This is a genomic window from Rhizobacter sp. Root1221, assembly GCF_001425785.1.
In the GTDB taxonomy this organism is placed as follows: domain Bacteria; phylum Pseudomonadota; class Gammaproteobacteria; order Burkholderiales; family Burkholderiaceae_C; genus Rhizobacter.
Window position 1 is genome coordinate 1 of sequence record NZ_LMDI01000056.1, and the last position, 56005, is coordinate 56005.

Annotated in this window: 55 protein-coding genes and 1 tRNA gene (1 of these 56 cut by a window edge); 32 read left to right on the forward strand and 24 right to left on the reverse strand. The window is 68.4% G+C overall.

Annotated features, from left to right (window positions below; genetic code table 11):
• The first annotated feature begins 169 nt into the window (after window positions 1-169).
• Window positions 170-1707 (forward strand): IS3 family transposase gene (locus ASC87_RS31275; RefSeq protein ID WP_157604375.1). Its coding sequence is split into 2 segments (ribosomal slippage): window positions 170-620 and window positions 620-1707, totalling 1539 coding nucleotides; the frame shifts between segments, so codons are not numbered across the junction.
• Window positions 1708-2020: 313 nt separating this feature from the next.
• On the opposite strand, the gene ASC87_RS26060 is transcribed toward ASC87_RS31275, so the two are convergent.
• Window positions 2021-2797, reverse strand: coding sequence for a ZIP family metal transporter (locus ASC87_RS26060; RefSeq protein WP_056669854.1), 777 nt, complete (start codon window positions 2795-2797; stop codon window positions 2021-2023).
• A gap of 165 nt (window positions 2798-2962) precedes the next feature.
• Window positions 2963-3835: a dienelactone hydrolase family protein gene (locus ASC87_RS26065; RefSeq protein ID WP_056669857.1), complete on the reverse strand. Its 873-nt coding sequence runs from the start codon at window positions 3833-3835 to the stop codon at window positions 2963-2965.
• Window positions 3836-3961: 126 nt separating this feature from the next.
• On the opposite strand from ASC87_RS26065, the gene ppx reads away from it, so the two are divergent.
• Complete coding sequence (ppx, locus tag ASC87_RS26070; protein ID WP_056669860.1) at window positions 3962-5479, forward strand: exopolyphosphatase; 1518 nt, start codon at window positions 3962-3964, stop codon at window positions 5477-5479.
• A gap of 4 nt (window positions 5480-5483) precedes the next feature.
• Here ppx and ASC87_RS26075 read toward each other — a convergent pair whose 3' ends face one another.
• A complete protein-coding gene (locus ASC87_RS26075) occupies window positions 5484-5918 on the reverse strand; it encodes a hypothetical protein (protein ID WP_056669863.1) in 435 nt (144 codons plus the stop codon).
• Window positions 5919-6030: 112 nt separating this feature from the next.
• Here ASC87_RS26075 and ASC87_RS26080 point away from each other — a divergent pair, with 112 nt between their 5' ends.
• Window positions 6031-6636 carry a DJ-1/PfpI family protein gene (locus ASC87_RS26080; RefSeq protein WP_056669866.1) on the forward strand — a complete coding sequence of 202 codons (606 nt, stop codon included), beginning with the start codon at window positions 6031-6033 and terminating at the stop codon, window positions 6634-6636.
• Between the two features lie 10 nt (window positions 6637-6646).
• On the opposite strand, the gene ASC87_RS26085 is transcribed toward ASC87_RS26080, so the two are convergent.
• From ASC87_RS26085 to ASC87_RS26105, 5 genes are all read right to left on the reverse strand, one after another.
• The gene (locus tag ASC87_RS26085; RefSeq protein WP_056669869.1) at window positions 6647-7531 is read right to left on the reverse strand and encodes an acyl-CoA thioesterase II; all 885 of its coding nucleotides are present in this window, start codon (window positions 7529-7531) and stop codon (window positions 6647-6649) included.
• 124 nt (window positions 7532-7655) lie between these two features.
• Entirely contained in the window at window positions 7656-8117 is a 462-nt protein-coding gene (sixA, locus tag ASC87_RS26090) for a phosphohistidine phosphatase SixA (RefSeq protein ID WP_056669872.1), read from the reverse strand.
• Entirely contained in the window at window positions 8117-10153 is a 2037-nt protein-coding gene (gene ppk1, locus ASC87_RS26095) for a polyphosphate kinase 1 (RefSeq protein WP_056669875.1), read from the reverse strand. Before ppk1 ends, sixA begins: the two co-directional genes overlap by 1 nt.
• Window positions 10153-11208, reverse strand: coding sequence for a glycosyltransferase family 1 protein (locus tag ASC87_RS26100; protein ID WP_056669878.1), 1056 nt, complete (start codon window positions 11206-11208; stop codon window positions 10153-10155). Before ASC87_RS26100 ends, ppk1 begins: the two co-directional genes overlap by 1 nt.
• Window positions 11205-12068 carry a UDP-2,3-diacylglucosamine diphosphatase gene (locus ASC87_RS26105; protein WP_056669881.1) on the reverse strand — a complete coding sequence of 288 codons (864 nt, stop codon included), beginning with the start codon at window positions 12066-12068 and terminating at the stop codon, window positions 11205-11207. The genes ASC87_RS26100 and ASC87_RS26105 overlap by 4 nt, the downstream gene beginning before the upstream one ends.
• A gap of 303 nt (window positions 12069-12371) precedes the next feature.
• Here ASC87_RS26105 and ASC87_RS26110 point away from each other — a divergent pair, with 303 nt between their 5' ends.
• The 13 genes from ASC87_RS26110 to ASC87_RS26170 all read left to right on the forward strand — a co-directional run bounded on the left by ASC87_RS26110 (window position 12372) and on the right by ASC87_RS26170 (window position 26896).
• Window positions 12372-13295 carry a hypothetical protein gene (locus ASC87_RS26110; protein WP_235582302.1) on the forward strand — a complete coding sequence of 308 codons (924 nt, stop codon included), beginning with the start codon at window positions 12372-12374 and terminating at the stop codon, window positions 13293-13295.
• Window positions 13295-15028: a single-stranded-DNA-specific exonuclease RecJ gene (gene recJ, locus ASC87_RS26115; protein WP_056669887.1), complete on the forward strand. Its 1734-nt coding sequence runs from the start codon at window positions 13295-13297 to the stop codon at window positions 15026-15028. The genes ASC87_RS26110 and recJ overlap by 1 nt, the downstream gene beginning before the upstream one ends.
• Window positions 15029-15101: 73 nt before the next feature.
• Window positions 15102-16100, forward strand: coding sequence for an aldo/keto reductase (locus ASC87_RS26120; RefSeq protein ID WP_056669890.1), 999 nt, complete (start codon window positions 15102-15104; stop codon window positions 16098-16100).
• Window positions 16101-16135: 35 nt separating this feature from the next.
• On the forward strand, window positions 16136-17233 hold the full coding sequence (locus tag ASC87_RS26125) for a PQQ-dependent sugar dehydrogenase (RefSeq protein WP_056669893.1): 1098 nt from the start codon (window positions 16136-16138) through the stop codon (window positions 17231-17233).
• A gap of 58 nt (window positions 17234-17291) precedes the next feature.
• Window positions 17292-18155, forward strand: a complete 864-nt coding sequence (locus tag ASC87_RS26130; protein ID WP_056670475.1) for a 3',5'-nucleoside bisphosphate phosphatase — start codon at window positions 17292-17294, stop codon at window positions 18153-18155.
• Between the two features lie 55 nt (window positions 18156-18210).
• Window positions 18211-18837 carry an L-threonylcarbamoyladenylate synthase gene (locus tag ASC87_RS26135; protein ID WP_056669896.1) on the forward strand — a complete coding sequence of 209 codons (627 nt, stop codon included), beginning with the start codon at window positions 18211-18213 and terminating at the stop codon, window positions 18835-18837.
• Window positions 18838-18864: 27 nt separating this feature from the next.
• Window positions 18865-19464: a LysE family translocator gene (locus ASC87_RS26140; RefSeq protein WP_056669899.1), complete on the forward strand. Its 600-nt coding sequence runs from the start codon at window positions 18865-18867 to the stop codon at window positions 19462-19464.
• Between the two features lie 221 nt (window positions 19465-19685).
• A complete protein-coding gene (locus ASC87_RS26145; protein ID WP_157604376.1) occupies window positions 19686-20807 on the forward strand; it encodes a ParM/StbA family protein in 1122 nt (373 codons plus the stop codon).
• 25 nt (window positions 20808-20832) lie between these two features.
• The gene (locus ASC87_RS26150; protein ID WP_056669905.1) at window positions 20833-21348 is read left to right on the forward strand and encodes a hypothetical protein; all 516 of its coding nucleotides are present in this window, start codon (window positions 20833-20835) and stop codon (window positions 21346-21348) included.
• A 124-nt stretch (window positions 21349-21472) separates the two neighbouring features.
• Window positions 21473-22729, forward strand: coding sequence for an MFS transporter (locus ASC87_RS26155; RefSeq protein WP_157604377.1), 1257 nt, complete (start codon window positions 21473-21475; stop codon window positions 22727-22729).
• A gap of 20 nt (window positions 22730-22749) precedes the next feature.
• Window positions 22750-23166 (forward strand): hypothetical protein, encoded by a 417-nt coding sequence (locus ASC87_RS26160; RefSeq protein ID WP_056669908.1) that lies wholly within the window; start codon window positions 22750-22752, stop codon window positions 23164-23166.
• A 113-nt stretch (window positions 23167-23279) separates the two neighbouring features.
• Window positions 23280-25580, forward strand: coding sequence for a TonB-dependent receptor (locus tag ASC87_RS26165; RefSeq protein WP_056669911.1), 2301 nt, complete (start codon window positions 23280-23282; stop codon window positions 25578-25580).
• Window positions 25581-25594: 14 nt separating this feature from the next.
• Window positions 25595-26896, forward strand: a complete 1302-nt coding sequence (locus ASC87_RS26170) for a PepSY domain-containing protein (protein ID WP_056669915.1) — start codon at window positions 25595-25597, stop codon at window positions 26894-26896.
• Window positions 26897-26945: 49 nt separating this feature from the next.
• Here ASC87_RS26170 and ASC87_RS31280 read toward each other — a convergent pair whose 3' ends face one another.
• The 8 genes from ASC87_RS31280 to ASC87_RS26210 form a co-directional block, all read right to left on the reverse strand.
• Window positions 26946-27416, reverse strand: a complete 471-nt coding sequence (locus ASC87_RS31280) for a GNAT family N-acetyltransferase (protein ID WP_082568964.1) — start codon at window positions 27414-27416, stop codon at window positions 26946-26948.
• A 116-nt stretch (window positions 27417-27532) separates the two neighbouring features.
• The gene (locus ASC87_RS26175; protein ID WP_082568965.1) at window positions 27533-28219 is read right to left on the reverse strand and encodes a M15 family metallopeptidase; all 687 of its coding nucleotides are present in this window, start codon (window positions 28217-28219) and stop codon (window positions 27533-27535) included.
• 95 nt (window positions 28220-28314) lie between these two features.
• Entirely contained in the window at window positions 28315-28698 is a 384-nt protein-coding gene (locus ASC87_RS32245; protein WP_157604379.1) for a hypothetical protein, read from the reverse strand.
• A gap of 971 nt (window positions 28699-29669) precedes the next feature.
• Window positions 29670-30140, reverse strand: a complete 471-nt coding sequence (locus tag ASC87_RS26190) for a DUF695 domain-containing protein (RefSeq protein WP_235582303.1) — start codon at window positions 30138-30140, stop codon at window positions 29670-29672.
• A 58-nt stretch (window positions 30141-30198) separates the two neighbouring features.
• Window positions 30199-30558, reverse strand: a complete 360-nt coding sequence (locus tag ASC87_RS26195; protein WP_056669933.1) for a RidA family protein — start codon at window positions 30556-30558, stop codon at window positions 30199-30201.
• Entirely contained in the window at window positions 30558-31208 is a 651-nt protein-coding gene (gene plsY / locus ASC87_RS26200) for a glycerol-3-phosphate 1-O-acyltransferase PlsY (protein WP_056669936.1), read from the reverse strand. Before plsY ends, ASC87_RS26195 begins: the two co-directional genes overlap by 1 nt.
• A 25-nt stretch (window positions 31209-31233) precedes the next feature.
• On the reverse strand, window positions 31234-31725 hold the full coding sequence (gene ybaK, locus ASC87_RS26205; protein ID WP_056669939.1) for a Cys-tRNA(Pro) deacylase: 492 nt from the start codon (window positions 31723-31725) through the stop codon (window positions 31234-31236).
• A gap of 50 nt (window positions 31726-31775) precedes the next feature.
• Window positions 31776-32846, reverse strand: coding sequence for an aldo/keto reductase (locus ASC87_RS26210; protein ID WP_056669942.1), 1071 nt, complete (start codon window positions 32844-32846; stop codon window positions 31776-31778).
• Window positions 32847-32983: 137 nt separating this feature from the next.
• Between ASC87_RS26210 and ASC87_RS26215 the strand changes: the two genes are divergently transcribed.
• Window positions 32984-34948 carry a PAS domain-containing sensor histidine kinase gene (locus ASC87_RS26215; protein ID WP_235582304.1) on the forward strand — a complete coding sequence of 655 codons (1965 nt, stop codon included), beginning with the start codon at window positions 32984-32986 and terminating at the stop codon, window positions 34946-34948.
• A 36-nt stretch (window positions 34949-34984) separates the two neighbouring features.
• Here ASC87_RS26215 and ASC87_RS26220 read toward each other — a convergent pair whose 3' ends face one another.
• Entirely contained in the window at window positions 34985-35494 is a 510-nt protein-coding gene (locus tag ASC87_RS26220; RefSeq protein WP_056670480.1) for a GNAT family N-acetyltransferase, read from the reverse strand.
• 77 nt (window positions 35495-35571) lie between these two features.
• Between ASC87_RS26220 and ASC87_RS26225 the strand changes: the two genes are divergently transcribed.
• From ASC87_RS26225 to ASC87_RS26245, 5 genes are all read left to right on the forward strand, one after another.
• Window positions 35572-36513, forward strand: a complete 942-nt coding sequence (locus tag ASC87_RS26225) for an alpha/beta fold hydrolase (protein WP_056669947.1) — start codon at window positions 35572-35574, stop codon at window positions 36511-36513.
• 59 nt (window positions 36514-36572) lie between these two features.
• A protein-coding gene (prfB, locus tag ASC87_RS26230) for a peptide chain release factor 2 (protein WP_157604381.1) occupies window positions 36573-37680 on the forward strand; the annotation gives its coding sequence in 2 pieces (ribosomal slippage) (window positions 36573-36653 and window positions 36655-37680; 1107 coding nt in all).
• A gap of 137 nt (window positions 37681-37817) precedes the next feature.
• Complete coding sequence (gene pepN / locus ASC87_RS26235; protein WP_056669950.1) at window positions 37818-40493, forward strand: aminopeptidase N; 2676 nt, start codon at window positions 37818-37820, stop codon at window positions 40491-40493.
• A gap of 25 nt (window positions 40494-40518) precedes the next feature.
• Window positions 40519-41532 carry a class 1 fructose-bisphosphatase gene (locus tag ASC87_RS26240; RefSeq protein WP_056669953.1) on the forward strand — a complete coding sequence of 338 codons (1014 nt, stop codon included), beginning with the start codon at window positions 40519-40521 and terminating at the stop codon, window positions 41530-41532.
• Between the two features lie 52 nt (window positions 41533-41584).
• A tRNA-Thr gene (locus tag ASC87_RS26245) sits at window positions 41585-41660 on the forward strand.
• Between the two features lie 155 nt (window positions 41661-41815).
• Here the strand turns inward: ASC87_RS26245 and ASC87_RS26250 are convergent.
• The 3 genes from ASC87_RS26250 to ASC87_RS26260 all read right to left on the reverse strand — a co-directional run bounded on the left by ASC87_RS26250 (window position 41816) and on the right by ASC87_RS26260 (window position 43665).
• The gene (locus ASC87_RS26250) at window positions 41816-42130 is read right to left on the reverse strand and encodes a type II toxin-antitoxin system RelE/ParE family toxin (RefSeq protein ID WP_056669957.1); all 315 of its coding nucleotides are present in this window, start codon (window positions 42128-42130) and stop codon (window positions 41816-41818) included.
• Window positions 42127-42399 (reverse strand): YlcI/YnfO family protein, encoded by a 273-nt coding sequence (locus tag ASC87_RS26255; protein ID WP_056670487.1) that lies wholly within the window; start codon window positions 42397-42399, stop codon window positions 42127-42129. The genes ASC87_RS26250 and ASC87_RS26255 overlap by 4 nt, the downstream gene beginning before the upstream one ends.
• A 135-nt stretch (window positions 42400-42534) precedes the next feature.
• Window positions 42535-43665, reverse strand: coding sequence for a glycosyltransferase family 9 protein (locus ASC87_RS26260; RefSeq protein ID WP_056669960.1), 1131 nt, complete (start codon window positions 43663-43665; stop codon window positions 42535-42537).
• A gap of 228 nt (window positions 43666-43893) precedes the next feature.
• Between ASC87_RS26260 and ASC87_RS32250 the strand changes: the two genes are divergently transcribed.
• The 4 genes from ASC87_RS32250 (at window position 43894) to ASC87_RS26280 (ending at window position 47453) form a co-directional block, all read left to right on the forward strand.
• Complete coding sequence (locus ASC87_RS32250; RefSeq protein ID WP_056669962.1) at window positions 43894-44319, forward strand: VanZ family protein; 426 nt, start codon at window positions 43894-43896, stop codon at window positions 44317-44319.
• Window positions 44320-44361: 42 nt separating this feature from the next.
• Window positions 44362-44910, forward strand: coding sequence for a peptide-methionine (S)-S-oxide reductase MsrA (gene msrA, locus ASC87_RS26270; protein WP_056669965.1), 549 nt, complete (start codon window positions 44362-44364; stop codon window positions 44908-44910).
• Window positions 44911-44948: 38 nt separating this feature from the next.
• Entirely contained in the window at window positions 44949-45299 is a 351-nt protein-coding gene (locus tag ASC87_RS26275; protein WP_056669968.1) for a hypothetical protein, read from the forward strand.
• A 105-nt stretch (window positions 45300-45404) separates the two neighbouring features.
• Complete coding sequence (locus ASC87_RS26280) at window positions 45405-47453, forward strand: TonB-dependent receptor (RefSeq protein WP_056669970.1); 2049 nt, start codon at window positions 45405-45407, stop codon at window positions 47451-47453.
• A 22-nt stretch (window positions 47454-47475) separates the two neighbouring features.
• Here ASC87_RS26280 and pdxH read toward each other — a convergent pair whose 3' ends face one another.
• Entirely contained in the window at window positions 47476-48111 is a 636-nt protein-coding gene (gene pdxH, locus ASC87_RS26285; RefSeq protein ID WP_056669976.1) for a pyridoxamine 5'-phosphate oxidase, read from the reverse strand.
• A gap of 237 nt (window positions 48112-48348) precedes the next feature.
• Between pdxH and ASC87_RS26290 the strand changes: the two genes are divergently transcribed.
• Entirely contained in the window at window positions 48349-48912 is a 564-nt protein-coding gene (locus ASC87_RS26290) for a nucleotidyltransferase family protein (RefSeq protein WP_235582305.1), read from the forward strand.
• Window positions 48913-48923: 11 nt separating this feature from the next.
• On the opposite strand, the gene ASC87_RS26295 is transcribed toward ASC87_RS26290, so the two are convergent.
• Entirely contained in the window at window positions 48924-49541 is a 618-nt protein-coding gene (locus ASC87_RS26295) for a gamma-glutamylcyclotransferase (RefSeq protein WP_056669982.1), read from the reverse strand.
• A gap of 44 nt (window positions 49542-49585) precedes the next feature.
• Between ASC87_RS26295 and ASC87_RS26300 the strand changes: the two genes are divergently transcribed.
• From ASC87_RS26300 to ASC87_RS26315, 4 genes are all read left to right on the forward strand, one after another.
• Window positions 49586-50056, forward strand: a complete 471-nt coding sequence (locus ASC87_RS26300; protein WP_056669984.1) for an OmpA family protein — start codon at window positions 49586-49588, stop codon at window positions 50054-50056.
• 177 nt (window positions 50057-50233) lie between these two features.
• Window positions 50234-52327 (forward strand): AsmA family protein, encoded by a 2094-nt coding sequence (locus ASC87_RS26305; protein ID WP_082568969.1) that lies wholly within the window; start codon window positions 50234-50236, stop codon window positions 52325-52327.
• Window positions 52328-52388: 61 nt separating this feature from the next.
• Entirely contained in the window at window positions 52389-54206 is a 1818-nt protein-coding gene (gene edd / locus ASC87_RS26310; protein ID WP_056669990.1) for a phosphogluconate dehydratase, read from the forward strand.
• Complete coding sequence (locus ASC87_RS26315; RefSeq protein ID WP_056669993.1) at window positions 54197-54847, forward strand: bifunctional 4-hydroxy-2-oxoglutarate aldolase/2-dehydro-3-deoxy-phosphogluconate aldolase; 651 nt, start codon at window positions 54197-54199, stop codon at window positions 54845-54847. The genes edd and ASC87_RS26315 overlap by 10 nt, the downstream gene beginning before the upstream one ends.
• Window positions 54848-54870: 23 nt before the next feature.
• Here the strand turns inward: ASC87_RS26315 and ASC87_RS26320 are convergent, their stop codons facing one another.
• Together ASC87_RS26320 and ASC87_RS26325 are read right to left on the reverse strand one after the other, a co-directional pair.
• On the reverse strand, window positions 54871-55290 hold the full coding sequence (locus ASC87_RS26320; RefSeq protein ID WP_056669996.1) for a VOC family protein: 420 nt from the start codon (window positions 55288-55290) through the stop codon (window positions 54871-54873).
• A 9-nt stretch (window positions 55291-55299) separates the two neighbouring features.
• Window positions 55300-55863, reverse strand: a complete 564-nt coding sequence (locus tag ASC87_RS26325; RefSeq protein WP_056669999.1) for a PaaI family thioesterase — start codon at window positions 55861-55863, stop codon at window positions 55300-55302.
• Between the two features lie 80 nt (window positions 55864-55943).
• On the opposite strand from ASC87_RS26325, the gene ASC87_RS26330 reads away from it, so the two are divergent.
• Window positions 55944-56005, forward strand: the start of a protein-coding gene (locus ASC87_RS26330) for a MarR family winged helix-turn-helix transcriptional regulator (protein ID WP_056670003.1). Its footprint extends 412 nt past the window's final position; 62 of the gene's 474 nt are visible here — the first part of the coding sequence; it begins with the start codon at window positions 55944-55946; its stop codon lies beyond the right edge, outside the window.

The window sequence follows — 56005 nt, forward strand, 5'->3', positions numbered from 1 at the left end:
AGACAGTGGTCGCGCGGGGGATTGGCCACTCGAAGCGCCCGAGCAAAGKTCCGGGAAGCTGGTGTTCGAGCGCATCTTTGGGTTACCTTTCTGGGCGCGCCCTCCATGTCAGGATAGTTGTCGCTTCGTCATTTCCATTCCAAGGTGGGGGGCGGAGAGAGAATGAAAGATGTCGGGGAAGCGGTATTCCGCTGAGCAGAAGCAGTGGGCGTTGGCGCAGATGTCGCCGCCCAGGAACCTGTCCACCCTGCAGTTGGCCAAAGAGTCGGGCATCACGGTGGTGAGCCTTCGACTGTGGCGCCAGGAGGCTCGAGCGAGAGGAGTATTCATGCCGGGTAGCAAAGGGATCGAAAAGTGGTCGGGCCCGGAGAAGTTCAAGGCGGTGCTGGAGACTGCATTGCTGAGTGAGGCCGAGATCTCGCAGTACTGCCGATCCAAAGCAATACAGGTCGAACACCTGCAGCAGTGGCGCAGGGCCTGCGAAGAGGCAAATGGGGTGGCGCCGGTCCTTGATGGGGCCGTGGAGAATCCGACGGCCCTTCAGCGAATCAAGAGTCTTGAGAAGGAGCTTCGTCGCAAAGACGCAGCGCTGGCGGAGGCGGCTGCGTTGCTGATCCTCAGAAAAAAAGCCGACGCGATCTGGGGACAGGAAGAGGACGAATGATCAACGCCTCGGATCGCGATGATGCAATCAGATTGATTGATGAAGCAATTGCTTCGGGCGCTCGCCAGGGGGCCGCGTGCAACGAGCTAGAGTTGACCGAGCGAACGCTGCAAAGGTGGCGACGAAACCCAGTCGATGGGCGGCCCTTGGCTCGACGAGCGGCGCCAGTGAACAAGCTCTCTGAGGACGAACGGCAAGCGGTTCTGGCGGCAGTCAATCGGTCTGACTGTGCGAATCTGACGCCCCATCAGATCGTGCCCAAACTGGCTGACGAGGGCGTGTACTTGGCCTCGGAATCGACGTTCTACCGGGTTATGAGAGCACAAGGGCAGAACCACCGGCGAGGTCGTTGCAAGGTCCCTCGTTCGCGCCCGCCAACGACGCACAGTGCGCGCGGGCCGAACCAGGTCTGGTGCTGGGATATCACTTGGCTACCCTCAACCGTGCGAGGGCAGTACTTCTATTGGTACATGGTCAAGGACATCTTCAGCCGCAAGCTCATCGTCAATGAAGTGCATGACGGCGAATCCTCAGAGAACGCCAGCCGGCTGCTTAGCCGCGGGTGCTTGCGCGAACAGACGGCGGGCAAACCAGTGATCTTGCACTCCGACAATGGCAGCGCGATGAAGGGCGGAACCCTTCTGGCAACGCTGCACGAACTGGGGGTGGTCCCTTCCTACAGCCGACCACGAGTGAGCAACGATAACGCCTATGCCGAGGCTCTGTTCCGTACGGCGAAGTACTGCCCTCTATGGCCCGAACGGCCCTTCAGCTCACTTGACGATGCGCGCGAATGGGTTCTCAAGTTCGTGCGTTGGTACAACGAAGATCACCGGCACAGCGCATTGAAATACGTCACACCTGACCAGCGTCACCGAGGGCAAGATCACGCGCTTCTGGCAAAGCGAATTGAGCTCTACAAGCAAGCCCGCACGGGAAATCCCGCACGATGGGCTGGCGGACTCAGGAATTGGAAGCTGGAAGAGATCGTGTTCCTCAATCCTGACCGGCCGCCACGAGAAGAGGTGAGGCAAGCAGCTTGACGGCGGATGCGACAACTACCTTGACACACACCGCGCGACCAGAAAGGTAACTCGGCTGCCGGGCCGAGNTTCTGGCCCGAGACCGGCGCGGCGATATGTTCCTCAATCCTGACCGGCCGCCACGAGAAGAGGTGAGGCAAGCAGCTTGACGGCGGATGCGACAACTACCTTGACACACACCGCGCGACCAGAAAGGTAACTCGGCTGCCGGGCCGAGTCCCGGCGCGGCCTCGCCAGAGAAAAAGCACAACCCGAAGCGCACAACGGACCCGGGTGGGTTCGCAGGCGGGTTGGCAGGGACGACGTCCCCTGCTCAGTGGCTGTGCAACGACCCCACGATCATCATCGTGATGGCCAGCCCGCCGGCCAGCCACCCGATCTGGGCGAGCGTCTCCCGGATGGGCAGGCGGTGCTGCAGTTGCGGGATCAGGTCGGCCACGGCCACGTAGACGAAGCTGCTGGACGCGATGACGAGCATGTACGGGAACAACTGCTCCCACGGCCCCACCACGAAGTAGCCCACCACCCCACCCACCACCGCGGCGAGGCCCGAGGCGGCGTTGTACACCAGCGCCTTCTTGCGCGACAGGCCGGCGTTGAGCAGCACGATGTAGTCGCCTACCTCCTGCGGAATCTCGTGCGCGATGATGGCGGCCGACGTGACGATGCCCAATTGCGTGTCGGTCAGGAACGCCGCGGCAATGATGATGCCGTCGCAGAAGTTGTGGATGCTGTCGCCCACCAGCACGCTCCAACCGCCCCGGCCCGCCTGCTGGCGGTCGAATCCGTGGTGGTGGTGGTGGTGGTCGCTTTCGTGGTGGTGGCCGTGGCGGTACAGCTCGGCCTTCTCCAGCAGGAAAAAGAACAACAGCCCCGCCAGCAGCGTCAGGAACAGCGAGTGCGGCGGGGCCTTGCTCTCGAACGCCTCCGGCAGCACGTGCAGCAGCGCCGTGCCCAGCAGCACGCCGGTGGACAGGCTGACCAGGTGGTGCACCACCTTCGACAGCACGGCCACGGTCAAGCTCGCCGCAATCACGACCGACAGCAACCCACCCAGGAAGGTGGCCGCCACGATGTACAGGAGTGTCATTCGAATCGACTCGTCGTCACACAAACACAAACGCAAAAAAGCCGCGCGGTGCGCGGCTTCTCACAAGGAAACGCCGGGCCGCCCCAAGTTTCCTTGGCACCCCCACGGGGGGCGGGCTGGGCGCAGCCCGGCCCTGGGGGCCCTCAGAACCAGCTGGGCCGGCCGTCAAGCCACCCCATTCGCCTTGAACCAGGCCACTGCCCGCTTCCAGCCGTCTTCGGCCGCTTCCTTGCGGTAGCTGGGCCGGTAGTCGGCGTTGAAAGCATGCGGGGTGTCGGGGTACACGACGAACTCGGATCGTTTCGCCGCCGCACTGCCCGAGGCCAGGACAGCCTTCATCTTATCAATCGTGTCAAGCGGGATGCCGGCATCGGCCCCGCCGTACAGGCCCAGCACCGGTCCGGACAGCTTGGCCGCGACGTCGACCGGCTGTTTCGGCGTCAGCGGCGAGGCCGCGCCCACGAGCCGCCCGTACCACGCGACCGTGGCCTTCACGCCCGGGTTGTGGGCGGCGTAGAGCCAGGCCTGGCGCCCGCCCCAGCAGAACCCGGTGACACCGAGCCGCGCCGTGTCGCCGCCGTTGGCCTTGGCCCAGGCCACCGTGGCGTCGAGGTCACCGAGCACCTGCTCGTCGGGCACCTTCGAGACCACCTCGCTCATCAGCTTGGTGATGTCGCTGTAGGCCTTGGCGTCACCCTGGCGCACGAACAGCTCCGGCGCGATGGCGAGGTAACCGAGCTTGGCGAAGCGCCGGGCCACGTCGGCGATGTGTTCGTGCACACCGAAGATTTCGGACAGCACGAGGATGACCGGCAGCCCGGTCTTGCCGGCGGGCGCGGCGCGGTAGCCGGGGATGTGCGACCCACCCACGGGGATCTTGATCTCGCCGGCCGTGAGGCCCGCGGTGTCGGTGGTGATGGTTTGTGCGCTCACCGGCAGCACGGCGGCGGCAAAGCCGGAACCCACCGCGGTTTGCACGAAGCCGCGCCGCGTGAAGTCGCGGGTCGGGGTGAGGCTGTCGAGGTCAGAGCGGAGCATGGTCGTCGATCTCCTGGTCACGAAGGGGGGCCGGTGAGCCACGCATTCTAGGAACGATCGCAATAACCTGTCGCCGTGACCCCGATGCCGGGTGGGCTGCCACAAAAAGACGGGACAATCGGCCGCATGAGTTCATCGCGCGCCCACGCACCCCCCACCGACCTTGCCGCCATCGACATCGGCTCCAACAGCTTCCGCCTCGAGATCGGCCAGATTTCCCCGGGCCGCTACAAGCGTGTCGACTACCTGAAGGAAACCGTGCGCCTCGGCGCCGGCCTCGACGCCGACGGCATGCTGACGGAAGACGCCGTCGAACGCGGCCTCGCCTGCCTCGCCCGCTTCACCCAGCGCCTGGCCGGCCTGCCGAAGGGCCAGGTGCGCGCCGTGGCCACGCAGACGCTGCGCGAAGCGCGCAACCGCGACCTGTTCCTCGCCCGCGCCCAGACGGTGCTGGGGCACCCCATCGAAGTGATCTCCGGCCGCGAGGAAGCGCGGCTCATCTATGCCGGCGTGGCCCGCCTGCAGCCGTCCTCCCAGCATCGCCTCGTGATCGACATCGGCGGCCGGTCCACCGAGATGATCCTGGGCCACGGCCGCACGCCGCTGCGCGCCGAGTCGTTCCAGGTGGGCAGCGTCAGCCTGTCGATGCGCTTCTTCCCCGACGGCCGGTTCTCGGAACAAGCCTTCCGCAATGCCCAGGTGGCGGCGGGCGCCGAGTTCGAAGAAGCCCTCGGGCCGTTCGCGCGCAAGCATTGGCACGAGTCGCTCGGGTCGTCCGGCACGGCCGGGGCCGTGTCGCAGCTGCTGCTGGCCAGCGGCATCACCGACGGCGCCATCACACCTGACGGGCTGCGCTGGTGCATGGCCCAGTGCCTGAAGGCTGGCCGGGCCGACCGCCTGTCGCTGCCCGGCCTCAAGGACGATCGCCGGGCCGTGCTCGGCGGCGGCCTCGCCATCCTCTACACGCTCGCCACCCACTTCGGCATCGACGCGCTGCAGCCCGCCAAGGGGGCCCTGCGCCAAGGCGTGATCTTCGACCTCGACGAACAACGTGCCGCCAGCGCGGGCCGGTCCACCGGCGCAGCCGGCCACGACATGCGCGACGCCTCGGTGCGCGACCTGCAGCAGCGCTTCGAGGTGGACACCGCCCAGGCGAAACGGGTCGAGGCCGTGGCGGCAGCGCTGTACACCCCGCTGGCCGGGACCGATCCCGACCCGCACCGCCACCTGGGGTGGGCCTGCGCACTGCACGAAATCGGCATGATGGTGTCGCACCATGACCACCACCGCCACAGCGCCTACCTGCTGAGCCACGTGGACGCGGCGGGGTTCTCGCAATCGCAGCAACGGCGCCTGGCCGAGCTGGTGCTCGCCCAGCGGGGCGGGCTGCGCAAGGTGGAGCAGCAACTCGCCGACCCCGGCTTTGCGCTGCAGGTGCTGTGCCTGCGGCTGGCCATCATCCACTGCCACGCACGCCAGCCCGTGCCGGCCGGCACCACCTCGCTGAAGCTGAAGGACAACGTGGCCGTGCTGAGCGTGCCCGGCGACTGGGCCGACAGCCACCCGCGCACGCTCTACCTGCTGAACGAGGAAGTGGGCGTGTGGGACAAGAGCGGCGTGACGCGGCTGCAGGTGCGCAGCTGAGACGTCACTGTGTGGCGCAGCTGAGCCACACATCCACCCGGCTGCGCAGGTCGGCGGCCAGCCGGCCGCGGGGTGCTTCGCGCCGGTAGGTGCCGGCCGTGGCGTTCAGCCGGGCCGCCGCAGCCACGGCGGCGAGGTTGCCCGAGGGGAACACGGCGATGTAGGTGTCCACGCCCAGGTCGGCCGGCAAGGCGCTGACGTACGACACCGGCAGCCCGAACACCTGCACGGGCACGGGCAACACGAAGTCGCCCTCGAGTTTCCCAGGCTTGGCCCCGAGCGCGGCAAGCGCCTTCACGACGGACCTGGCCTTGCCGTTGGGCACTTCGCACGAGAGCGCCTGGACGACCAGGGCCTCGGCCTTCCTGGTGTCGGCGGCATGGCCGCCGGAAGCCAGCGTGGCGAGCATCGCCAGCAGCGGCAGGTGCCGTCGGCTCATGGGGGACCCTCCTCGTGCGACCAGACACCCCCGACTGTGGGACACAGTGCGCTGCCCGACCATCCCATGAGTTTGGGGTCCGTGAGGCATGATGGGCACCAGGAGACCCCTCATGACCATCACCATCGGCCTTCACGTGTTCGACCAGGTCGAGGTGCTCGACTTCGCCGGCCCGTTCGAGGTCTTCACCACCGCAGCCCGTGTGCACCGCCGCACCCACGACGAGGACCTGTTCGCGGTGTGCACCATCGCCCGCAGCACCACGGCGGTGCGCGCCCGCGCCGGCCTGCTCGTGCAACCCGATGCGACGTTCGCCGACCACCCGCCGCTCGACGTGCTGCTGGTGCCGGGCGGCGTGGTCACCCATGAACTGGCACAGCCCGACACCCTCGGCTGGATCACCCGCACCGCTGCCGCCGTGCCGCTGGTGGCGTCCATCTGCACCGGCGCGTTCTTGTTGGCGAAGGCTGGCGTGCTCGACGGCAAGGCCGTGACCACCCACTGGGAAGACATCGACGACCTGAAGGCGATGTTCCCCGGCCTCGACGTGCGCACCGGGCAACGCTGGGTGGATGAAGGCGCCGTGGTCACGTCCGCCGGCATCTCGGCCGGCATCGACATGAGCCTGCACCTCGTGGAGCGCCTGGCCGGACGCGCGCTTGCGGAGCGCACGGCGCGGCAGATGGAATTCGACTGGACCGAAAACCCGCGCGCCTGAGCGCTTCTCGCTAGGGTTGAAGCGACGACCCCGGCAACGGTGTGGCGCGCATCAGCCCTTCCTGCGCCACCGACGCGATCAAGCGCCCGTCCTGCGTGAAGATGCTGCCACGGCAGAAGCCGCGGGCGTTGCCGGCAAACGGGGAGTCGGTGGTGTAGAGCATCCACTCGTCCATGCGGAACGGCTCGTGGAACCACATCGCGTGGTCCAGGCTCACCACCTGCAGGTTGCCCTTCATGAAACTCATGCCGTGGGGCATCAGGGCCGAACGCAGCAGCCCGAAGTCGGACGAGTACGCGAGCATGGCCTGGTGCAGCACCGGGTCGTCGGGCAGGCGGTCCACCGCACGGAACCAGGCGTCGTTGCGCGGCGGGGCCACGGGTGGATCGAACGGGTCGAGCGGCACCACCTGGCGGATCTCGATGGCGGTCTCGGCGTGCAACACCGCCCGCAACCGCTCGGGCAGCTTGTGGATGTGCTGGCGGCGCAGCTCGAGGTCGCTGGTCAACCCCTCGGGGCCGGGCACCTGCGGCATGCCGGCGCGGTGCGACGGGCCGTCCTCCGGCACGTGGAACGACGCGGCGAAGTTGAAAATGGGCTGGCCGTGCTGGATGGCCACCACGCGGCGCGTGGTGAAGCTGCCACCGTCGCGGATGCGGTCCACGTCGTAGACGATGCGGGCGTGTTTGTCGCCGGGGCGCAGGAAGTAGGCGTGCAGTGAGTGGACGGTGCGGCTGCCCTCGACCGTCAGCGCCGCGGCCATCAGGGCCTGGCCGAGCACCTGGCCGCCGAACACACGCGGGCTGCCGATGTCGCCACTGATGCCTCGGAACAGGTTCTGCTCGAGCTGCTCGACCTGCAGCAGCCCGATCAGCTCTTGGACTTGGGGATTCATGCCGGAATGATCGCACGGGGCCCCCCGGCACGTGCCGTCACCTCGGCGACAGGCGGGCGGCCAGAAGGTCGACAAGGCACGCTATCCGCGCCGTGATTGGCGGCCCTGCGCCGCGCGGGACGGATCAGAGCAGGTCGGGCGCCTGCACCGCCTGCACGACCACCTGCGACACCCCCTCGCGCATGCGCTGGCGCAACCACCACACGCCGCCTTTTTTCATGACCCAGGTCTGGTGCACCTCGCCGAGCAGCAAGGCGGCCACCTGGCCCAGCGTAGGCTGGTGGCCGATGACCAGCACCGGCTCGCTGGCGTCGGGCCAGCGCACGGCGCTGAGCAGCGCCACCGGCGACGCCTCGGGCGCCAGGGCCTGCACGGTCTTGAAGTGGCGGTCGAGCGCCTTGGCGGTCTGCTGCGTGCGCGCGGCCGGGCTCACCATGATGCGGGTGGAGTGCGCCATGCGCTGGTTCAGCCACTCGGCCATGCGCTGGGCCTGGCGCTCGCCCTTCGTGGTGAGCGTGCGGTCGAGGTCGGACTGGCCTTCCTTGATCACGTGGGCTTCGGCATGGCGCCAGAGGATCAGGTCCATCACACGCTCCCGGAGTGTTTCGCCATCAGCGCCTGCTGGGCGCTCGGGCCATCGGTGCCCAGGCGGAGGTAGCTGCCGTCGACCTGGAGTTCCCAGGCATCCTTCAGGTCGTGCAGGTACGGCACGAGGCATTCGTCGATCACGCGCTGGCGCAGTTTCGCATCCCGCACCGGCCAGGCCACCTCGATGCGACGGAACATGTTGCGGCCCATCCAGTCGGCACTGGACAGCAGCAGCGTCTCGTCCTCGTCGGTGTCGCCCCAGCGGAAGTACAGCACGCGCGAATGTTCGAGCAGCCGCCCCACCACCGAGATCACGCGAATGCCCGGGATGGGCGGCAGCATGCAGGCCCCGCGGACGATCAGGTCGATGTGGGCGCCGGCCTGGGCTGCCATCACCAGGGCCTGCATGATGGGCACGTCGGTCAGTGCGTTGACCTTCGCGACAATGCGCGCCGGCTTGCCCGCGCGGGCCGCCTGCGTGACGCTGTCGATGTGGCGCACCACCTGGCGGTGCAGCGTGAACGGGGCCTGCAGCAGCTGGCGCAGCGGGCGTGTCTTGCCCAGGCTCGCGAGCTGCTGGAACACGGCATCGGCGTCGGACGTGAGGTCGGCATCGGCCGTCAGGTAACCCACGTCGGTGTAGAGCCGAGCGGTCTTCGGGTTGTAGTTGCCGGTGGACAGGTGCCCGTAGCGGCGCAGCCGCGTGCCTTCCCGGCGGGTGACCAGCAGCAGCTTCGCGTGGGTCTTCAGGCCCACGATGCCGTACACCACCTGCGCGCCCACCGCCTCCAGGCGCTCGGCCCAGTTGATGTTGGCCTCCTCGTCGAAGCGGGCCTTCAATTCCACCACCGCCATCACTTCCTTGCCGCGCCGGGCCGCCTCGATCAGCAGGTCCATCAGCGGCGACTCGCTGCCGGTGCGGTAGATCGTCTGCTTGATGGCCAGCACGTCGGGGTCGTGCACCGCTTCGCGCAGGAACTGCACCACCGGCTCGAAAGAGTCGAACGGGTGGTGCATCAGCACGTCGCGGTCACGCAGCTGCTCGAAGAAGGACTCATCGCGCGACAGCCCTTCGGGCCACGGCGCGTCGTGCGGCGGGAAACGCAGCTCGGGGGCGTCGGCGCCGTCGATCAGGGCGTTCAGGCGCACGAGGTTCACCGGGCCGTTCACGAGGTACAGGGCGGCCGGCGGCAACGCGAACTGCACGAGCAGGAACTGCGAGAGCTCGGGCGGGCAGGTGTTGACCACCTCGAGGCGGATGGCCTGGCCGAAGTGCCGCGTGGTCAAGCCCGAGCGGAGCGCCTGGCGCAGGTTCGTCACGTCCTGCTCGTCCACTTCCAGGTCCGAATCGCGGGTGAGGCGGAACTGCGAAAACGCCTCCACCTCCCGGCCCGGGAACAGTTCCTCCAGGTGGGCACGGATCACACTCGTCAACAACACGAACACCTGGTGGCCGCCCGAGATCTCGTCGGGCAACCGGATGACCCGCGGCAGCACCCGCGGCACCTTGACGATGGCAATGATGTTCTCGCGCCCGAACGCGTCCTTGCCGCCCAGGCGCACGATGAAGTTCAGCGACTTGTTGGCCACCTGCGGGAACGGGTGCGACGGGTCGAGCCCCACCGGCACCAGCAGGGGCCGCACCTGGCGCTGGAAGAACTGGTTCACCCACTGGCGCTGCGCCTCGTTGCGCTCGCCGTGGTTCAGGATGCGGATGTGGTGGCGTTGCAGCGCCGGCATCACTTCCTCGTTGAACGCGCGGTACTGGTCGTCGATCAGCGCATGGGCGTCGGCGGCCACCGCCTCCAGGTCGCGGTTCGACACGCCGGCACCCGGCAGGCGTGCCGCCTCGATGTAGTCGGCGAACCGCACCTCGAAGAACTCGTCCATGTTCGACGAGACGATGCAGATGTAGCGGAGCCGCTCGAGCAGCGGCACGTCGGGCCGGCGGGCCTGGGCCAGAACGCGCCGGTTGAAATTGAGGATGGCGCTTTCGCGGTTCAGCAGGCCGAGCAGCGGGGGGGCATCGTTCATCACACCAGTTTATGAACCTTTGGCGACGGTTTTGTGACAGCTGTCACGGGCTTGTCATGAATGGGCACGAGGTGCCCGATGAACTCGCGGCACACCGCATCCCAGTCCATCGTCAACGCCCGGCGGCGGGCATCTTCGCGCGGCGTGCCGAGCGCCTTCATCGCGGCCGCGCGGAGATCGTCGTCGAGCACGCCCCCTTCTGGCGTCTTCCCCAGCACATCGAGCGGGCCGGGCACCGGGAACGCGGCCACCGGCGTGCCACAGGCCAGCGCCTCCAGCATCACCAGGCCAAAGGTCTCGGAGCGGCCGGGGAACACGAACACGTCGGCAGCGCTGTAGATGTTCACGAGTTCGGACCGGGGCACGACCCCGCGCCAGTGCACGTTCGGGTATTGGCGCCGCAACCGCTCCTGCAGCGGCCCGACCCCATAGACCACCTTCGAGCCCGGCAGGTCCAGGTCGAGGAAGGCCTCCAGGTTCTTCTCGTAGCTCAGGCGGCCCACGTGCAGGAACACCGGCCGGGGCAGGCCCAGGTCCGCGCCCGGCACGGGGTGGAACAGCCCCAGGTCCACGCCGTGGGACCATCGCTTGAGTGGCGCGAATCCGTACCCGTCGAGGATGTCGTACATGCCCGCGCTGGGCACCATGATCCCGGACGACGGCGCGTGGAACCGCCGGAACCACGCATACCCCCAGCGCTCGGGCACGTGCAGCGCACGCGCGAGGATCTCGGGGAAGCGCGTGTGGAACGCCGTGGTGAATGCCAGCCCATGGCGCAGGCACCAGGCCCGGGCCGCCGAACCGAGCGGGCCTTCGGTGGCGATGTGGATGGCGTCAGGCTGGGCCTCGGCCAGCAGCGCGTTCACGCGGGTGGCCGGCCGCCAGGCGAGTTCGATCTCTCGATAACCAGGACAGGCGAACCGGCGAAACCCCGACGGCTCCACCAGCACCACGTCGTGCCCGTGGGCCAGCAGCCCCGCGTGCAACTCCACCAGCGTGGTGACCACGCCGTTGACTTGCGGCGTCCAGGCGTCGGTGACGAGTGCGACCCTCATGCCACCGCCGCCACCTGGGCTGCCCGGCCCGGCAGCCGGGACGACCAGTCGACAATCTCCAGCTGACCGTCGGCGTGTTCCACCAGGGCCGTGAGGCTCTCCACCCAATCGCCGTCGTTGGCGTACAGGATGCCGTCGATGTCGCGCAGTTCGGCGTGGTGGATGTGCCCGCACACCACCCCCTGCACACCCCGCTTGCGTGCCTCCCGGGCCACGGCCCGTTCGAAGTCTCCCACGTAGCTGACTGCGCGCTTGACCTTGAGCTTCAGGTACTTCGACAGGCTCCAGTACGGCAGCCCGAGGCGCGCGCGCAGCGAGTTCAGGTAGCGGTTGAGTTTCAGCGTGAACTCGTACAGGCTGTCGCCCACGTGGGCAAGCCACTTGGCGCACTGGATCACGCCATCGAACAGGTCGCCGTGCATCACCCACAGCTTGCGGCCGTCGGCCGTCTCGTGAACCCAGTCCTCCGCCACGTCGATGCCACCGAAGTTGTGGCCCACGTAGCGGCGGGCGAATTCGTCGTGGTTGCCGGGAATGAAGATCACCCGGGTGCCCTTGCGCGCCTTGCGCAGCAGCTTCTGCACCACGTCGTTGTGCGCCTGCGGCCAGTACCAGCTGCGGCGCAGTTGCCAGCCGTCGATGATGTCGCCCACGAGGAAGAGGTGGTCGCACTCCACGTGCTTGAGGAAATCGAGCAGGGCGTCGGCCTGGCAGCCGGGCGTGCCCAGGTGCAAGTCCGAGATCCACACCGCGCGATAGCGCGCCTTCCGGCCGGGGGACAAGTCGTCGTCGCCCGGTGGGTCATCGCGTCGCGCAGGGGGGTCAGTCCAAGCGCGGAGGGTGGCGGCGGCGGTGTGCATGGACCTGCATCGTCCCCCTGGGGTGTGACGGGGGTGAGGCGTTGGTGTGAATCTTCGGTGACGGGTTTCTGCCCACTGCTGTCCCCGTCACCCCCGTCACCCCGACGGACGTCGGGGCCCACTGGGCGCTGCGAGTTGAGTTTTCTCCCAGGCGCGGCCTCGCCTGAGAGAAAACATCACTCGCAGCGGATGGCAGGCGGCCCCGGGGGGCCGGGGTGACGGGGCGAACGCCCCATCGGACCCAAAGCGCAGGTGATACCTGGGGGCTTGGCGCCGACCCGGGATAATCGCCGGATGCACCTGATGATCCCATTCGCCTCCGTGCTGTCCGAGAGCGGGCAGCACACGCTCCGCGACCTGGACCTGCCCAACCTCGCCAAGCTGCTCGCCCGACTGACCGCCACCCACCGCGTCGGCACCGACGAGTACACCCTCACGACACCGCACGAACGCGCGCTGGCCGACGCCCTCGGCTGGTCAGGCGACGACGGCTGCCTGCCATGGGCCGCGCAGGCCGCCCGCGCCGACAGCATCGACCCCGGCTCCCGCGCGTGGGGCCTGCTGACGCCGGTGCACTGGCACGTGGGCTCCGACCACGTGAGCCTCGCCGACCCGCACGCGCTGCACCTGAGCGCCCAGGCCTCCCACACGCTGTTCGAGGCCGTCCAACCGCTGTTCGACGGCGAAGGCTGGTCGCTCGCGTGGGGCGGTCCCACCCGTTGGTACGCATCCCACGAGTCGCTCGACAACCTGCCCGCCGCCTCCATCGACCGCGCCATCGGCCGCAACATCGACCTGTGGATGGCCTCGCACCCGCAGGCCCGCCTCGTGCGCCGCCTGCAGAACGAGGTGCAGATGCTGCTGTACCAGCACCCGCTGAACGACGAACGCGTGGGGCTCGGTGCCCTGCCCGTCAATTCGTTCTGGCTGAGCGGCTGTGGCCGCGCCCAACCCGAACGCGCCAACAACGACCGGGTGATCGACAACCGCCTGCGGGCGCCAGCCATCGCCCATGACTGGGCAGGCTGGGCCGACGCCTGGCGCACGCTCGACGCCGGCCCGCTGGCGCAGGCCGTGGAGGCCGCGCGCAGCGGCCAGGACGTGACCCTCACGCTGTCGGGCGAACGGTACGCGCAGCGTTTCGGGCGGCTCGACCAGCCGCTGTGGGCCCGCCTGCGGCAAAAACTCGCACCGGCATCGGTCCACCCCATGCTGGCGGCACTGTGATGGCCGGCCCCACCCTGCAACGCCGCGACGTGCCCCCGCGCGTCGTGTGGGCGCTCGAACAATCGGGCGTGCACCCGCTGCTGGCACGCCTGTTCGCGGCCCGCGGTGTGCGCCAGACCGACGAGCTCGACGACGGCCTCGCCCGCCTGCTGCCGCCATCCGCGCTGCTGGGCGCACAGGCCGCCGCCCGGTTCCTCGCCGACGCGCTGGCGGCGCGCCGCCGCATCTGCGTGGTGGCCGATTACGACTGCGACGGTGCCACCGCCTGCGCCGTGGCGCTGCGCGGCCTCGCGATGCTGGGCGCCGCACCAGGCACGTTGTGCCACGTGGTGCCCGACCGCGCAGTCCACGGCTATGGCCTCACCCCCGCCATCGTCGACCTGGCCATGGCCTCCCGCCCCGACGTGCTGCTGACCGTGGACAACGGCATCGCAAGCCTCGCCGGCGTGGCCCACGCCCGCGCACTGGGCATCGACGTGGTGGTGACCGACCACCACCTGCCCGCGAAGGAACAGGGTGACATCGTGCTGCCCGACGCCACGGTGATCGTGAACCCCAACCAGCCCGGGTGCGGTTTCGAGAGCAAGAACCTCTCGGGCGTAGGTGTGATGTTCTACGTGCTGCTGGCACTGCGCAGCGAACTGCGCGATCGCGGTGTGTTCACGCCCGAGCAGCAACCCCGGCTCGACGCGCTGCTCGACCTGGTGGCGCTTGGCACCGTGGCCGACGTGGTGCGGCTCGACGCCAACAACCGCCGCCTCGTGGCGCAGGGCTTGAAGCGCATCCGCGCCGGCCGCATGCAGCCTGGCGTGGCCGCGCTGTTCGCCGCCGCGGGGCGCGACGCCACGCGGGCCTGCGGCTTCGACTTCGGCTTTGCGCTGGGGCCGCGCATCAATGCGGCGGGCCGCCTCTCCGACATGTCGCTCGGCATCGAGTGCCTGCTGACCGACGACCCGGCACGTGCCACCGAACTCGCGCAGCAGCTCGACGCCATCAACCGCGAACGCCGCGAGGTGGAGGCGGGCATGCGCGAGCAGGCCGAAGGCATGCTGGAAGACCTGCTGGCCCACGCGGACCTGGCCGGTGGCTCGCCGTCGGCGCTGGCCATCTATGACCCCGACTTCCACGAGGGGGTGGTGGGCATCGTGGCGTCGCGCCTGAAAGACCGCCTGCACCGTCCCACCTTCGTGTTCGCGAAGGGCCAGGACGGGCTCCTCAAGGGCTCGGGCCGGTCCATCCCCGGCTTCCACCTGCGCGACGCCCTCGACCTCGTCAGCAAACGCCACCCCGGCGTGCTCAAGCGCTTCGGCGGCCACGCGATGGCCGCGGGCGCCACGCTCGACGAGGCGGACTTCCCCACCTTCGAACGCGCGCTGCGCGACGTGGCCAGCGAGTGGCTCGACGCCGCCACCCTGGCACGCACGCTGCTCACCGACGGCCCGCTGAACGCCGAGTACTTCACCGCCGAGACGGTGCGGGCGCTCGACGCGCAGGTGTGGGGCCAGGCCTTCGACCCGCCGGTGTTCAGCGACGAGGTGGAGGTCATCTCGCAACGGCTCGTGGGTGAAAAGCACCTGAAGCTGTCGGTGCGCCACGCGGGCACGGTGCGCGACGCCATCTGGTTCGGCCACAGCGACCCCGTGGGGGAACGCATCACGCTCGCCTACCAGCTGCGCCTGGACGAGTACAACGGCCGGCAGCGGGTGCAGATGATCGTCGAAGGGATCGGCTGAGGATCGGTCAAGACAGGGCGGGGATTTGGAGGCACACTGGTTGCCCCTTGCGCCCCCTGCCACAAGCAACGTCATGACGCACTACCTGGCGAACCACGCCCGTTACGAATCCATCCCCTACCGCCGCAGCGGCAAGAGCGGCCTGAAGCTGCCGGCCGTCTCGCTCGGCCTGTGGCACAACTTCGGCGGGGTCGATCGCCTGGAGACGCAACGCGCCCTGGTGCGCTGCGCGTTCGACCACGGCATCACCCACTTCGACCTCGCCAACAACTACGGCCCGCCCCCGGGCTCCGCCGAAACGAACTTCGGCACGCTGCTGCGCACCGACCTTGCCCCGTACCGCGACGAGCTGATCATCTCCAGCAAGGCCGGCTACACGATGGGCCCGGGCCCGTACGGCGACTGGGGGTCGCGCAAGTACCTCGTCTCGAGCCTGGACCAGAGCCTGAAGCGCATGGGCCTCGAGTACGTCGACATCTTCTACCACCACCGCCCCGACCCCGAGACCCCGCTCGAGGAAACGATGGCCGCGCTCGACCACATCGTGCGCAGCGGCAAGGCGCTGTACGTGGGGGTGTCCAACTATCCGGCCGACCTGACCCGGCGCGCGGCGAAGATCCTGCGCGGCCTGGGCACGCCGTGCCTGATCCACCAGCCCCGCTACAGCATGCTCGACCGCTGGGTGGAAGACGGCCTGCTGCAGGCGCTTGACGAGGAAGGCATCGGCTGCATCGCGTTTTCACCGCTGGCCCAAGGGCTGTTGAGCGACCGCTACCTCGGCGGCAGCGTGCCGTCCGATTCGCGGGCCTCGCTGGGGGTGTTCCTGAAACCCACCGACATCACCCCGGAACGCCTGGCCACGCTGCGCGCGCTGAACGACCTGGCGCAGGGCCGTGGCCAGACGCTCGCCCAGATGGCCCTCACCTGGGTGCTGCGCCACCAGGGCATGACGTCGGTGCTGATCGGCGCCAGCCGCGAGTCCCAGATCCTCGATGCGGTGAAGGCCGTCAACGCGGCCGGGCTGTCGGACACCGAGGTGAGCGCCATCGAGCGCATCCTCACCAAGGCGTGACCCGGGCGCGACGCACCGACCCGAGATCTGACCCGATGCGCCGCCTCGTCACCCTGATCGTGTTCGCGCTGGCCACCGCCAGCGCGTGGGCCGACCCGCAACTCGCGGTCACCCCGGTGGCCACCGGCCTGCAACACCCGTGGGGCCTCGCGTTCCTGCCCGATGGCCGGATGCTCGTCACCGAACGCCCCGGCCGCCTTCGGGTGGTGGACCGCAACGGCCAGCTGTCGGCCCCCGTGGCCGGCTTGCCGGCGATGGACGCCCGGGGCCAGGGCGGCCTGCTCGACGTGGCACTCGACCCCGGCTTTGCCACCAACGCCCTCGTCTACCTGAGCTACGCCGAACCCGGTGACGGCGGCAAGAACGGCACCGCCGTGGCCCGGGGCAAGCTGGTGGGCAACACGCTCACCGGCGTGGCGGTGATCTTCCGCCAGCGCGACAAGGTGGCCAGCACCAACCACTTCGGCTCGCGGCTGGTGTTCGATCGGCAGGGGCGGCTCTACATCACGCTCGGCGACCGCTTCTCGCGCCGCGACGACGCGCAGAACCTCGCGTCGCACCTGGGCAAGACCATCCGCATCGAGGCCGACGGCGCCGTGCCGGCCGACAACCCGTTCATCAAGACCCCCGGCGCGTTGCCCGAGATCTGGAGCTACGGCCACCGCAACATGCAGGGGGCCGCGCTGCACCCCACCACCGGGGAACTGTGGACCCATGAACACGGCCCGCAGGGCGGCGACGAACTGAACATCGACCTCGGCGGCCACAACTACGGCTGGCCGGTGGTGTCGTACGGCGCCGAGTACGGCAGCGGCAAACCCATCGGTGAAGGCACCACGAAGGCCGGCATGACCCCACCGGTCACCTACTGGGTGCCGTCCATCGCCACCAGCGGCATGGCCTTCCTCACCAGCAACCGCTACCCCGGCTGGCAGGGCCAGCTGTTCATCGGCGCGTTGCGCGGGCAGGCGCTCGTGCGCCTGCAACTCGAAGGGCGGAGGGTGGTGCACGAAGAGCGCCTGCTGACCGACCTGGGCGAACGCATCCGCGACGTGCGCCAGGGACCCGACGGGTGGCTGTACCTGCTCACCGACAGCCCCGAGGGCCGGGTTCTGCGGCTTACGCCACGGTGAAATGACCCGTGTCGGGCGAGGCGCTCCCCCCTCTGCCTACAATGACTTGGTGAAATCCCTGACCTCCGACCTCAACGCCGACCTGCATTGCCATTCCGTGGTGTCGGACGGCACGCTGACACCCGAGGCCCTCGCCGAACGCGCACGGGCCAACGGGGTGGAGTTGTGGGCGCTGACGGACCACGACGAGGTGGGGGGCCAGCACCGGGCCCGCGCCGCGGCTGGCGCGCTGGGCCTGCCCTACCTGACCGGGGTCGAGATCTCGGTCACCTTCGCCGGGACCACGGTGCACATCGTAGGCCTCGGGTTCGACCCCGATCAGCCCCAGCTCCTGCAAGGGCTGTCGGCCACCCGCGGGGGCCGCGAAGCACGCGCCCGCGAGATGGCCGAGGGCCTGGCCACCGTCGGCATCCACGGCGCCTACGAAGGGGCACTGAAGTACGTGGGCAACCCGGAACTCATCTCGCGCACGCACTTCGCGCGCCACCTGGTGGACTCCGGCGTCTGCAGCGACACGCAGGAGGTGTTCCGCCGCTTCCTGATCGACGGGCGCCCTGGCTTCGTGCCCCACCGCTGGGCCAAGCTCGGCGACGCGGTGCGCTGGATCGTCGAGGCCGGAGGCACCGCCGTCATCGCCCACCCCGGCCGCTACAAGTTCACGCCCAACGAGGAATACGCCCTCTTCACCGAATTCATCGCGCACGGCGGCCGGGGTGTCGAGGTGATCACGGGCAGCCACACCGCGGCCGACTTCGTGAAGTACGCCGACATGGCCGTCGAGTTCGGCCTGCTCGCCTCGCGCGGCTCCGACTTCCACAGCCCCGCGGAAAGCCACATCGACCTCGGCAAGCTGCCCCCGCTGCCGGCCCGCCTCACGCCCGTGTGGAGCGCGCTTTCGGAACGCGTGCTGCAGCCGTCGTGACCCGCCACGGTCAGTGCCGCGGATACCATCGCTGACTGACCCCAAGGAGCGCACCGTGCCCCAATACGTCGAAGTGCATCCGGACAACCCGCAGCAGCGCCTGCTCAAGCAGGCCGCCGAGATCCTGCACGCCGGCGGCATCGCCGCCGTGCCCACCGATTCGAGCTATGCGCTCGTGTGCCACCTCGACGACAAGGCCGCGGCCGAGAAGCTGCGCCGCATCCGCGGGGTGGACGACAAGCACCACCTCACGCTGCTGTGCCGCGACCTGTCGGAACTGGCGAGCTACGCCAAGGTGGACAACAAGCAGTACCGCCTGCTCAAGAGCGCCACGCCGGGGCCGTTCACCTTCATCCTCGAGGCCACGAAAGAAGTGCCACGGCGTGTTTCGCACCCGTCGCGCCGCACCATCGGGCTGCGTGTGCCCGAACACGTGACGCTGCAGCAACTGCTCACCGTCTTCGGCCAACCGTTGCTGGCCACCACGCTGATCCCACCGGGCGAGACCGAACCGCTGAACGACCCGGAAGAGATCCGCGAGCGGTTCGCCGGGCAGATCCAGGCCGTGGTGGACGCTGGCGCGTGCGCCATGGCACCCACCACCGTGGTGGACCTGACGAAGGAGCCGCCCGAGGTCGTGCGGCAGGGCCGCGGCGACGCAGCGCTGCTGGGCCTGGGCTGAGAGGCTGAAGGAGCCCCGAAACCGGCCATGTCCCTCGACCAGATCCTCGCCTTCTGCGCCTTCGCGGCCATCAGCTCCATCACGCCGGGGCCCAACAACATGATGCTCCTGGCGTCGGGGCTGAACCATGGGTTCGTGCGGTCCCTGCCTCACCTGGCCGGCATCAGCATCGGGTTCGTGATCCTGGTGTTCGCCACGGGGCTGGGCATGCACGCGCTGTTCGTTCAGGTGCCCGCGCTGCAGACCGTGCTGAAGTACGTGGGCGCCGCGTACCTGCTGTGGCTGGCCTGGAAGCTGGCCCGCGCCGTCCCGGTGGCGCCGGGCGAGGCCAGTGCCACCAAGCCGATGTCGTTCTTCGGTGCCGCCGCGTTCCAATGGGTCAACCCAAAGGCCTGGGTGATGGCCATCAGCGCGCTCACCACCTACCTGCCCCACGCGTTCGGGGTTCCCGACGTGCTGCTCCTCGCGCTGGTGTTCGGTGCCGTGGGCGCACCGTGCATCGCCGCCTGGGCCTCGTGCGGCGTGGCGATGCGCCGCGTGTTGCAGAACCCGCGGTCGGTGCGCATCTTCAACGGGGTGTGTGCGGCGTTGCTGGTGGCGTCCCTGTACCCCATCCTGTTCGAATGAGGCGGTGACAGCGTAGCCGCTCTGCGCAGCCGGCCCTGCCCGGAAGCGGATGTCCTTGCCGCAGGTGTTGAATTCACTGCCCGCAACGGGGGCGAGGGGCTATAAACAAAACCTCTTGCGCAGTCCGGAGACCGGTGCAAGCGCAGGCAACGAATCGGCAGGTTCCGCACGGCGCAGGTGGCAGCGTGGGCCTGTCGAACATCACCCACGAGAGGACCACGATGCCCACGCCCAACACCTCCAAGCTGCGCGAAGTCAGTGCCAAGCAGAGTGCGGCCACGCCCGTCGTGCGCGCCATCGACGTGGGCTTCGGCCTCGTCAAGCTGAGCGTGCGCGATGGCGACGGTGTCGCCATCATCAGTTTCCCGTCCATGGCCATCCCGGCGGATGCGAGCGCGGTGCGCACGCTCGGCACCCGCCGGCGCGACACCTTCGACGTGCCGGTCAACGGCGCGCTGTACGAGGTGGGCCGCGACGTGGGCCTGGCCCAGGCCGGCGGCAGCTTCGGCCGCGACGTGACCGACGAGTTCTACCGGGGCACCATCTACGAGGCGCTCACCAAGGGAGCGCTGCGCTACATGGTGGAGGCCGGTGACACCCGCGTCGACGTGCTGGTGCTGGGCCTGCCGGTCAACCAGTACAACGACGCGAAGCGCCGCGACTACCTGCGGGCCCACTACGAAGGTGAAATCGACGTGGGTGACGGCAAGATCGTGTCGGTCGCCAAGGTGGTGGTGCAGGCCCAGCCCATGGGCGGCTATGCCGCGCTCGACGACCACCTCGCCGAACTCAATGCCGTCATCGCCAAGACCGGCGGTGCGCTCCAGCCGCTGGCCAGCGGCGACGTGCTCGACGACCTCTCGGTGCTGATGGTGGACGCGGGCGAACACACGCTCGACTGGCTGCTGATCCAGCAGGGGTCCATCAACCCGCGCGCCAGTGGCGCGGCGTCGGACGCCGGCCGCCACCGGGTGGTGCGCGCGGTGCAGGAATCGCTCGCCGCCGAGATCGGCCGGCCGCTGGGCCCGGCCGTGATGCCACGCATCAACGACGCGCTGCGCAAGCAGGCGCCAGTGAAACTCGCCGGCGTGGCCCACGACCTGGACCGCTATGAACCGGTGATCATGAGTGTCATCGAGGACTCCATCAACCGCATGGTCGACGGCCTGCGCGACGCCCATGAAATCATCGACCTGATGGTGATCGTGGGCGGGCACCCGGAACGCTACCGCGACGTGCTGGCCAAGCGTTTCCCCGCCATCCCGGTGTTTGTCATGCCGGAATCGATGGCCGCCAACGTGCGCGGCTTCCAGATGATCGGCGAGGCCATCGCCGAAGGCTGAAGCCCCGCTGCTGCCGGCCCCGCGCATGGCCACCGTCCGACTGGACATCGAGATCGACAGCGAGGTCTACCCCGAGCTCCACGCGGCGCTCGCGGGGATGCGAAGCGCCCGGACACGAGGCGAGCGCATGCGGCAACTGGCTGCTGCCGGGCTCGTGTGGGAAAACGTGCGCATTCACGGTGCCGCGGCCATCGGCCCCACGCCGGCCGCTCACCAGCGGCCCTCGCCACCCACGCTCGACGACTTCATCGACCTGGCGATCGATGCGGTGCCGGAACCTGCAGCGAACCCCATGTCAGCACCCGAACCCCGCGTGGCCGAACGGCTCGTGGCCCGGCCGCTGCCGGTGCTGATGGACGTGGTCCCCGACGTGGCACCTGAACCCGACCCCACCAGCGCCCCACCCGAGGCCCACGACACCGGCGACCCCCTGGTCCACCACGCGGATGACACCCTGCACCTCGTGTCGCTCGCGCAGAAGCCCGCCTCCCGGTCCCGGCTGATGCGCATGAAGGACAAGGGCCTGTTCAAGAACGGCTGAGCCCGCGGTGGACTTTATTTCTGGTGGCGCTCAATATCTGGCCGCCTGGAACGCCTTCCGGTCACAGGGGTCTTCGCCGCACGCCCGCGCGTGCGGCCTGACCCGGAACAACCTCAGGGACCCCATGAATCCGCCCGCCGCCATACCACCGCCCCGCTTCTCCCGCTACCAGAAGTTCGTGGTGGGGATGCTCGCCTTCCTGCAGTTCGCCGTCATCCTCGACTTCATGCTGATGGCGCCGCTCGGCGCCCTGATCATGCCGGCGCTGTCCATCGACACCCAGCAGTTCGGGTTGATCGTGTCGGCCTACGCGTTCAGCGCCGGTGCGTCCGGCCTGCTCACCGCGGGGTTCGCCGACCGGTTCGACCGCAAGAAGCTGCTGCTGTTCTTCTACACCGGCTTCGTGCTCGGCACGGTCTGGTGCGGCATCGCCAACAGCTTCGAAACCCTGCTGATCGCCCGCATTGTCACCGGGCTGTTCGGCGGTGTCATCGGGTCCGTGGTGCTCGCCATCGCCACCGACCTGTTCCCGCAGCAGATGCGCGGCCGGGTCATGGGGGTGATCCAGACGGCCTTCGCGGCCAGCCAGGTGCTGGGCATCCCGGTGGGCCTGTACCTGTCCAACCACTGGAACTGGCACGTGCCGTTCCTGGCGATGGCCGCCATCGGGGCAGCCGGCGGCGTGGTCGTGGCCTGGGGCATGCGGCCCGTCACCGGCCACCTCGCCCTGCCGCAGGAACGCGGCCCGTGGAAACACCTGCACCACACCCTGGCCGAGCCACGCCACCTGCTGGCGTTTGCCACCACGGCGCTCGTGGCCACCGGCGGTTTCATGCTGATGCCCTTCAGCAGCGCCTACATCGTGGGCAACCTCGGCATCGACCTGCATAGCCTGCCCACGGTCTACCTGGTCACCGGCCTGTGCACCATCCTGTTCGGTCCGCTGATCGGGCGGGCCGCCGACAAGTACGGCAAGTTCCAGGTGTTCGTGGCCGGCTCGGCGCTGTCCATCGTGATGGTGCTGGTCTACACGCACCTGGGGCCGGTCTCCCTGCCCGTGCTGGTGGCCATCAACGCCGTGATGTTCGTCGGGATCTTCTCGCGCATCATTCCCTTCCAGGCCTTGATGGCCTCGGTCCCGTCTCCCGCGCAGCGGGGTTCGTTCAACGCCATCAGCGCCTCGATCCAGCAACTGTCGGGCGGGATCGCCTCCGTCATCGCGGGCCACATCGTCGTGCTCGGGGCCGACGGCAAGCTGCAGCACTTCGACGTGGTCGGCTACGTGGTGGTCGGCGCGCTGGTCACCGCATTGGCCCTGCTGTGGCGGCTCCACCGCACCACGGCGCCCGAAGTGCGGCAGGAGGCCGGCGCCCTGCCCTGACCTCCCGCGCAGCGGTGATAATGCCCACCGCCATGTTGCCGCTGCGCCCCCGCCCATCCCGCATCCCACACCCCCGGGCGTGGCTGTGGGCCATGGTGGCGCTGCTGCTGCTCAAGGCGGCGGTGCCGCTGCTGGCCATCGCCGCGGCGCACGGCCAGGACGTGGCGCTGGTCGAGGTGTGTTCGGTCTACGGCGTGCGAACCGTCCCGGTGGACAGCCCGGCCGAACCCGCGGCCCCGCACGCGGCCGCCGACAGCCATTGCACGCTGGCGTCGCTGCTCGGCCCCTGGGCCCCGGTGCCTGCCGCCGCCCTGCCGCAGCTGCCCACGGCCCAGGCCGCCGCTGCTCCGTTGGTTGCGCCCGGCCACCCGGCCCCGGCCGACGCCAGCCAGCGTTGGCTCACCGCACGCCTGCACGCCCCACCCCACGCGGCCTGATCGCGGGCGCCTGCGGCGCCCGGTCGCCACGCGGCCGTCCTTTCCCCGGACAGGCGCGTTCCCATTCCGGCCGGCCACGCCTCGCGTGCGCACCGGCCCACGATCCGTCCGTCATGACCCACGTCACTCCCCTGGCCGCGGCGCTCGCGTGCGCCGCGCTGTCCCAGGCCGCGCTCGCCCAGGGTGTTGCCACCGACACCGAACTCGCCCCGGTGGTCGTCTCCGGCAGCGCCTCCCGCAACGGCCTGCATCCCAGCAGCCCGAGCGCGATCACCAGCAAGACCGCCGAGCAACTGCGCGAGCAGAACCTCGTGAACCCGGAAGACGCGCTGCAATACGCGCCGAACACGACCATCCGCAAGCGCTACATCGGCGACCGCAACGCGCTGATCGCCGGGCGCAGCTTCGGCACGCTGCAACCGTCGCGCGCCCTCGTGTACCTGGACGGCTACCTGATCAGCAACTTCCTCGGCCGCTTCGACGCGCCGCGGTGGAACATGATCTCGCCCGAGGCCATCGAACGCGTCGACATGCTGTACGGCCCCTACTCCGCGCTGCTGCCCGGCAACTCGATCGGCACCACGGTGGCGGTGACCCAGCGCACCCCGCAGACGCTCGAGTTGTCGGGCCGGCTGATCGCCCACCGGCAGCGGTTCGACCAGTACGGGCAGGACGACCACCACGACGGCGGGCAGCTGTCGCTGCACGCGGGGAACCGGCTCGAATCGGGCCTGTGGTTCACGGCCGACCTGAACCACCAGGACACCACGTCGCAGCCGATGCAGTACCAGACCGCCCCGCTGGGGACGCCCGGGGTGGCATCCGGCGCCACGCAGGTCACCGGCATCACCTACGACACCGACCCGAAGGGCGCGCGCCGTGCCGTGTTCGGCGCCGGAGGCGGGGCCATCGACCACACGCTGCAAGACACCGTGAACCTGCGGTCCGGTTACCGGATCACGCCGGAACTCGAGGCCAGCATGATGGCCTCGTGGTGGCAGAACGACAGCGAGATGCGCAACGAGACCTTCCTGCGCGATGCCTCCGGCGCACGGGTGTGGAAGGGCACCGTGACCGACGGCACCTACTCGTATGTCGTCCCGGACGCCGCCTTTGCCCCCAGCGCACGGCAGGAGTCGCACCAGCAACTCGGCGCCACGCTGAAGACACGCCGCAGCGCCGGCTGGAACAGCTCACTCGTGGTGTCGGACTACCGCATCCTGAAGGACCTGGCCCGCCAGGCCGACTCGCCGGACGCCGGCGCCGGCACCGTGACCAACCGCGACGGCACCGGCTGGCGCACCGCCGAGGTCCAGGGCTCGTGGACCCCCACGCCCGGCGACTGGACCGGTGGCCGCCACACGCTGGCCGCCGGCGTGCACCGCAACGCTTACCGCCTCGACAACACCGTGGCCCAGGCCACCGACTGGCGCGGCACGGCCGACACACCGAACCAACGCTATCGCGGCCGAACCGACATCACCGCGGTGTACGCGCAGGACGCCTGGCGATTCGCCGACGACTGGAAGCTGACCGCCGGCTGGCGCGAGGAATGGTTCCGGGCCCACGGCGGCGAACAATTGCTCGCAGGCACCACCACGTCCTACGACACCCGCCACTTGCGCGGCCACTCGCCGAAGGCCGCCCTCTCGTTCAGCGCGACCGACAACCTGCTGCTGTCGGTGAGCGTGGGCCGGGGCGTGCGCTTCCCGAACGTCGAGGAGTTGTACAACGCGACGACCACTGGCTCTACCGTCACGTCCGCCGACCCCAACCTGAAGGCGGAGACGTCGGACGCCATCGAGCTGAGTGCCGAACGCACCTGGACGACCCAGACCCTGCGGGTTTCGCTGTACCACGACCGCGTCCGCGACGCGATCCTCCGCCAGTCGACCACCGACCCCACCGTGTGCCCGTCCTCCACCACCACCGCCACCACCTACACCTGCGTGCAGAACGTCGACGAGGTGAAGACCACCGGCATCGAGTTCGTGTGGTCGGCGCAGGACCTGCTGGCCAAGGGCGTGGGCCTGGAGGCCAGCGGGGCCTACACGTTCAGCAGCAAGGTGACCGCCAACCAGAACGACCCCGCGATGGTGGGCAAGCGCTGGCTGCGCGTGCCCCGCACACGCGCAGCAGTGCAGGTGACCTGGCGGCCGCTTGACGACTGGATGCTCTCCGGCGGCTACCGCCACCAGGGCCGCGCCTACAACGACCAGTACAACGCGGACGTGAACCCCGACGTGTACGGCGGGGTCTCCCGCGTCAACCAGCTCGACCTGCGCGGTGCCTGGAAGGCCACGCGCGAGCTGGAACTGGCCCTCGGGGTCAACAACGCCACCGACCAGCGCGCGTACCAGTCGCACCCGTACCCGGGCCGCACGCTGTTCGCCGAGCTGCGGTTCACGAACTGACCGGAGCCACGCCAATGACCTCCCCCGCCTTGCACCGCCTGTTCCGCCGCCTGCACTTCTGGGGCGGCCTCGTGGGCGCCCCCATCGTGCTGTTCGCGGCGCTGACCGGGCTGCTGTACGTGTTCACGCCGCAGGTCGAGGCCTGGCGCCACGGCCACCTCGACACCGTGGCCGTGGGCCCGGCCCGGGTGCCGCTCGACCAGCAGGTCGACGCGGCGCTGGCGGCGGCCCCGGACGCGGCGTTGCGCCACGTGGTCCCCGGGTACGCGCCCGGCGACAGCACGCAGGTGTACCTCGCCGCGCCCCACGAACACCACACCGGCGCCTCGCACGACCACGGGCTGCCCACCGGCAGCATCGTCTACGTGGACCCGTACACCGGCCGGGTGCTCGGCCAGTTGCCCGAGATGGCGCGGTTCAAGACCTGGGCCAAGAAGCTGCATTCATCGGCGCTGCAGGGCCAGGGGTGGCGCTGGGTGATGGAACTGGGCGCGAGCTGGATGCTGGTGCTGTTCGTGACCGGGCTTGCCATGTGGTGGCCGCGACCGCAGCGGCACGGCGGGCCCGGCTGGCGCGCGCTCGTGCCGCGCCTCGGCCGGGGCCGGGTCACGTGGCGCGACCTGCACGCCACCGTGGCGATCGTGTGCGGGGTGGTGCTGGCTGTCGTGCTGGTGACCGGCCTCACCTGGTCGCGCCATGCCGGAGAGCGCTTCCGCGTGTTGCAGCAGGCGACCGGCCAGGAAGCCCCTCGCCTGCCGAAAGCGCTGCAATCGGCACCGGGTGACGCCCCGCGCCTCGGCTGGCAAGCGGCCTGGGAACATGCACGGCGGGACGCACCCGACGTGTCGCTGCAGCTCATCGCCCCGTCAACCGCCAACGGCGTGTGGCGTGCCGAGAACTTCGACCGCTCGCAGCCGGACCGCCGCTTCACGATGGCCCTCGACGCCCGCACCGGCCAGACGCTGTTCCATTCGGGCTGGGCGCAGCTGCCGGCGCTCGCGAAGGCCACCGCCGTGGGCATCCCGTTCCACCGGGCCGAGTACGGCGTGTGGAACCAGGTGGTGCTGGCGCTCGTGGCGCTGGCCGCGGTGTTTTCGGCCGTGTCGGGCCTGGTGATGTGGTGGTTGCGGCGCCCGGCAGGTGCACTCGCCGCGCCGCCGCTGTCCCCGGTGGACCTGCGGGGTGTGCCGGCCGGCTGGTGGGCCGCCTTCGCCGCGATGGCAGTGGCGATGCCGGTATTCGGGTGGAGCCTGCTGGTGATGGTGGCCCTGGAGGCCCTGCGCTGGTTCGGCTCACGCCGCCAGCGCCTGGCCTGAACGTTTGACTTGAGCGGACCGCCGCAGGCGGGTCCGCTTGAAGGAAGGGTCAGCCGTCTGTTGCAGTTGCAGGCAATCTCTTGGCAAGGCAAATGGCCTCGGCTCGCCCGACGTACTTGCCGAAGTTTGGGATGCGTGAATAGCCTCGATGCTCATAGAAGGCGACGGCGCGCGCATTGACGATGCGAGTTTCGAGCCAGAGCTCAGAGTAGCCTAGCTTTGCTGCCTCTGATTCCAGATGGGCCAACACAGCGCTGCCGACCCCAACGGTTCCCGGAGCCGCGTACATTCGTTTGACTTCTGCAACGGCCTCGCCCATCGGGCGAAAGGCGCCACACCCGACCGGGATGCCGGATTCAGCACGCGCTACAACGAAGCGTGCACGAGGCCCTTGAACATCGCCGGGATCGAATGACAACCGTCCATCGCTCCCCGTGATCCTGGCCAGGGCATCGGACAAAGCCTCGATAAGGGCCGAGCCATCGGCGGAACTCGGGTCTTCACTCTCGACTGTGTACATGGGTGGATTCGAAACCACGGCAACGTTTGACATGAGCGGCGGCGCCAAAGTGGCGCAGCCGCTTTGGTGACGTCGGCTCGACGGATGGGTTAGGCCGCCTTGTTGGTTGGGGCCTGCTACTGCTCCGTTGGCAACACATAGTTCCGAATGTGATCGGCGTAGATCTGCGGAATTCGCTCGAGAACCAGAGCCTTGCCCAGGATATCCGCCTCTTCCGTCACGCGCGTCAGAAGTTCGGGCGTCACTTGTTCCACCGCTTGCATCGACAACGGCGCATAGCTCAAGTGCCAAGGCTCCGGATACATGCCACCCTTGAAGAACTTGTACGGTCGGAAGAAGCCGTATTTCCCAATGTTGGCATCGAGCCAACAATGCAGCGGATGGAATATGCCGCCGGGCCCGACCTCTTCGGGAAGAAGTTTTGGCTCGTACCCTGGGGGCATCGCGGCGCCATCCACGACATCAATCTCAGTCCCCCATTGGTGGCGGCTTCCACCAGGAAGGGCCGACCAGTTCAGAATGCAATCGACGACTTCGGACGGCGACAGCTTCGAGTGGTCTCGGACATTGCCGTCCATGTCGTACAGAGGTTTCTTGCCGCTGAACTTGCCATTCCAGATGCGCAGCTGAGTTCGATAGTCCCTGAACGTGCTGTACGGGATGAGATCGAAACCCGCTCGAATGGCGTCTGCGCGCATTGCAAGGAAAGCCTCACCCGCCGCTTGCTGTGCGGCGAACCGAGGCTCGGTGAACTGGGACACGTGCGTCCTGGCCCTGCCGGTGATTTCGGATTCGTTGAGCATCTCTGTGTGCAGCGACTGTTTTCAGTTCAGCCTAACGTTTGATATGAGCGGCGGCACAAAGCCGAAGGCTTTGGGACGTCCGCTCGATGGATGGGTTAGGCAACCCTGCGTGCCCGAACTTGGCGAGCAATGAAGCTTCCGGCCGCTGCACAAACGACTGCAAGAACGACCACCGAACTTGCTGCGCCAAACCACTTCGCAAGAGACAGTTCACCGCTAGCAAGTCGACCAGGCCCTATTGCCCACGAGACGGTCCAACCAATGGTTGCATCGACCAAACCCGCGGCGACGCCGACGAGAATAGTCGGCCGGAATCCAACGGCACTGGCTGCGAGGAAGCCAGCGCCGGCGTAGATGATCGCTGAACCAATTCCAGCGTAAGCGTATGAAAAACCTAGGATCAATGACGCAAGCGAAGCCACAACGTCATAAGCAATAACGACCAGCGCCGTGATCCATAGAAGTTTACTGAAGCTCATGTTTCCTCTGTGTAGCTAACTGAGCGTCGCCGGAGCGGCACAGCCGCCTTGGTGACGCACGATCGATGGACGGGCGATGCTGCGGGCCAAGCACGTCAATGACGTCGTCGATGATCGCGCTCGTGACCTTAGGGTGCTGACGGAAGCGAAGCCAAAGAGACAGCACCAAGAACGCGAAAACGGCCACGAGGAAACTTGCTCCTTTCAAAGTACTCAGCAGCGGTGAGAGCCAAACAAGACCGTAGCCTGCGATACCTGGCCCGCCTGGCCCGTTCCGGTGACCTCACCACCGTGCGGGTTCCCGACGGTGCCGACGAAGCCATGCGTGACCTCGTGCGTGCCCGTGAGGCCGCCGTGCGCGAGCAGCGCAACGTACGCCACCGCCTCAAGGCCCTGATGCCGCGCAACGGCGTGACCTATGCCGGCCGCGCCACCTGGACCGCGGCCCATCTGCGCTGGCTGCCTACTCACTCTTGTGTTGCGTCGCTGGATTTTGCAGTCGCTCGGCTCGACCGAAGGAGCGACAGGTTCGCGACGCATACAAAAAGCAAGGCGGCCACCCAAAGACGCCCGCCCATGGCCAGCCCAAGTGCAGCTCCGGGCGCCCCAGCAACGAACCCGCATCCAGTCGCCTCGGCAACAAGCGCCCCGATGGCGAGCGCCGCCGTCGCGGCAACGAATCTTGGCCGAAACCGCGGCACCGGTTTGACGCACGCAAACAAGAGGACCGCAAACCCGATGTTGCCAAACCAACGAGGATCGAAAGCAAGTAGCCCCATCGATCCGATCGCGAGAACCTCTATGCCCAGAAAGCTCCTGGTGTGTGCGCAGCTGAACGCAGGCAACGAAAGACTCGCGGCATACAGCAATGCTGAGGCCCCAGAAAGTAACAGCGTCAATGGTGCTCGCATGTGCGCCTGGACAAGATGGCTTCGCGAAGCGGTTGGCAATACGTCCGATCGACGGACGGGTTAGGCGTCATCGCCTTTTGCCAAGGGGAAGAGCTTGAAAAGAAAGGCAGCATTGGACCACTCTGGATCGTCATCCATCTCGTAGTTCCACTTCCGCGGCCACAGCTTGCCATGCAGCAATTTCTGTAGAGCGGCGTGCGCAATCTCTGGGTCATATACCTGAAACAGGACTTCACGCGTCGCATCCCATGCACTTGTAGCCAGGATCACCGCGTTGTTGGAGTCGTGCTCCGTTCGTCCACCAAGCACGACGTCCTCAATCTCATCTCCGATCATGTAGAGGACGTCCATCTCATCCTTCGACGGAAGACGATTTTCAGCCACGTCGACGGCGGCAATGGTCACGCATAGATGCCAGCGGAAGATTCGGATATCGCGGAACGACAACAGTGCATCGTTGACCGACACAACCTCTGGCAGGCCCGACCGACTCGTTCGGAATACCGTGAAATGCGCTTCTGGAACAACCACGCGAATATTCGATTCCGCCATACGACGCCTAACGTGGTGGGCGAGGCCCAACACCGCCTCAGACGCGCAAGGCCGCCGTCACCACGATCTCGATGCGCCACGCGGGGTTGGCCAGGCGGGCTTGCACGGTGGCACGCGGGGGCGCATCGCCCGGTGGCACCCAGTCGTCCCATACCTCGTTCATGCCGTCGAAGTCGGCGAGGTCGGCCAGGAAGATCTGGGCCATCAGGATGTGGGCGTTGTCGGTATGGGCCTCGGCAAGCAGCCGGTCGACATGGGCCAGCACCTGGCGGGTCTGGCCGCGGATGTCGAGCGTGCCGTCGTCGGGCACCTGCCCCGCGAGGTAGACGGTGCCGTGGAAGACCGCCATCTCGGAGAGGCGGTCACCCACGTGGAAACGGCGCACGGGGTTGGTCATCAGGGGTGTCCTTTTTTCGGGGCAGCGGCCGGAGCCGCCGGGGCCTTCTGGCCGAGCTTGCTTTCGGTGCCGGCCATCAGCTTGCGGATGTTGGGTCCGTGGCGCCAGACCAGCAGCCCGCCCATCACGGCCACGGCCAGCGCCGTGGGGCCCGCGCCCCAGATCAGCAACTGGTAGAACGGCGCAAAGAAGCCGGCCACGATGGCGGCCAGCGACGAATACCGGAAGAACACCGCGATCACGACCCAGGTGGCCAGCGTGGCCAGGCCCAGCCAGGGGTTCAGCGCCAGCAGCACGCCGGCCGCGGTGGCGACACCCTTGCCACCGTGGAAGCGGAAGAACACCGGCCACAGGTGGCCGAGGAACGCCGCGAGGCCCACGAGGGCCATCGTGCCTTCACCGAGCCCGAGAGGTCCGCCGAAACGCTCCACCAGGAACACGGGAAGCCAGCCCTTCAGGGCATCGAACAGCAGCGTCAGCACCGCAGCGAGCTTGTTGCCCGACCGCAGCACGTTGGTGGCGCCGGGGTTGCCCGAACCGTAGCTGCGGGGGTCGCTGAGCCCCATCACCCGGCTGACGATGACCGCAAACGACAGGGAGCCGATCAGGTAGGCCGCGACGGCAGCGGCAAAAACGGTGAGAGTCTCCATGGGGCTCGATGAATGGCGAAGGCCGTCATTCTGCACCGGCGCACTGCACCGGTCTGGCGCCGAGCCGTTCCACCAGCACGCGGGGGTCGATTCCAACCAGGTATCCGCGCCGTCCGCCGTTGATCAGGATGGTGGCGATGTCCAGCACGGTGGCCTCCACGTACACCGGCATGGCCTTGCGCGTGCCGAACGGCGACGTGCCCCCCACCAGGAACCCGCTGTGCCGCTGGGCCACCTCGGGCTTGCACGGCGCCACCTTCTTGGCACCGATCTGCCGGGCGAGGTTCTTCAGGCTCACCTGGCGGTCGCCGTGCATCAGCACGATGAGCGGCTTGGCCGCCTCGTCTTCCATCACCAGCGTCTTGACCACGGCATGTTCGTCCACGCCGAGCTGGCGGGCCGATTCGGTGGTGCCGCCGTGGTCGACGTACTCGTACAGGTGCTCGGTGAACGGCACCTTCTCGCGCTTGAGCCACTGCGTGGCCGGGGTTTCGGAGGCGTGGTCCTTGCGTGCCATCGTGTCGGTGGGGGCGGTGGGTCCCCGGCGTTCGCCGGGATGACAAGCGGTTATTGGGCAGGGTCGCGGTATTGCCAGCGCAAGGTGTCGATCTCGGCGAGCAACTCGGGCGACAGCTTCGTGCCCCAGGCATCGATGTTGGCATCAAGCTGCTCGGGTTTCGTCACCCCGATGATGGTGCTCGCCACGCGCCAGGACGTGTAGCAGAACGCGAGCGCCATCTGCGCAGGGGTGAGGCCGTGGCGGCGTGCCAGCGCGTTGTAGTGGCGCGCGGCGTCGAGCGCCTCCGTGCGGGCCCAGCGTTGCTGCTTCATCGAGTCGAACATCGCGAGGCGGCCGGGTTTGTCGTCCGAGTTCAGGCCCACGTCGTCGTACTTGCCGGTGAGCGCACCGAAACCGAGCGGTGAGTAGGCGAGCAGCGAGACCCCCAGGCGGTACAAGGTCTCGTCGAGCCCGTTGTCGAGCGCGCGGCTGTTGAGCGCATAGGGATTCTGCACGGTGGCCACACGCGGCAACCCGTGCTGCTCCGCGAGCCGCACGAACTCGTGCACGCCCCACGGGCTTTCGTTCGACAGGCCCACGTAGCGCACCTTGCCGGCCTTGACGAGGCCCGCGAGGGCGTCGAGCTGCTCGTGGATGGACGTGTAGGCGCCGTCACGCGACGGGTCGAAGTACAGGCTGCCGAACGTGGGCACGTTGCGGTTGGGCCAGTGGATCTGGTACAGGTCGATGCGGTCGGTCTGCAGGCGGCGCAGGCTGTCGTCGCAGGCCTGGTGGATGTCGGCCGGCAGCAGGTTGCGTGCGCCGTTGCGGATCCACGGCATGCCGCGCGCAGGGCCGGCCACCTTCGTGGCGAGCACCACCTTGTCGCGGGCGCCGGGGCGGCTGGCAAACCAGGTGCCGAGGATGTGCTCGGTGGCGCCATAGGTTTCGGCGCGGGCCGGCACCGAGTACATCTCGGCGGTGTCGATGAAGTTGATGCCGCGCCCGAGCGACTGGTCGAGCAGGTCGTGGGCGGCGGCTTCGCCGACCTGCTGGCCGAACGTCATGGTGCCGAGACAGATCGGCGTGACACGGAGGTCGCTCTGGCCGAGCGAAACGAGGGGCAAGGAGGTGCTCATCCCCCGAGTTTAGGGTCTACCCGCACAAGCTGCTGGCGGGCCATCATCCATCATGCAAACGCCCGGTGACAAGACCGACCCGCGCCGTCGATCGCGCCAGGCAACACCTCCGGGGAGGCGACATGGCATTCGGCAGCATGCAACATCCAGAGACCCGCCCGGCCCCACCCGACCCCGCATCGGCTCTCACCGCCCTGGTGGAGGATGCCATCCCGTTGCTGCAGGTGGCCGCGGCGCCGAGCCATGTCCTGTGGGTCGTGGAACTGGCCCCCACCGAACACGTCGCCTACGTGAGCCCGTCGTTCGAGCGCATGTGGGGCCGCCCGGTCCGCGCGCTGTACGCCGACTGCAGCGAGTGGATCCGCGGCGTCCACCCCGACGACCGCACCCGGGTCAGGGCCGCCTTTGAACACTGGTCCGCCGACCCGACCCGGCGCCGCTACGACGTCGAGTTCCGCGTGGTGCGTCCCGACGGCCGCGAGCACTGGATCCACGACACCGGCCACGCGGTGCTTTCACCCGAAGGCGAACTGCAACGCCTGACGGGCATTGCCGAAGACATCACCGAGCGCCACCAGCTGGAGGACACGCTGCGCGACAGGCAACGCTACTTCCGCAACATGGCGGAAACGCTGTCGCAGCTGGTGTGGGCCACGCGGCCCGACGGTTACACGGAATACCTGAGCCCGCAGTGGGTGCGGTACACCGGCGTGCCCGCGGAGGATCAGCTCGGCGACGGCTGGCTGATGCAGATCCACCCGGACGACCGCCCCGCCGTGGCCCGTGCCTGGCAGATGGCCGTGCGCACCGGCACCCCGTATGCCGTCGAGATGCGCATCCGCCGCCATGACGGCGCCGACCGCTGGTTCATGGCCCGCGGCCGCCCGCTGCGCACGGCCAATGGCGAGATCCGGCACTGGTTCGGCACCAGCACCGACATCGACGACCTCAAGCGCGCCAACGACGAACTGGCGCGCCAGCGCGACCGGGTGGCCATCATCGCGGCCACGTCGCCGAGCGTCGTGCATTCGCTGCACCTGCACCGCGACGGCCGCTACACGGTGCCGTTCGGTGCACAGCGCATGGCCGACCTGTATGGCGTGCGCGTCGACCTGCTGGAGACCGACTGCCGGGAAGCCATGGCCGACCGCATCCACCCGGAAGACGCCCTCGGCATGAGCGAGAGCATCGCGGAATCCGCCACCCGGCTGACACCGTGGCGCCGCGAGTTCCGCGTGCGCCACCCGGAGCACGGCGACGTCTGGGTAGAGGCCCATTCCATGCCGGTGCGTGAACCCGACGGCAGCACGGTCTGGCACGGCACGCTCACCGACGTGACCGAGCGCCACCGTTCGGAAGCGCGGATGCTCGCGTTGAACGCCGATCTCGAATCCCGCGTGGAGGCCCGCACGTCCGAACTGCAGACGGCCGTCCGCGACCTCGAGGCGTTCAGCTACTCGGTTTCCCACGACCTGCGCGCGCCGCTGCGGGCCATCGACGGGTTCTCGAAGGTGGTGGCCCAGGAATTCGGCGGCCAGTTGCCCGAGGCAGGCCGGCGCTACCTGAACATCATCCGCGACAGCGCCCGGAAGATGGGCCAGCTGATCGACGACCTGCTGGCGTTTGCCCGGCTCGGCCGCCAGGCGCTCACCCGCCACCCGGTGGACACCGCACTGCTGGTGCGCGAAGCGCTGAACACGCTCAGCCCGATGCAGCAGGGCCGCGACATCGACATCCGCGTGGGCGTGCTGCCCCGCAGCGACTGTGATCCCGCCATGCTCCGCCAGGTGTGGATCAACCTGCTGTCGAACGCCCTCAAGTACACCCGCCAATGCCCGTCCGCCCGCGTGGAGGTGGGGTTCGATGGCACCGAGTTCTACGTGCGTGACAACGGCGCCGGCTTCGACATGAAGTACGCCCACAAGTTGTTCCACGTGTTCGAGCGCCTGCACCGCGCCGAGGAGTTCGAGGGCACCGGCGTGGGCCTGGCCATCGTGCAACGCATCCTCGAGCGACACGGCGGTGCCATCCGGGCGGAATCGGTGCCGGGTGAAGGCACCACGTTCAGCTTCCACCTGGGTGTGACGGAGACGGTGTCGTGAGCCACCATCCCACCGCCGAGATCCTCGTGGCGGAAATCAGCCCGCGACGGCTGGCGGCTGACCGGCAAGCGTGAGCAGCGCGTCACCGGTGGCGCGGCACAGGCGCCAGTCGGGCATCACGGAGGCGCCCATCTTCCGGTAGAAGCCGATGGCGTTTTCGTTCCAGTCGAGCACGCACCATTCGAAGCGGCCGTAGTTGCGGTCCACCGTGAGCTTGGCGAGGCGCGTCAGCATGGCTTCGCCGATGCCCTGGCCACGCGCGGCCGGCTTCACGTACAGGTCTTCCAGGTACAAACCGGGCTGGGCCAGGAACGTGGAGAAGTTGGTGAAGTACAGCGCAAACGCCACCACCTCGCCGCCCGCTTCGGCCACCAGCGCCTCGGCCACCGGCTTTTCGCCGAAGAGGTGCGGGCGGAGCTTCTCCGGGGTGACCTGCAGCAGGTGCGTGAGCTTCTCGAATTCGGCCAGTTCGCGGATCAGGCCCACCATGGGCGCGACGTCACGGAGTTCGGCGGGTCGGATCGAGAAATTTGGGACGTTGCTCATGATCGGGCGGGCATGGGGGTCGAAGGTTGTCACCGGACGGACAACGCCGCTTGGTGCACCGCAATATCATCTCATGCATGACCCCGTCCGCACCGTATGCTGTACGCCGTGAAAGTCACAGCGAGTTCCTGAACCTGCGCGGATTGCGCTACCACGTGCGCCAATGGGGCGACGCCACCCTCGTCACCCCCGACCGACCGCCGCTCGTGCTGCTGCACGGCTGGATGGACGTGGGGGCGTCGTTCCAGTTCGCGGTGGACGAACTGGCCGCGCTCGAAGGCCCCGACCGCTGGGTCATCGCCCCCGACTGGCGCGGGTTCGGGCTCACCGAATCCCCCTTCGCCGACAGCTACTGGTTCCCCGACTACCTGGGCGACCTGGACGCCCTGCTCGACACCCTCCTCGCCACCGCCCCGGCCCACCAGCAGGTCGACCTGCTGGGGCACAGCATGGGCGGCAACGTCGTGATGCTGTATGCGGGTGCCCGGCCCGCGCGCATCCGCCGGCTGGTCAACCTCGAGGGGTTCGGCCAGCCCGCATCCCGCCCCGAGGAGGCCCCGGCCCGCTACACCCGGTGGCTGGACGAACTGAAGGAACCCACCGACCTGATCGGCTACCCCGATGCCACGGGCGTGGCCCGGCGCCTGAGCAAGAACAACCCGCTGCTGCCGGCCGACCGGGCGGCATGGCTGGCCGAACACTGGGCCCGCCCCGACGCAGCCGGCCGCTGGCGCATCCTCGGTGACCCGGCCCACAAGCGCGTGAACCCGTACCTGTACCGCAAGGATGAGGCGCTCGCCTGCTGGGCCGCCATCGAGGCGCCGCTGCTGTGGATGGAGGGGGACCAGACCGACACCGGCCGCTGGTGGGGCGACCGCTACTCGAAGGCCGAGTTCCACGACCGGCTGAAGGCGGTGCGGCAGGTGGCCACCCACGTGCTGTCCCCCGCCGGCCACATGCTGCACCATGACCAGCCGCGGGCGCTGGCGGAACGCCTCAAGGCCTTCCTTGACGAGTGACCGGGCCCGCACGTGTCAAAATTGCGGGCTTGGCAACAGAGAACCACAGGAATCGCATCATGGACGTCGAACACATCAATGCCATCGGCAACACCCTCGCCGACCTGACCCGTCGCACGGTCGATCTTCGGGGGTATCTTTGACTACGATCGCAAAGCCCTTCGGCTGAACGAAGTCAACGCGGCGCTCGAGAACCCCAAAGTCTGGGACGAGCCCAAGCGCGCCCAGGAACTGGGCAAGGAAAAGCGCACCCTCGACATCGTTGTCGAAACCATCGATCACCTCACCAGCAACCTCGCCGACAACTCCGAGTTGTACGAGATGTCGAAGGAAGAAGGTGACGTGGACGGCCTCACCGCGATCGAAGCCGACGCGGCCAAGCTCTCCGCCATCGTCGAGGGCCTCGAATTCCGCCGGATGTTCAACAACCCGGCCGATCCGAGCAACTGCTTCATCGACATCCAGGCCGGCGCCGGCGGCACCGAAGCCTGCGACTGGGCCAGCATGCTGCTGCGCCAGTACCTGAAGTACTGCGAGCGCAAGGGCTTCAAGACCGAGGTGATGGAAGTCAGCGACGGCGACGTGGCCGGCATCAAGAGCGCCACCATCAAGGTGGAGGGCGACTACGCATTCGGCCTGCTGCGCACGGAAACCGGCGTGCACCGCCTCGTGCGCAAGAGCCCGTTCGACAGCTCGGGTGGCCGCCACACCAGCTTCGCGAGCCTGTTCGTCTACCCCGAGGTCGATGAATCCTTCGAGATCAACATCAACCCGGCCGATGTGCGCACCGACACCTACCGCGCGAGCGGCGCTGGTGGCCAGCACATCAACAAGACCGACTCCGCCGTGCGGCTCACGCACATCCCCACCGGCATCGTCGTGCAGTGCCAGAACGACCGCTCGCAGCACCGCAACCGCGACGAGGCATGGCAAATGCTTCGTTCCCGGATGTACGAGCACGAGATGCGCATCCGCATGGCCGAGCAGCAGAAGCTGGAAGACACGAAGACCGACGTGGGCTGGGGCCACCAGATCCGCTCGTACGTGCTCGACCAGAGCCGCATCAAGGACCTGCGTACCAACGTCGAGATCTCGAACACCCAGAAGGTGTTGGACGGTGACCTCGACACGCTGATCGAAGCCAGCCTGAAAATGGGCGTGGCCTGATGCTGTGGCGCCACCCCACCCGTGTCATCCCGGCGAAAGCCGGGACCCACCGGTGGGGACTGGCGCATGGCCCGCTGTGGGTCCCGGCTTTCGCCGGGATGACGTGTGTGTGAAAACAAAAGAGACAGGACATTCCCATGCGTGAAGGCACTGCCCACCTGATCCGCCGCGAGGACTACACCGCGCCGGCGTACTGGATCCGCTCCGTCGACCTGACGTTCGAGCTCGATCCGGTCAAGACGCTCGTGATCAACCGCATGCAGATCGAGCGCAATGCCGACCAGCCGGTGCAGCCGCTGCGCCTGCATGGCGAGGACATCACGGTGACGCGGGTGCTGGTCAACGGCGAGTCGGTGTCGTTCCGCACGGAAGACGGCCAGCTCGTGATCGACACGCTGCCCGACACGCCGTTTTCGCTCGAGATCCGCAACATCTGCGCGCCCGACAAGAACACGAAGCTCTCCGGGCTGTACCAGTCCGGCGGCGGGCTCTTCACGCAGTGCGAGGCCGAGGGCTTTCGCCGCATCACCTACTTCCTCGACCGCCCCGACGTGATGGCGGTCTACACCGTCACGATGCGCGCGTCGAAGGCCGACTACCCGGTGCTGCTGTCCAACGGCAACCTCGTCGAACACGGTGACCTCGACCGCGGCCGCCACTTCGCCAAGTGGCACGACCCGTTCCCGAAACCGAGCTACCTGTTCGCGCTGGTGGCCGCCGACCTCGTGGCCCGCGAGCAGCACATCCGCACGCGCGCCGGCAAGAACCACCTGCTGCAGGTGTACGTGCGCCGGGGCGACCTGGAGAAGACCGAACACGCGATGAACTCGCTGATCGCGAGCGTGGTGTGGGACGAAGCGCGCTTCAAGCTGCCGCTCGACCTGGAGCGTTTCATGATCGTCGCCGTGGGCGACTTCAACATGGGCGCGATGGAAAACAAGGGCCTGAACATCTTCAACACGAAGTTCGTGCTGGCCACGCCCGCCACCGCCACCGACGTGGACTACGCCGGCATCGAAAGCGTGGTGGGCCACGAGTACTTCCACAACTGGACCGGCAACCGCATCACGTGCCGCGACTGGTTCCAGCTGAGCCTGAAGGAAGGCCTCACCGTTTTCCGCGACCAGGAATTCAGCATGGACATGGCCGGCAGCGCCACCGCCCGTGCCGTCAAGCGCATCGAGGACGTGCGCCAGCTGCGCCAGATCCAGTTCCCCGAAGACGCCGGCAGCATGGCCCACCCGGTGCGCCCCGACAGCTACGTCGAGATCAACAATTTCTACACCGCCACCGTCTACGAGAAGGGCGCCGAAGTCGTGCGCATGATGCAGACGCTCGTGGGCCGCGAGGGGTTCGCGCGGGGCATGACGCTGTACTTCGAACGTTTCGACGGCCAGGCCGTGACGTGCGACGACTTCGCCCAGTCCATCGCCGACGCCAACCCCGACAGCGAACTCGCGCGCCAGCTGCCGCAGTTCAAGCGCTGGTACAGCCAGGCCGGCACGCCGCGCCTCGGTTCGCGCGGCCGCTTCGACGCGCCCAGCCGCACATACACGCTGAGCCTCGAGCAATCCGCCCTGCCCTCGCCTGGCCAGGCCGACAAGGAGCCCTGCGTCATCCCCGTGGCGATGGGCCTCGTGGGCCGCGACGGCAGCGCCATCCCGCTGCAGCTCGAGGGTGAGGCCGCGCCGGTGGGCACGGAACGGGTGCTCGTGCTGAACCAGGCGCGCAACTTCTACACCTTCATCAACGTCGACGTGGAACCCGTGCCGTCGCTGCTGCGCGGTTTTTCCGCGCCGGTGGTGCTGAACGACCACCTGGCCGATGCCGACCTGCTCACGCTGCTGCAGCACGACCCGGACCCGTTCAACCGCTGGGAAGCCGGCCAGCGCCTGGCGCTGAACCGCCTGCTCGCCGCCATCGGCAGCGACACCCCGCTCGAACTCGACGCCGCGTTCACCGACGCCCTGCGCGCGGTGCTGCGCCACCCGGAACTCGATGCCGCGTTCAAGGACCTCACCCTCACGCTGCCGAGCGAAACCTACCTCGCCGAACAGCTGCCCGTGGTGGACCCGCAGAAGGTCCACGTGGCGCGCGAATCGATGAAGCTGCAGCTCGCGCAGGCGCTGCGCGACGACTGGGCGTGGGCCTTCAACCACCACCAGGTGACGGGCGGCTACTCGCCCGACGCGGTCTCGTCGGGCAAACGCGCGCTCGTGAACCTGAGCCTGTCCATGCTGTGCCTGGCCGCGGCGGCCGACGGCGACACCGTGTGGCCGGGCCGCGCGTACCAGCGCTTCAAGGACGCCGGCAACATGACCGACCGCCTCGGTGCGCTCGGTGCACTCACCGCGTCACACGCCGAACTGGCCGAACCCGCACTCGAACGGTTCCACGCGCTCTTCAAGGGCGACGCGCTCGTGATCGACAAGTGGTTCGCGCTGCAAGCCAGCACACCCGAGAAGGATGGCCGGGTGTTCGCCCGCGCGAAGCAGCTGCTCAAGCACCCCGACTTCTCGCTGAGGAACCCGAACCGCGCGCGCAGCCTGATCAGCGCGCTGTGCATGAACAACCCGGCAGCCTTCCACCGGGCCGATGCCGCGGGCTACGTGTTCTGGGCCGACCGCATCATCGAGCTCGACAGCATCAACCCGCAACTCGCCGCCCGCATGGCGCGCGTGATGGACCGCTGGAGCGCCCTCGCCGAACCCTACCGCGCCGCCGCGCACGCCGCGCTGCAGCGCGTTGCCGCGAAGGCCGACCTCTCCAACGACGTGCGCGAGATCATTGGCCGCGCACTCCAGCAAGCCTGAATTTTCAGCCTAGAGGACTTATCCAATGACCAAACGCATCAGCCTCACCCAGTACCTGATCGAGCAGCAGCGGTTGCACGGGCACATCCCGTCGCAGCTGCGCCTGCTGATCGAGGTGGTGGCCCGCGCCTGCAAGCGCATCAGCATCAGCGTCAACAAGGGCGCGCTCGGTGACGTGCTCGGCACGGCCGGCAGCGAGAACGTGCAGGGCGAGGTGCAGAAGAAGCTCGACATCATCGCCAACGAGGTGCTGATCGAAGCCAACGAATGGGGCGGTGCACTCGCCGCCATGGCGAGCGAGGAAATGGAAGGCATCTACGTGGTGCCCAACCGCTACCCGCAAGGCGAGTACCTGCTGCTGTTCGACCCGCTCGACGGCTCGAGCAACATCGACGTGAACGTCAGCATCGGCACCATCTTCTCGGTGCTGAAGAAGCCCGACGGCGGCCACGGCGTGAGCGAAGGCGACTTCCTCCAGCCGGGCGACCAGCAGGCCGCGGCCGGCTACTGCGTGTATGGCCCGCAGACCACCCTCGTGCTCACCGTGGGCGACGGCGTGGCCATGTTCACGCTCGACCGCGAGCAGGGCTCGTGGGTGCTGACCGCCGACGACGTGCAGATCCCGGCCGACACCAAGGAATTCGCGATCAACATGAGCAACATGCGGCACTGGGCCCCGCCGGTGAAGCAGTACATCGACGAATGCCTGGCCGGCAAGACCGGCCCGCGTGGCAAGGACTTCAACATGCGCTGGATCGCCAGCATGGTGGCCGACGTGCACCGCATCCTGACCCGCGGCGGCGTGTTCATGTACCCGTGGGACCAGCGCGAGCCCGAGAAGGCCGGCAAGCTGCGCCTGATGTACGAGGCCAACCCCATGAGCTTCCTGATCGAGCAGGCCGGTGGCGCCAGCACGAACGGCCACGAACGCATCATGGGCCTGCAACCCGCGAAGCTCCACGAGCGGGTCAGTGTGGTGCTTGGCTCGAAAAATGAAGTGGATCGTGTCACCCAGTACCACTTGAACGCCAAAAGCTGAAAATTCTGATCTATAATCGAGGGCTTCACAGGTCCTCGGACTGCAGTGAAACGCCGGTGTAGCTCAGTTGGTAGAGCAGCGCATTCGTAATGCGAAGGTCGGGAGTTCGACTCTCTTCTCCGGCACCAATGCCAAGGGCCCTGCAACTGCTGCAGGGCCCTTTTGCTTGGGGCGCAAGCGGCGTGTGGACTCGTCCAGCGTGTCGGCCATGGCATTCACCCGCGTCGCCAGGCGACCCAGCTCGTCCCCACGGGTGACGGTCCGTCGGGGTCATGCAGCAAGGTCAGCGATAGTCCTCTTCGCGTTGGTGCCGAACCGCCAGCACCACGATGCTCGATGAACTCGCGATTTCGTAGAGCGCGACGTACCCGGTAGCGCCGAACGGGATGATGAGGTCCCGCCGCGTCGGGCTCTTGCCAGCTTTGCGGAAGCTGTAGGGCGTTGTGGCCAACTGGTTCAGAGCGACCGAGCGGACGGCCTCGATGGCGGCCTGGGCCAAGTCGAGGTCTTCAACCGTCTCGGCCCTGTCGAACAAAAAGTCAAAGAGGCGCGTCAAATCGTCGTCGGCCGCCGCACTGAAGCGAACGGCGAACTTCATCCGCCAAGCTGCTTGCGTTTGGCGTTCAGCTTCGCCTGCAGCTTGACCAAGACTTCATCCGCGGACACAGACACGCCGGTGCTTTGGTAGTGCTCCCAGGCGACTTGGCCGCGCTCATGGAAGCGCGTTTGCACACGCCGGAACTCGACGGCGCTGCGCACAGAGGCTTCGACAAACTCAGAAAGGGTCTCGCCCTGCTGCAGCACAGCTTCAAGCTCGGCGCGGAGCTCGGGCTCGACACGGACTTGGGGAATGACGGCGGACTTCATGACCAGCAGTGTATTGCGTTTGCGTTGCGCAAGCCAACCTATCTCCCGCCACACCATCCATTCCTGGGCCCGGTGCTTCGCTGCCGGGGCGGAGCATCCAAACTACCCCGGGTGGGCACCAACCTGGTCCGACTCTCAGGCCTTCTGCAACGCGGGGGCCGTCGGCACGCCGGCCAGCAACTCACCCGCAGCGCCCAGCACCCGCTCCGGTGCCATCGTCTCCAGGCACTGGCTCAGGCTGTTGTCGTGGCGATCGCAGCCAGCGCCGTTGCACGGCACGCACGCCTGGTTGCCCTGCAGCAGGATCACGTTGTTACGGCGCTGGTGGTAGCCGCTGCGTTCGTAGGGCGGGTGTGGCAGGCCGTCCACCGGCACCGGCCCCCACAGGTTCGGGTCCACCGGGCCGTACAACGCCACCACCGGGGCACCGCAGGCGGTGGCCAGGTGGGTGATCGAGGTGTCGGGGCCGATGAACAGCGCGGCGTCCGACAGCAGCGTGGCGAGCTGGTTGAAGTCGAGCCGGCCGCACACATCGAGCACGCCCGGCGCGCCGGCCAGCTGCACCACGTTGGCCACGAAGTCGCGGTCGCCGGCCGACGGGCCACCGGTGAGCACCACCTGGCGGCCCTGCCGCGCGAGCCCGGCCACCACCTCGGCACAGTGGGCGAGCGGGTATTGCTTGTAGCGCACCCGCGACGGCGTCTGCATCACCACATAGCCCGGGACCAGCCGCGAGGCGATGTCTTCCGGCAAGGGCCGCGAGGCAGGCGGAATCACCTTCGAAGGCGGCGACGGGACCCACGGCGCGAGCAGGTTCAGCTTCTCGCGCGCGGCATGGCCTTGTTGGCCGCCGAGATCCACCGAGTGCGCCAGCATGCGGCGCTTCCAGCGGCCCTTCGGCCCGGCAGGCACCTGTCCGCTGCGCGTGCGGGCGGCGATGAGCCCGTACAGGTGGGCGCGGTCGCTGTACTGGGCGATCAGCGCGAGGTCGTAGCGGCGCCACAGCGACCGGATCAGCGGCCACGACCGGCGCCAGCCCGCGCCGGGTGCCACGTTGATGAGTTCACCGATGTCCGGGTTGCCCTCCAGGATGGCCAGCGTGCCGGAGAACCCCAGCACGTCGATGCGGGCGTTCGGCCAGCGCAGCCGCGCCGCATGGACGAGCGGGGTGGCGAGCAGCACGTCGCCGATCTGCCGCGTCACGATGACGAGGATGCGCTGGAAGGTGTCGCCATCGCGCGTCGGGGCGCCGGGTAGCCGCGTCATCGGGGTGTCCCGACCGTGCCGGGGTAGAAGTCCATGGGCGCCATGTTACCGGGATGGCAACGTTGTTGCGCGAGCTGGAACCCCGCGCGGACCACAAATCGGGCGTGTCACCCCACCCCCTGCGGCCGCCGTTCACACAACCATCACACCGGCCGCGCAGCCACCACCCACGACCTTCATCGGGCCGCGCTAGAGTGGATGCATCCGCCCCGAACGCCCACCTGCGCCATGCCCCATCCCTCCCACCCCGCCCGCTGGATCGACCTGGCCACCGCCACCCGGCCCTGGCGCATCACGTCGGTGCTGCTGATGCTGGTGGTCACGGTCCTCGCACTGATGCCCACGGTGCCCCGCGACCTCTCGCTCGGCTGGGACAAGCTCAACCACGCCTCCGCTTTCTGCGCGCTGGCCATCACATGGCGGCTCGGGTTCCCGGGCAGCTGGTGGCGCTGGGTGCAGCTCGCCGCGGGGCTGATGCTGCTGGGCGGGGCCATCGAGGTGGCGCAGCATTTCGTGCCAGGCCGCCAGGCGGATGCGGCCGACCTGCTGGCCGACGGCATCGGCGTGGCCGCCGGTTTGGCAGCGGCCGCGGCGCTGGAATGGCTGCTGCGGCGGCGTTTGCCCCTGTCGCCGGTGGGGCCCCGTGCCGGTTGACGCAGAATTGGGGCCGTCACAGCTGCAGCGGAACGCCCCACCATGACTTCCCACGTTGAAACCATCACCCTTGGCGGCGGCTGCTTCTGGTGTGTCGAAGCGGTATACGAGCAGGTCGAAGGGGTGGTGTCCGTCGAGTCGGGCTATTGCAATGGCCACGTGAAGAACCCGAGCTACGAGCAGGTGTGCTCCGGCGACACCGGCCACGCCGAGGTCGTGCGGGTCACCTTCGATCCCACACGCATCGGCCTGCACCAGTTGCTGGAGATCTTCCTGGTCGTGCACGACCCCACCTCGTTGAACCGCCAGGGCAACGACATCGGCACGCAGTACCGCTCGGGCATCTACTACGAAAGCGCCGAACACGAACGGGTGGCGCGCGAAGTGCTCGGCGAACTCGCCCTGAGCGGTGTGTACAACACCCCCATCGTCACCGAGCTGGCACCGCTCGCGAACTACTCGCGCGCGGAGGAATACCACCAGCACTACTTCGCGCAGCACCCTGGCCAGGGCTATTGCGCGTTCGTGGTGGCACCCAAGGTGGAAAAGTTTCGCAAGACGTTCACACGGCACGTGAGGCAAGCGCAGTAAGATGCACCCGCCCGTCCCGCGGGCCTCCAAGCTGTCCCATGCCGATCCGTTCCCTGCGCCGCCTCACCCACCTCCGCGACTGGCTCGTCCCGTTCGCGCTGGTGCTGTTGTTGCTATCGCAGTCGATCGCGCTCGCCCACCGCATCGTCCACGCCCCCGGCCACACGGCCGTGGCGTCTGCACGCGACACCGGTCTTTTTGCCGACCACTCGGCGAACGACTGCCAGCTGTTCGACCAGCTCGCCCCCGCCGACCTCGCGCCCGCCCCCGTGCTGGCGCTGAGCTTCGCGCTCGACACGGCCCCCGCCCCGGTGGCCGAACAAGCCGCGCCGCTCACGGCCCGGCTGCGCGCGTTCCGCGCGCGCGACCCCCCCATCCCTCTCGCCTGAACCCATCCTGATGGTCCCGCCGGGCACGGTTGTGCCCGGCCGTCCGCTGATGACGGCGCCGCTTGGCGTGCGCCGTCGCGGCCCGCATTTCACGAGAGATTCCAGATGTCCCGTTCCCTGCTCCCGCGCCACACGGCGCTGGCCGGCGCGCTCGCGCTCGCCTTTGTGTCCACCGCCCGCGCGCAAGCCGCGCCGTCCGACACCGTCACCGCACTCCCGCCCGTCGTGGTCACCGGCAACCCGCTCGGCAGCACCGATGTGGCCCACCCCGCCACCGTGCTCGCCGGCGATGCGCTGGTGCTGCGCCGCGCCGGCACGCTCGGCGAAACGCTCAATGGCCTGCCCGGTGTGTCGTCCTCGTACTTCGGCCCGAACGCCAGCCGGCCCGTGATCCGCGGACTCGACGGCGAACGCGTGCGCATGCTCGGCAACGGCGCGGGGTCGCTCGATGCGTCCACCCTGAGCTTCGACCATGCCGTGCCCATCGACCCGCTGGTGGTCGACCGCATCGAAGTGCTCCGCGGCCCGGCGGCACTGATGTACGGCGGCAATGCCATCGGTGGGGCGGTCAACGCGATCGACAACCGGATCCCGAAACAACCGGTGCAAGGGGTGTCCGGCTCGGTGGAAGGCCGTGTGGGCGGGGCTGAACGCGAACGCGGCGGCGCCGCGGTGGTGGAGACCGGCAACGGTGCCTTTGCGATGCACGTCGACGCGTTCGGCCGCGACACCGAGGACTTGCGCGTGCCCAAGTACCGCCCACTCGAAGGCGGCCAGTTGCTCGACGAGACCAACCGCGTCCGCAACTCGGCCAGCCGCACGAAGGGCGGTGCCGTGGGTGGCTCGATCTTCTTTGACAAGGGCTATGCCGGCCTGTCCGTCGACACGTACGACAGCCGCTACGGGGTGGTGGCCGAACCCGACGTGACGATCCGCATGAAACGCGACCACGTGGGCTTTGCCGGGGAGGTGCGTGACCTCGGCGGTCCGTTGAAGACGGTGCGTGCGCAGGTGAACCACACCGACTACCGCCACGAGGAAGTCGAAGGCACCGGCGAGATCGGCACCACGTTCAAGACCAAGGGGTCGGAACTGCGCCTGGAGGCCGAACATGCCCCCATCGGCAAGGTGCGCGGCGTGCTGGGCGTGCAGATCGAGGACATGGACTTCTCGGCCCTCGGCGAAGAAGCCTTCGTGCCCGACACGCACACGCGCAAGCAGGCCCTGTTCGCGTTGGAGGAACTGCCGTGGGTCGGCGGCACACTGCAAGGCGGGCTGCGCGCGGAACGCGTCAAGGTGGCGTCGAGCGGTGACGCCGATCCGGCGGAACCGAAGTTTGGCGGTGCGGCCGAACGCACGTTTTCACTGGCCAGCGCGTCGATCGCGAACGTGTGGAAATTCGACACCGCATGGTCGCTGTCGGGCGGACTGAGCTACACCGAGCGCGCTCCCACGTCGTTCGAGCTGTATGCAAACGGCGTGCACGCAGCCACCGGTGCGTTCGAGCGCGGCGACACGTCGCTCGGCAAGGAAAAGGGCACAAACCTCGACGTGGCGCTGGCGTGGAAGTCGGGGCCGAACCACTTGCGCGTGGGGGCCTACACCGCACGTTTCTCGCGCTTCATCTCGCTTGATGCCTCGGGTGACGCGGTGGACATCGTGGACGGTGGCACTACCGAGTCGTTCCCCGAGTATGTGTTCCGCCCGGTGCGCGCCCGGCTGAACGGCTTCGAGATCGAAGGGGGCCACCGCCTGCTCGATGGCGCGTGGACACTCGACGCGTCAGGCAAGATCGACCTCACGCGTGGCAAGAACCTCGACAACGGCGAGGCACTGCCCCGCATCGCGCCGCTGCGCGCCACAGTGGGGCTCGATGCCGCGCAAGGGCTGTGGTCGGGCCGCGCCGAAGTGGAACACGCCACGAAACAATCGCACGTGCCGAGCACCGACCGCGAAACCCCGGGCTACTCGATCGTGAACCTGGCGCTGAACCGCCGCTTCACGTTCGGCGAGTCGAACGACGGCCTCGTGTTCCTGAAGGTGACGAACGTGGGCGACCGGCTGGCCTACAGCGCGTCGAGCATCGACACGATCCGCGGCCTGTCGCCGCTGCCGGGCCGTGCGGTGAAGGCGGGGGTGCGCGTGACCTTCTGACGAGGGGGCCGGCCTGGCGCTGTCACGGCGCCAGGCGCTCGCGCACCCACACCCCACCGTCGAGCCGGTAGTGCAGGCGGTCGTGGAGGCGCGACTTGCGGCCTTGCCAGAATTCCCAGGTGTCGGGCACGAGGCGGTAGCCGCCCCAGTGCGGCGGCCGCGGCGGGTGGATCCCGTACTTCACCGCGGCCTTCGCGGCGTTGGCCACGAGCACGGCACGCGACGAGATGACCTCGCTCTGCGGCGATGCCCACGCGCCCAGCCGCGAATCGAGCGGGCGCGAGTGGTAGTAGGCATCGGACTCCTCGTCGCTCACCTTCTCGACCGCACCTTCGATGCGCACCACGCGTTCGAGTTCGACCCAATGGAATTGCAGCGCGGCAAACGGGGCGCCGGCCAACTCGCGTCCCTTGTGGCTCTGGTAGTTGGTGAACCACACGAGACCGCGTGCATCGAAACCCTTGACGAGCACGATGCGCGTGGAGGGCCGCCCGTTGCTGCCCACGGTGGCAAGTGTCATGGCATTGGGTTCGGGGACCTGGCCGTCGAGGGCCTGCTGGAACCACAGGCTGAACTGCTGCAGCGGATCGGCGGCCGAGGCCGTTTCGTCCAGCTCGGCACGTTCATAACTCTTTCGGAGGGCGGCGATGTCGGTCATAGGTACAGTATAGGAAAACACCCCGGGGACTTACCCTGGAGACTCGTCGCTTTTCCCCTCGGGAGAAGGCCTTAAGTAATGCCCCCACTGGTCCACGCGCGTCAAACCGACCATTCTTGATACCAGAGTCCCGCCGATCCTGGACGGGGCCGAATCGTTTGAGAGCGAGGTGGCCGAATGAAACCGCGGCCAGCAGTCATCGTCCTGGCAGCAGGCAGAGGAAGCCGCTTCCACGGGATGCAACACAAGCTGACCCAGGTCATCGGCACGTCCACCGTGCTGGCGACCACGCTCGTCAACGCCCTCGCCGCCGAAATGCCGGTGCTCGTCGTGACCACCGAACCACTCGCCGAGCTGGCGAGCCACCACGTCGCCACACGCGACATCGTGCTGCTGCCCGCTGCGGGCAGCGAGGCGAGCCTGGGCCTCGGCATGGGCTACTCCATTGCGGCAGGTGTGGCCGCACGGTCCAACGCGTCGGGCTGGCTCATCCTGCCGGCCGACATGCCACTCGTCCAGCCCGCCACGCTGCGTTCGGTGGCACGCCTGCTCGACCACCATCCGGTGGCGTATGCGCAGCACCACGGCAAACGCGGCCACCCGGTGGGGTTCTCGGCCGAGTTGTACTCCGAACTCGTGCGCCTCACCGGCGACGAAGGTGCGCGGCGGCTCATCGCCCGCTACCCCTGCAAGGAGATCGAGGTGGACGACCCGGGTGTGCTGCTCGACATCGACACCCACGAGGACCTCTCGCACGTGCGGGCCACCTACGCGATGTCGCCGTTCCGCAATTCGGTGTGAGGCCGGGGCCGTCAGTCGGTGAGTGCATGCGCCCGCGCGAGCGCCACGAGGCGCTCGATGCGGCGATCGCGGATGCCCCGGCTGCGCAGGCAGCGCGCCGTTTCCATCAGGTAGGCCAGCGTGGTGCCATAACGGCCGCACGCCGTGCGGAACACCTCCAGCAGCCGGGCCTCGTCCATCGTGCCCGTGTAGTTGGGGCTCTCGCGGCTCAGCGTGAACGCCAGCGCGGTGATGGGCCCCGCATCGGTGTGGCACGGCAACCAGCGCGGGTCGTACACGCTGTTGGGCATCTCGCGTTCCCACAGGCGGGGCAGTTCGTCGTCCACGCGGTCGCGGGCGATGCGGTACACCACCCCGCGGCACGACCCGCCCGGCACCAGCGCGAACACGAGGCCCGGGCATTCCGGGGTGCCCCGGTTGATGCGTGACGTCATCTCGAGCGCCCGGTGCCAGCCGTGCACCTTGGCTGACCGCTGCTCGACCGCCTCGAACTCGGGGCGCCAGATCAGCGACGCGTAGCCGAACACCCAGAGATCCGATCGCCCACCCCAGGCCTGGCGCGCGAGCGACAGCAGGTGGGCAGGCTCTCGGTGAGCGGGTAACGGACGCAACGGGGCCACGGCATGCATGGGTTCACACTCTAGAATGAAAATCCATTCACAGGGAGTTGAACATGAGCGATCAGGAAGCACCCGAGCAAAAAATCGCACTGACCGTCATCGGGCTGCTGGTGGCCATCGTCGTGGCCGCAGTGCTTGGCCTCGGCATCTCGAAGGCCCGGCACCAACCGTCGGCCCCGGCCGCCACCACCACGGCGGCCCCGGCGGAAACAGGCGGCATCGAACGAATCTACTTCGCGCTGGGCCAGGACACCCTGCCCCCCGAAGCGGCCGACGTGCTGGCGCGCGTGGCCAAGGCCGCACGGGCCAACACCGCCTCGGTGGTGTCGGTGTCGGGGTTCCACGATGCCAGTGGTGACCTCGCCACCAACCAGGAACTCGCCAAGCGCCGCGCCCAGCAAGTGCGCCATGCCCTCGAAGCCAACGGCGTGTCCGGCCCGCAGATCGTGCTGAACAAGCCGGCGCAGACCAAGGGCGACGGCGACCCCGCCGAAGCCCGCCGCGTCGACATCCGCGTCGAGTGACGGGGCCCGGGCCCCGGCGTAGGACAAGCCGCACACGGCCAACCGGTTGCCACCGATAGGGCGCGGTCCGCGGGGAGCCTAACGTGCAGGCAGGGGCGGCATCTGCCGCACCCGTGCCGCAGGATTCCCGATGATGCGTTTCCCCAGCCGCTCGCGGCGGTCTGCCGAGGCCCGCCCATGACCGGCGCCGAGACCGCTCCCCCACCCCCCCGCCGCCCGCGCGCCCTTCGCTGGACCTTCGGGGTGCTGGCCGTGCTCGTGCTGGCCGCGATCGCCTGCGAGATCGCCGGCTGGCCCTTCCTCGCGAAACCCGTCGAACGCGCGCTGAGCAACACCTTGCACCGCGAGGTGCTGCTGCGGGCGGCCGACGATTCCACCTCCACGCAAGGCGCCACCGTGCGCTTCCTCGGTGGCCTCAACGTGCAGGTGCCACTGCTGCAGATCGGCGCGCCCGCGTGGAGCCAACGGCCCTACTTCCTGCACGCCGAGGGCGCCCGCATGCGCCTGTCGTACAGCGCACTCTGGCGCGCACGGGAAGGCCAGCCGCTCGACATCGCGCTGCTCCACGCCGACCACCTCACCGTGCATGCCGAGCGTTTGAAGGACGGGCACGCGTCGTGGCAGTTCGGCGACCCGCTCGCGCCACCCCCACCGCCCGACACCACCGACCCGCTGCAGCTGCCCACCGTCCAGGAACTCACCGTGCGCGACGGCCGCCTCACGTATGTGGACGCCCTGCTGCGGGCCAACATCACGGGCGAGGTCCGGCTCGACGAAGGGACCCTGGCCGGCAACACCGTCTCGGGCCTGCTCGGGTCGGCCAAGGGCACGTACGGTGGCTTCAACGTGGCCGCGAAGCTGACCGCCGCCGGCGCGATGCCGCTGCTCGCCTCGTCGCAGAGCGCCCCTCCCACGCCGGTGCAGCTCGACCTCACCGCGGGCCGCGCGGCCCTGCACTTCAAGGGCACCGTGTCCGACGTCCTCAAGCTCAGCGGCCTGAGCGGCGTGTACAGGGTGACCGGGCCGTCGCTCGGGGCCGTGGGTGAACCGCTCGGGGTCACGCTGCCCACCACCGGTGCGTTCGCGATGAGCGGCAAGATCGTCAAGCAGGGGGATGTGTGGCGGTTCATCGCCGACCGCGCCACCATCGGTGAGAGTTCACTCTCCGCCGCCCTCACGTTCGACGCGCGCCCGAAGGTGCCGGTGCTGTCGGGCGAGGTGCGTGGCCCTCGCGTGCTGCTCGCCGACCTGGCCCCCACCATCGGTGCCGAGCCCCCACCCACGCCAGGTGCAGCGCCGGTCACACCGGGCCCGAGGGTGCTGCCTGACAAGGAATTCGACCTGCCATCACTGCGCGCGATGGACGCCAACGTGCTGATGGCCTTCGACCGCGTGGAACTGGGCAGCCTCTTCGCCACGCCCCTGAGCCCCCTGAAGACCCACCTGACCTTGCGCGGCGGCAAGTTGCGCCTGGACGACCTGGTGGCCCGCACCGCCGACGGCAACCTGCGGGGAAACGTCGCGCTCGACGGCACCGGCCACGTGGCGCTGTGGACCACCGACCTGCGCTGGAACGAGGTGCGGCTCGAACGCTGGATCAAGCAGGAGCGCCGGGGCGACGCCCCGCCGTACGTCAGCGGCCGCCTGGTGGGCCGGGCACAACTGCACGGCGAAGGCAAATCCACCGCGCAGATCCTCGCCAGCCTCGACGGCTCGGTGCGCACCTCGGTGCGCGGCGGCAAGGTGTCCCACATGGCCATCGAGGCGGCGGGCATCGACGTGGCCGAACTGCTCGGGGTGTTGATCAAGGGCGACCGGGACCTCACCGTCCAGTGCGCGCTGGTGGACCTGAAGGCCGACAACGGTGTGCTCACGCCACGGGCCATGGTCGTCGAGACGAACGACTCCAACATCTGGGTGGACGGCAAGCTGTCGTTGCGCGACGAGTCGCTGGACCTGCGCGCCGTCGTCTCGCCCAACGACTTCAGCCTGCTGACGCTGCGCACGCCCGTGCGGGTGCGGGGCACCTTCAGCAAGCCGGACATCTCGCTCGAAAAGGCCCCGCTCGCCCGCAAGGCGGCGCTGGCCGTGCTGCTGGGCCTCGTGAACCCGTTTGCCGCGTTGATCCCGCTGGTGGATCCGGGTTCGGACGACAAGCACGACGACTCCTGCGCAGCCCTGCTGGAGCGGGCGCGCAAAGCGCCCGGCGCCCCGGTGGGCCGGGCGCCGCTGACCTCGGCCTCGGTGTCTTCCCGAACCCGTGCAGATTGAGTCCGGCCGCCGGATAATGCCCGGCATGGGGCCCACAACGCCCTTCACTTCCGGTCCTCGCATGAAACAAATCCTGCTCGACGTCACTCACCGGATCCAGGAACGCAGTGCCGCCACCCGCGGCGCCTACCTTCGCCGGGTCGATGCCGCCATCCAACGCCCCCGGGGCAGCGACCGCATGGGTTGCGCCAACGTCGCCCACGCTTTCGCGGCCATGCCCAGCAACGACAAGCTGCGCATCATCGCGGAACGTGCGCCCCACATCGGCGTGGTCACGGCCTACAACGACATGCTGTCGGCCCACCAGCCGTACGAAGGGTTCCCGGCCATCATCCGCGACGAGGCCCACCGCCACGGCGCCACCGTGCAGGTGGCTGGCGGCGTGCCCGCCATGTGCGACGGGGTCACGCAAGGCCTGCCCGGCATGGAGCTGAGCCTCTTCTCGCGCGACAACATCGCCATGGGCACCGCCATCGCGCTGACCCACGACGTGTTCGACGCCGCCCTGCTGCTCGGCGTGTGCGACAAGATCGTGCCCGGCCTGCTCATCGGCGCGCTGCACTTCGGTCACCTGCCCTGCGTGTTCGTGCCGGCCGGGCCCATGGGCACCGGCCTGTCCAACAGCGACAAGGCCAAGGTGCGCGAACAGTTCGCGCAGGGCCTCGTCGGCCGCGAGGAACTGCTCGCCGCAGAATCCGCCGCCTACCACGGCGCCGGCACCTGCACGTTTTATGGCACCGCCAACAGCAACCAGATGCTGCTCGAGGCCATGGGCCTGCACGTGCCGGGCGCGGCCTTCGTGCACCCGCATGCCGACCTGCGCGAGCACCTCACGCGCGAGGCCGTGCGCCACGTGCTGTCCATCTTGCCAAAGGGCCGCTTCACCCCCATTGGCAAGCTCGTGGATGAAAAGGTCATCGTGAACGCGATGGTGGCGCTGCTGGCCACCGGCGGTTCCACGAACCACCTGATCCACTGGGTGGCCGTGGCCCGCGCGGCGGGCATCCAGATCGACTGGAGCGACTTCTCCGACCTGTCGAACCACGTGCCGCTGCTGGCCCGCGTGTACCCGAACGGCAGCGCCGACGTGAACCAGTTCCAGTCGGCCGGTGGCCCCGGCTTCGTGATCCGCGAGCTGATCGACAGCGGCCACATGTTCGGTGACGTGGCCACCGTGTCCGCGGGCAACACCCTGCGCGACTACGGCCGCCTGCCCGAGCGCGAAGGCGACCGCGTCGTCTGGAAGGACCTGCCGGCCGCCAGCGGCGATGACTCGGTGGTGCGCCCGGCCACCGCGCCGTTCAGCGAAACCGGCGGCCTGAAGCTGCTCACCGGCAACCTCGGGCGGTCCGTCATCAAGGTCTCGGCCGTGCCGGCGTCCAACCACATCATCGAGGCACCGGCGCGTGTGTTCAATGCGCAGGAAGAACTGCTCGCGGCCTTCAAGGCCGGCGAACTGGAACGCGACTTCGTCGCCGTGGTGCGCTTCCAGGGCCCGCGCGCCAATGGCATGCCGGAACTGCACAAGCTCACGCCACCGCTCGGGGTGCTGCAGGGCAAGGGGTTCAAGGTGGCACTGGTCACCGACGGTCGCATGAGCGGTGCATCGGGCAAGGTGCCTGCGGCCATCCACGTGAGCCCCGAGGTGCTGGCCGACGGCCCGCTCGGCAAGGTGCGCACCGGCGACATCATCCGCCTCGACGCGGTGGCCGGCACGTTGAACGCGCTGGTCGACGACACCACCTGGGCGGCCCGCGAGGTCGAATCCATCACCGGCGACGCCGTCGAGGTCAACGCGCACGGCCTCGGCCGCGAGCTGTTCGGCGGCATGCGCCGCAACGTGCGCACTGCGGAAGAAGGAGCCGTCACATGGCTTTGAACAACGAAGAAGGCCTGCAGCCGCTGGACCTCGTGGGCCATGGCCCCGTGATCCCGGTCATCGTGATCGAGCGGCTCGAAGACGCCGTGCCCCTGGCCGAGGCGCTGGTGGCCGGCGGTGTGCGTGTGCTCGAGGTGACCTTGCGCACGTCCGTCGCGCTGCGTTGCATGGAAGCCATCGCGAAGTCGGTGCCCGATGCCATCGTGGGCGCCGGCACCGTGCGCAGCGTGGCCGACGCCCAGGCGGCCAAGGATGCCGGGTGCCGCTTCGCGGTGAGCCCCGGCTACCTGTCGAGCATCGGCAAGGCCTGCCATGAACTGGGCCTGCCGCTGCTGCCCGGCGTGGCCACCGGCAGCGAGGTGATGGCTGCCAACGCCGACGGCTACTCGTTCCTGAAGCTGTTCCCGGCCACCGCGGTGGGCGGCATCCCGCTGCTCAAGTCGCTGGCGGGCCCGTTTGCCGACGTGATGTTCTGCCCCACCGGTGGCATCACGCTCAAGACGGCGCCCGACTTCCTCGCGCTGCCCAACGTGCCGGTGTGCGGGGGCTCGTGGCTCACGCCCCCCGACCTCATCGCCCGCAAGGACTGGGCGCGCATCACCGAACTCGCGCGCGAAGTCAAGCAGCTGCGGCCCGACTGAACCAGGCCGCCGGCCGGCAGGTCTTACCAGGCGCCAACGTTCGGCATCGACACCCACGGTTCGGCCGGGGCCAGCGCCTCGCCCTTCTGCAGCAGTTCGACCGACACCTGGTCGGGCGACCGCACGAAGGCCATGCGGCCGTCGCGTGGCGGGCGGCTGATGACCACGCCGTGGTCCATCAGGCGCTGGCAGTGCGCGTAGATGTCATCGACCTCGTAGGCCAGGTGGCCGAAGTTGCGGCCGCCGGTGTACACCTCGGGATCCCAGTTGTGCGTGAGTTCGACCTGGGCCTCGCTGTCGCCCGGCGCGGCCAGGAACACCAGCGTGAAGCGGCCCTTCTCGTTGTCGCGGCGGGAGAGCAGCTCGAGGCCGAGGGCGTCGCGGTAGAACGCGAGCGACTGCTCGATGTCGGTGACACGCACCATCGTGTGGAGGTATTTCATCCGGTGATTCTAGGAGCGTCCGGTGGGCGCATCCATGATGAAACACGTGGTGGTGGCGTGGGCGTACAGCTTGCCGTCGTGCCCCACGAGGCGGCCTTCCGCGGTGCCCATGCTGCGGCCCAGGTGGATCACGTGGCCCTCGGCGCGCACGAGCGGCACCTTGTCGGTCAGCGCGCGCACGATGTTGATCTTCAGTTCCACGGTGGTGTACACGCGCCCGGCCGGAAGCATTGAATGCACCGCGCAGCCCACGCAGGAATCGAGCAGCGTGGCGAACCAGCCGCCGTGCACCGTGCCCAGCGGGTTGTAGTGCGCACGCAGCGGCCGCCCCTGGAAGATGGCATGGCCGGGTTCGACGCGCAGCGGCACGAACGACAAGGTGTCGCCCATGTGCGGGTACGGCAGCTCGCCGGAACTGATGCCGTCGAAGAACTGCATGCCGGTGCGGCCGGTCAACTGATCGGGATGGCACACGCCGGCCTCGCCCAGGCGGGCACGCACCGCCGCTTCTTCGGCACGCCACCGGGCGAGGATAGCGTCGGCGTCGAGGGTGTCCTGGGTGTCCTGAGTCATGGGGGGATCTCCATCGGGCGAGTGGGGTTCGTGCATTCTAAACACTTGCAGCCACAATCGTTGCAACTACAATTCGTCGCATGACACGCCCCGCCCCTCCCTCGGCCGACACCGCCCCCCGCGGTTGCACGAACTTCAAGCT

Coding starts and splice junctions, on each gene's coding strand:
- ASC87_RS26175 (WP_082568965.1), bottom strand. CDS start 28,219: ATGCTCAACGAATCCGAAATCACCGGCAGGGCCAGGACGCACGTGTCC.
- ASC87_RS26295 (WP_056669982.1), bottom strand. CDS start 49,541: ATGCATGCCGTGGCCCCGTTGCGTCCGTTACCCGCTCACCGAGAGCCT.
- ASC87_RS26255 (WP_056670487.1), bottom strand. CDS start 42,399: ATGAAGTCCGCCGTCATTCCCCAAGTCCGTGTCGAGCCCGAGCTCCGC.
- ASC87_RS26165 (WP_056669911.1), top strand. CDS start 23,280: ATGACCCACGTCACTCCCCTGGCCGCGGCGCTCGCGTGCGCCGCGCTG.
- ASC87_RS26195 (WP_056669933.1), bottom strand. CDS start 30,558: ATGACCAACCCCGTGCGCCGTTTCCACGTGGGTGACCGCCTCTCCGAG.
- ASC87_RS26290 (WP_235582305.1), top strand. CDS start 48,349: ATGCAACACAAGCTGACCCAGGTCATCGGCACGTCCACCGTGCTGGCG.
- ASC87_RS26085 (WP_056669869.1), bottom strand. CDS start 7,531: ATGAATCCCCAAGTCCAAGAGCTGATCGGGCTGCTGCAGGTCGAGCAG.
- ppx (WP_056669860.1), top strand. CDS start 3,962: ATGAGTTCATCGCGCGCCCACGCACCCCCCACCGACCTTGCCGCCATC.
- plsY (WP_056669936.1), bottom strand. CDS start 31,208: ATGGAGACTCTCACCGTTTTTGCCGCTGCCGTCGCGGCCTACCTGATC.
- ASC87_RS26305 (WP_082568969.1), top strand. CDS start 50,234: ATGACCGGCGCCGAGACCGCTCCCCCACCCCCCCGCCGCCCGCGCGCC.
- ASC87_RS26260 (WP_056669960.1), bottom strand. CDS start 43,665: ATGACGCGGCTACCCGGCGCCCCGACGCGCGATGGCGACACCTTCCAG.
- ASC87_RS31280 (WP_082568964.1), bottom strand. CDS start 27,416: ATGTACACAGTCGAGAGTGAAGACCCGAGTTCCGCCGATGGCTCGGCC.
- ASC87_RS26110 (WP_235582302.1), top strand. CDS start 12,372: ATGATCCCATTCGCCTCCGTGCTGTCCGAGAGCGGGCAGCACACGCTC.
- ASC87_RS26320 (WP_056669996.1), bottom strand. CDS start 55,290: ATGAAATACCTCCACACGATGGTGCGTGTCACCGACATCGAGCAGTCG.
- pdxH (WP_056669976.1), bottom strand. CDS start 48,111: ATGACCGACATCGCCGCCCTCCGAAAGAGTTATGAACGTGCCGAGCTG.
- ppk1 (WP_056669875.1), bottom strand. CDS start 10,153: ATGAACGATGCCCCCCCGCTGCTCGGCCTGCTGAACCGCGAAAGCGCC.
- ASC87_RS26100 (WP_056669878.1), bottom strand. CDS start 11,208: ATGAGGGTCGCACTCGTCACCGACGCCTGGACGCCGCAAGTCAACGGC.
- ASC87_RS26065 (WP_056669857.1), bottom strand. CDS start 3,835: ATGCTCCGCTCTGACCTCGACAGCCTCACCCCGACCCGCGACTTCACG.
- ASC87_RS26275 (WP_056669968.1), top strand. CDS start 44,949: ATGCCGATCCGTTCCCTGCGCCGCCTCACCCACCTCCGCGACTGGCTC.
- msrA (WP_056669965.1), top strand. CDS start 44,362: ATGACTTCCCACGTTGAAACCATCACCCTTGGCGGCGGCTGCTTCTGG.
- ASC87_RS26170 (WP_056669915.1), top strand. CDS start 25,595: ATGACCTCCCCCGCCTTGCACCGCCTGTTCCGCCGCCTGCACTTCTGG.
- ASC87_RS26160 (WP_056669908.1), top strand. CDS start 22,750: ATGCCCACCGCCATGTTGCCGCTGCGCCCCCGCCCATCCCGCATCCCA.
- ASC87_RS26300 (WP_056669984.1), top strand. CDS start 49,586: ATGAGCGATCAGGAAGCACCCGAGCAAAAAATCGCACTGACCGTCATC.
- ASC87_RS26155 (WP_157604377.1), top strand. CDS start 21,473: ATGAATCCGCCCGCCGCCATACCACCGCCCCGCTTCTCCCGCTACCAG.
- ASC87_RS26080 (WP_056669866.1), top strand. CDS start 6,031: ATGACCATCACCATCGGCCTTCACGTGTTCGACCAGGTCGAGGTGCTC.
- ASC87_RS32250 (WP_056669962.1), top strand. CDS start 43,894: ATGCCCCATCCCTCCCACCCCGCCCGCTGGATCGACCTGGCCACCGCC.
- ASC87_RS26145 (WP_157604376.1), top strand. CDS start 19,686: ATGCCCACGCCCAACACCTCCAAGCTGCGCGAAGTCAGTGCCAAGCAG.
- ASC87_RS26240 (WP_056669953.1), top strand. CDS start 40,519: ATGACCAAACGCATCAGCCTCACCCAGTACCTGATCGAGCAGCAGCGG.
- pepN (WP_056669950.1), top strand. CDS start 37,818: ATGCGTGAAGGCACTGCCCACCTGATCCGCCGCGAGGACTACACCGCG.
- ASC87_RS26220 (WP_056670480.1), bottom strand. CDS start 35,494: ATGAGCAACGTCCCAAATTTCTCGATCCGACCCGCCGAACTCCGTGAC.
- ASC87_RS26210 (WP_056669942.1), bottom strand. CDS start 32,846: ATGAGCACCTCCTTGCCCCTCGTTTCGCTCGGCCAGAGCGACCTCCGT.
- ASC87_RS32245 (WP_157604379.1), bottom strand. CDS start 28,698: ATGAGCTTCAGTAAACTTCTATGGATCACGGCGCTGGTCGTTATTGCT.
- ASC87_RS26075 (WP_056669863.1), bottom strand. CDS start 5,918: ATGAGCCGACGGCACCTGCCGCTGCTGGCGATGCTCGCCACGCTGGCT.
- ASC87_RS26280 (WP_056669970.1), top strand. CDS start 45,405: ATGTCCCGTTCCCTGCTCCCGCGCCACACGGCGCTGGCCGGCGCGCTC.
- ASC87_RS26140 (WP_056669899.1), top strand. CDS start 18,865: ATGTCCCTCGACCAGATCCTCGCCTTCTGCGCCTTCGCGGCCATCAGC.
- ASC87_RS26150 (WP_056669905.1), top strand. CDS start 20,833: ATGGCCACCGTCCGACTGGACATCGAGATCGACAGCGAGGTCTACCCC.
- ASC87_RS26215 (WP_235582304.1), top strand. CDS start 32,984: ATGCAACATCCAGAGACCCGCCCGGCCCCACCCGACCCCGCATCGGCT.
- ASC87_RS26125 (WP_056669893.1), top strand. CDS start 16,136: ATGCGCCGCCTCGTCACCCTGATCGTGTTCGCGCTGGCCACCGCCAGC.
- ASC87_RS26325 (WP_056669999.1), bottom strand. CDS start 55,863: ATGACTCAGGACACCCAGGACACCCTCGACGCCGACGCTATCCTCGCC.
- ASC87_RS26225 (WP_056669947.1), top strand. CDS start 35,572: ATGACCCCGTCCGCACCGTATGCTGTACGCCGTGAAAGTCACAGCGAG.
- sixA (WP_056669872.1), bottom strand. CDS start 8,117: ATGGACCTGATCCTCTGGCGCCATGCCGAAGCCCACGTGATCAAGGAA.
- ASC87_RS26315 (WP_056669993.1), top strand. CDS start 54,197: ATGGCTTTGAACAACGAAGAAGGCCTGCAGCCGCTGGACCTCGTGGGC.
- ybaK (WP_056669939.1), bottom strand. CDS start 31,725: ATGGCACGCAAGGACCACGCCTCCGAAACCCCGGCCACGCAGTGGCTC.
- ASC87_RS26250 (WP_056669957.1), bottom strand. CDS start 42,130: ATGAAGTTCGCCGTTCGCTTCAGTGCGGCGGCCGACGACGATTTGACG.
- ASC87_RS26105 (WP_056669881.1), bottom strand. CDS start 12,068: ATGCACACCGCCGCCGCCACCCTCCGCGCTTGGACTGACCCCCCTGCG.
- edd (WP_056669990.1), top strand. CDS start 52,389: ATGAAACAAATCCTGCTCGACGTCACTCACCGGATCCAGGAACGCAGT.
- recJ (WP_056669887.1), top strand. CDS start 13,295: ATGGCCGGCCCCACCCTGCAACGCCGCGACGTGCCCCCGCGCGTCGTG.
- ASC87_RS26120 (WP_056669890.1), top strand. CDS start 15,102: ATGACGCACTACCTGGCGAACCACGCCCGTTACGAATCCATCCCCTAC.
- ASC87_RS26060 (WP_056669854.1), bottom strand. CDS start 2,797: ATGACACTCCTGTACATCGTGGCGGCCACCTTCCTGGGTGGGTTGCTG.